At 70.2% G+C, this 56,013-nt stretch carries 52 protein-coding genes, 1 tRNA gene, 3 pseudogenes and 1 riboswitch (2 of these 57 running past the window's edge); of the genes and pseudogenes, 33 read left to right on the top strand and 23 right to left on the bottom strand.

Annotated features, from left to right (window positions below; genetic code table 11):
* The 5 genes in view from AC1UKG_RS09175 to AC1UKG_RS09155 are tightly spaced (at most 19 nt apart) and all read left to right on the top strand, a layout consistent with a single transcriptional unit that may run on beyond the window.
* On the top strand, positions 1-909 hold the 3' portion of the coding sequence (locus AC1UKG_RS09175; RefSeq protein ID WP_482642313.1) for a hypothetical protein. Its footprint begins 102 nt before the window's first position; the window shows 909 of its 1,011 coding nt (coding positions 103-1,011); its start codon lies beyond the left edge, outside the window; its stop codon occupies positions 907-909.
* A 19-nt stretch (positions 910-928) separates the two neighbouring features.
* Positions 929-1,078, top strand: a complete 150-nt coding sequence (locus tag AC1UKG_RS09170; RefSeq protein WP_482642312.1) for a hypothetical protein — start codon at positions 929-931, stop codon at positions 1,076-1,078.
* A complete protein-coding gene (locus AC1UKG_RS09165) occupies positions 1,047-1,865 on the top strand; it encodes a peptidoglycan-binding domain-containing protein (protein WP_482642311.1) in 819 nt (272 codons plus the stop codon). The genes AC1UKG_RS09170 and AC1UKG_RS09165 overlap by 32 nt, the downstream gene beginning before the upstream one ends.
* 9 nt (positions 1,866-1,874) lie before the next feature.
* The gene (locus AC1UKG_RS09160; RefSeq protein ID WP_482642310.1) at positions 1,875-2,186 is read left to right on the top strand and encodes a hypothetical protein; all 312 of its coding nucleotides are present in this window, start codon (positions 1,875-1,877) and stop codon (positions 2,184-2,186) included.
* Positions 2,183-2,440 (top strand): hypothetical protein, encoded by a 258-nt coding sequence (locus AC1UKG_RS09155; protein WP_482642309.1) that lies wholly within the window; start codon positions 2,183-2,185, stop codon positions 2,438-2,440. The genes AC1UKG_RS09160 and AC1UKG_RS09155 overlap by 4 nt, the downstream gene beginning before the upstream one ends.
* Positions 2,441-2,601: 161 nt before the next feature.
* Here AC1UKG_RS09155 and AC1UKG_RS09150 read toward each other — a convergent pair whose 3' ends face one another.
* From AC1UKG_RS09150 to AC1UKG_RS09120, 7 genes are all read right to left on the bottom strand, one after another.
* Entirely contained in the window at positions 2,602-2,820 is a 219-nt protein-coding gene (locus AC1UKG_RS09150; protein ID WP_482642308.1) for a hypothetical protein, read from the bottom strand.
* Between the two features lie 256 nt (positions 2,821-3,076).
* Positions 3,077-4,186 carry a methyltransferase domain-containing protein gene (locus AC1UKG_RS09145; protein ID WP_482642307.1) on the bottom strand — a complete coding sequence of 370 codons (1,110 nt, stop codon included), beginning with the start codon at positions 4,184-4,186 and terminating at the stop codon, positions 3,077-3,079.
* Positions 4,183-5,127 carry an ATP-grasp ribosomal peptide maturase gene (tgmB, locus tag AC1UKG_RS09140; protein WP_482642306.1) on the bottom strand — a complete coding sequence of 315 codons (945 nt, stop codon included), beginning with the start codon at positions 5,125-5,127 and terminating at the stop codon, positions 4,183-4,185. Before tgmB ends, AC1UKG_RS09145 begins: the two co-directional genes overlap by 4 nt.
* Before the next feature lie 79 nt (positions 5,128-5,206).
* Complete coding sequence (locus AC1UKG_RS09135) at positions 5,207-5,473, bottom strand: hypothetical protein (RefSeq protein ID WP_482642305.1); 267 nt, start codon at positions 5,471-5,473, stop codon at positions 5,207-5,209.
* A 307-nt stretch (positions 5,474-5,780) separates the two neighbouring features.
* A complete protein-coding gene (locus AC1UKG_RS09130; protein WP_482642304.1) occupies positions 5,781-6,005 on the bottom strand; it encodes a hypothetical protein in 225 nt (74 codons plus the stop codon).
* On the bottom strand, positions 6,005-6,187 hold the full coding sequence (locus tag AC1UKG_RS09125) for a hypothetical protein (protein ID WP_482642303.1): 183 nt from the start codon (positions 6,185-6,187) through the stop codon (positions 6,005-6,007). The genes AC1UKG_RS09130 and AC1UKG_RS09125 overlap by 1 nt, the downstream gene beginning before the upstream one ends.
* A gap of 165 nt (positions 6,188-6,352) precedes the next feature.
* Entirely contained in the window at positions 6,353-7,588 is a 1,236-nt protein-coding gene (locus AC1UKG_RS09120) for a helix-turn-helix domain-containing protein (protein WP_482642302.1), read from the bottom strand.
* 591 nt (positions 7,589-8,179) lie between these two features.
* On the opposite strand from AC1UKG_RS09120, the gene AC1UKG_RS09115 reads away from it, so the two are divergent.
* Positions 8,180-8,374, top strand: coding sequence for a hypothetical protein (locus AC1UKG_RS09115; RefSeq protein WP_482642301.1), 195 nt, complete (start codon positions 8,180-8,182; stop codon positions 8,372-8,374).
* 15 nt (positions 8,375-8,389) lie between these two features.
* Here AC1UKG_RS09115 and AC1UKG_RS09110 read toward each other — a convergent pair whose 3' ends face one another.
* The 6 genes and pseudogenes from AC1UKG_RS09110 to AC1UKG_RS09085 all read right to left on the bottom strand — a co-directional run bounded on the left by AC1UKG_RS09110 (position 8,390) and on the right by AC1UKG_RS09085 (position 13,577).
* Positions 8,390-9,220 (bottom strand): tyrosine-type recombinase/integrase, encoded by an 831-nt coding sequence (locus AC1UKG_RS09110; protein ID WP_482642334.1) that lies wholly within the window; start codon positions 9,218-9,220, stop codon positions 8,390-8,392.
* Positions 9,221-9,462: 242 nt separating this feature from the next.
* Positions 9,463-9,534: transfer RNA gene (locus AC1UKG_RS09105), tRNA-Val, on the bottom strand.
* 78 nt (positions 9,535-9,612) lie between these two features.
* Positions 9,613-10,080 carry a peroxiredoxin gene (locus AC1UKG_RS09100; protein ID WP_018744729.1) on the bottom strand — a complete coding sequence of 156 codons (468 nt, stop codon included), beginning with the start codon at positions 10,078-10,080 and terminating at the stop codon, positions 9,613-9,615.
* 73 nt (positions 10,081-10,153) lie between these two features.
* Positions 10,154-10,591, bottom strand: a complete 438-nt coding sequence (locus tag AC1UKG_RS09095) for a DUF3052 domain-containing protein (protein ID WP_018216517.1) — start codon at positions 10,589-10,591, stop codon at positions 10,154-10,156.
* A 108-nt stretch (positions 10,592-10,699) separates the two neighbouring features.
* Positions 10,700-13,092, bottom strand: a pseudogene (locus AC1UKG_RS09090) (transketolase C-terminal domain-containing protein).
* A gap of 80 nt (positions 13,093-13,172) precedes the next feature.
* Positions 13,173-13,577 (bottom strand): YjbQ family protein, encoded by a 405-nt coding sequence (locus tag AC1UKG_RS09085; protein ID WP_482642300.1) that lies wholly within the window; start codon positions 13,575-13,577, stop codon positions 13,173-13,175.
* A gap of 188 nt (positions 13,578-13,765) precedes the next feature.
* On the opposite strand from AC1UKG_RS09085, the gene aceE reads away from it, so the two are divergent.
* Positions 13,766-16,504, top strand: coding sequence for a pyruvate dehydrogenase (acetyl-transferring), homodimeric type (gene aceE, locus AC1UKG_RS09080; RefSeq protein WP_482642299.1), 2,739 nt, complete (start codon positions 13,766-13,768; stop codon positions 16,502-16,504).
* Positions 16,505-16,704: 200 nt separating this feature from the next.
* On the opposite strand, the gene AC1UKG_RS09075 is transcribed toward aceE, so the two are convergent.
* Entirely contained in the window at positions 16,705-17,151 is a 447-nt protein-coding gene (locus AC1UKG_RS09075) for an SRPBCC family protein (RefSeq protein ID WP_012014582.1), read from the bottom strand.
* Positions 17,152-17,340: 189 nt separating this feature from the next.
* Here AC1UKG_RS09075 and gltX point away from each other — a divergent pair, with 189 nt between their 5' ends.
* Together gltX and AC1UKG_RS09065 are read left to right on the top strand one after the other, a co-directional pair.
* Positions 17,341-18,750 carry a glutamate--tRNA ligase gene (gltX, locus tag AC1UKG_RS09070; protein WP_026271616.1) on the top strand — a complete coding sequence of 470 codons (1,410 nt, stop codon included), beginning with the start codon at positions 17,341-17,343 and terminating at the stop codon, positions 18,748-18,750.
* A gap of 255 nt (positions 18,751-19,005) precedes the next feature.
* Positions 19,006-19,659, top strand: a complete 654-nt coding sequence (locus AC1UKG_RS09065) for a hypothetical protein (protein WP_018744734.1) — start codon at positions 19,006-19,008, stop codon at positions 19,657-19,659.
* 75 nt (positions 19,660-19,734) lie between these two features.
* Here AC1UKG_RS09065 and AC1UKG_RS09060 read toward each other — a convergent pair whose 3' ends face one another.
* Entirely contained in the window at positions 19,735-20,058 is a 324-nt protein-coding gene (locus AC1UKG_RS09060; RefSeq protein ID WP_026271615.1) for a hypothetical protein, read from the bottom strand.
* A 220-nt stretch (positions 20,059-20,278) separates the two neighbouring features.
* Between AC1UKG_RS09060 and AC1UKG_RS09055 the strand changes: the two are divergent.
* The 7 genes and pseudogenes from AC1UKG_RS09055 to AC1UKG_RS09025 all read left to right on the top strand — a co-directional run.
* Positions 20,279-21,550: pseudogene (locus tag AC1UKG_RS09055) on the top strand (PucR family transcriptional regulator); the annotation flags it as partial.
* Between the two features lie 105 nt (positions 21,551-21,655).
* Positions 21,656-22,825, top strand: coding sequence for an acyltransferase domain-containing protein (locus AC1UKG_RS09050; RefSeq protein WP_018744737.1), 1,170 nt, complete (start codon positions 21,656-21,658; stop codon positions 22,823-22,825).
* Positions 22,826-22,865: 40 nt separating this feature from the next.
* Entirely contained in the window at positions 22,866-23,810 is a 945-nt protein-coding gene (locus AC1UKG_RS09045; RefSeq protein WP_482642298.1) for a beta-ketoacyl-ACP synthase III, read from the top strand.
* 72 nt (positions 23,811-23,882) lie between these two features.
* On the top strand, positions 23,883-24,122 hold the full coding sequence (locus AC1UKG_RS09040; protein WP_012183711.1) for an acyl carrier protein: 240 nt from the start codon (positions 23,883-23,885) through the stop codon (positions 24,120-24,122).
* Between the two features lie 2 nt (positions 24,123-24,124).
* A complete protein-coding gene (fabF, locus tag AC1UKG_RS09035; RefSeq protein WP_482642297.1) occupies positions 24,125-25,351 on the top strand; it encodes a beta-ketoacyl-ACP synthase II in 1,227 nt (408 codons plus the stop codon).
* A gap of 22 nt (positions 25,352-25,373) precedes the next feature.
* Complete coding sequence (locus AC1UKG_RS09030) at positions 25,374-26,798, top strand: carboxyl transferase domain-containing protein (RefSeq protein ID WP_026271614.1); 1,425 nt, start codon at positions 25,374-25,376, stop codon at positions 26,796-26,798.
* A gap of 115 nt (positions 26,799-26,913) precedes the next feature.
* Positions 26,914-27,600: a lipoprotein gene (locus tag AC1UKG_RS09025; RefSeq protein WP_196230534.1), complete on the top strand. Its 687-nt coding sequence runs from the start codon at positions 26,914-26,916 to the stop codon at positions 27,598-27,600.
* A gap of 31 nt (positions 27,601-27,631) precedes the next feature.
* On the opposite strand, the gene AC1UKG_RS09020 is transcribed toward AC1UKG_RS09025, so the two are convergent.
* Together AC1UKG_RS09020 and AC1UKG_RS09015 are read right to left on the bottom strand one after the other, a co-directional pair.
* Positions 27,632-29,368 carry a glycoside hydrolase family 3 protein gene (locus AC1UKG_RS09020; RefSeq protein WP_018744742.1) on the bottom strand — a complete coding sequence of 579 codons (1,737 nt, stop codon included), beginning with the start codon at positions 29,366-29,368 and terminating at the stop codon, positions 27,632-27,634.
* Positions 29,369-29,465: 97 nt separating this feature from the next.
* Positions 29,466-29,957 (bottom strand): DUF3145 domain-containing protein, encoded by a 492-nt coding sequence (locus AC1UKG_RS09015; protein ID WP_018732856.1) that lies wholly within the window; start codon positions 29,955-29,957, stop codon positions 29,466-29,468.
* 311 nt (positions 29,958-30,268) lie between these two features.
* Here AC1UKG_RS09015 and AC1UKG_RS09010 point away from each other — a divergent pair, with 311 nt between their 5' ends.
* From AC1UKG_RS09010 to AC1UKG_RS08985, 6 genes are all read left to right on the top strand, one after another.
* The gene (locus AC1UKG_RS09010; protein WP_018744744.1) at positions 30,269-30,598 is read left to right on the top strand and encodes a hypothetical protein; all 330 of its coding nucleotides are present in this window, start codon (positions 30,269-30,271) and stop codon (positions 30,596-30,598) included.
* A 251-nt stretch (positions 30,599-30,849) separates the two neighbouring features.
* Entirely contained in the window at positions 30,850-31,767 is a 918-nt protein-coding gene (locus tag AC1UKG_RS09005) for an alpha/beta fold hydrolase (protein ID WP_018744745.1), read from the top strand.
* A gap of 96 nt (positions 31,768-31,863) precedes the next feature.
* Entirely contained in the window at positions 31,864-33,981 is a 2,118-nt protein-coding gene (locus AC1UKG_RS09000; protein ID WP_026271613.1) for a UvrD-helicase domain-containing protein, read from the top strand.
* A 135-nt stretch (positions 33,982-34,116) separates the two neighbouring features.
* Positions 34,117-35,031 carry a cation diffusion facilitator family transporter gene (locus AC1UKG_RS08995; RefSeq protein WP_018744747.1) on the top strand — a complete coding sequence of 305 codons (915 nt, stop codon included), beginning with the start codon at positions 34,117-34,119 and terminating at the stop codon, positions 35,029-35,031.
* A 275-nt stretch (positions 35,032-35,306) separates the two neighbouring features.
* Entirely contained in the window at positions 35,307-36,548 is a 1,242-nt protein-coding gene (locus AC1UKG_RS08990; RefSeq protein ID WP_482642271.1) for an IS701 family transposase, read from the top strand.
* Positions 36,549-36,564: 16 nt separating this feature from the next.
* Positions 36,565-36,689, top strand: a riboswitch (cyclic di-AMP (ydaO/yuaA leader).
* A gap of 15 nt (positions 36,690-36,704) precedes the next feature.
* The gene (locus AC1UKG_RS08985; protein ID WP_482642333.1) at positions 36,705-37,778 is read left to right on the top strand and encodes a coiled-coil domain-containing protein; all 1,074 of its coding nucleotides are present in this window, start codon (positions 36,705-36,707) and stop codon (positions 37,776-37,778) included.
* A gap of 73 nt (positions 37,779-37,851) precedes the next feature.
* On the opposite strand, the gene AC1UKG_RS08980 is transcribed toward AC1UKG_RS08985, so the two are convergent.
* The gene (locus tag AC1UKG_RS08980) at positions 37,852-38,214 is read right to left on the bottom strand and encodes an STAS domain-containing protein (RefSeq protein WP_018732862.1); all 363 of its coding nucleotides are present in this window, start codon (positions 38,212-38,214) and stop codon (positions 37,852-37,854) included.
* 551 nt (positions 38,215-38,765) lie between these two features.
* Here AC1UKG_RS08980 and AC1UKG_RS08975 point away from each other — a divergent pair.
* The gene (locus tag AC1UKG_RS08975) at positions 38,766-39,314 is read left to right on the top strand and encodes a thioredoxin domain-containing protein (RefSeq protein WP_026271612.1); all 549 of its coding nucleotides are present in this window, start codon (positions 38,766-38,768) and stop codon (positions 39,312-39,314) included.
* 104 nt (positions 39,315-39,418) lie between these two features.
* Here the strand turns inward: AC1UKG_RS08975 and AC1UKG_RS08970 are convergent, their stop codons facing one another.
* A complete protein-coding gene (locus AC1UKG_RS08970; protein ID WP_482642296.1) occupies positions 39,419-42,286 on the bottom strand; it encodes a winged helix-turn-helix domain-containing protein in 2,868 nt (955 codons plus the stop codon).
* Between the two features lie 203 nt (positions 42,287-42,489).
* Here AC1UKG_RS08970 and AC1UKG_RS08965 point away from each other — a divergent pair, with 203 nt between their 5' ends.
* The 5 genes and pseudogenes from AC1UKG_RS08965 to AC1UKG_RS08945 all read left to right on the top strand — a co-directional run.
* On the top strand, positions 42,490-42,873 hold the full coding sequence (locus AC1UKG_RS08965; protein WP_080641959.1) for a hypothetical protein: 384 nt from the start codon (positions 42,490-42,492) through the stop codon (positions 42,871-42,873).
* Complete coding sequence (locus AC1UKG_RS08960) at positions 42,870-44,042, top strand: alcohol dehydrogenase catalytic domain-containing protein (protein WP_018744752.1); 1,173 nt, start codon at positions 42,870-42,872, stop codon at positions 44,040-44,042. The genes AC1UKG_RS08965 and AC1UKG_RS08960 overlap by 4 nt, the downstream gene beginning before the upstream one ends.
* A gap of 25 nt (positions 44,043-44,067) precedes the next feature.
* The gene (locus AC1UKG_RS08955) at positions 44,068-45,237 is read left to right on the top strand and encodes a saccharopine dehydrogenase NADP-binding domain-containing protein (RefSeq protein WP_018814944.1); all 1,170 of its coding nucleotides are present in this window, start codon (positions 44,068-44,070) and stop codon (positions 45,235-45,237) included.
* Positions 45,238-45,333: 96 nt separating this feature from the next.
* Positions 45,334-46,617, top strand: coding sequence for a serine--tRNA ligase (serS, locus tag AC1UKG_RS08950; protein WP_018744754.1), 1,284 nt, complete (start codon positions 45,334-45,336; stop codon positions 46,615-46,617).
* Between the two features lie 19 nt (positions 46,618-46,636).
* Positions 46,637-46,789 (top strand): annotated as a pseudogene (locus tag AC1UKG_RS08945) (zinc-binding dehydrogenase); the annotation flags it as partial.
* Between the two features lie 62 nt (positions 46,790-46,851).
* Here the strand turns inward: AC1UKG_RS08945 and AC1UKG_RS08940 are convergent.
* Positions 46,852-48,243 carry a right-handed parallel beta-helix repeat-containing protein gene (locus tag AC1UKG_RS08940; protein WP_018814943.1) on the bottom strand — a complete coding sequence of 464 codons (1,392 nt, stop codon included), beginning with the start codon at positions 48,241-48,243 and terminating at the stop codon, positions 46,852-46,854.
* 407 nt (positions 48,244-48,650) lie between these two features.
* Here AC1UKG_RS08940 and AC1UKG_RS08935 point away from each other — a divergent pair, with 407 nt between their 5' ends.
* Positions 48,651-48,785 (top strand): hypothetical protein, encoded by a 135-nt coding sequence (locus AC1UKG_RS08935; RefSeq protein WP_018814942.1) that lies wholly within the window; start codon positions 48,651-48,653, stop codon positions 48,783-48,785.
* A 71-nt stretch (positions 48,786-48,856) separates the two neighbouring features.
* Positions 48,857-50,002, top strand: a complete 1,146-nt coding sequence (locus tag AC1UKG_RS08930) for a site-2 protease family protein (RefSeq protein WP_026271611.1) — start codon at positions 48,857-48,859, stop codon at positions 50,000-50,002.
* Positions 50,003-50,228: 226 nt separating this feature from the next.
* Here the strand turns inward: AC1UKG_RS08930 and AC1UKG_RS08925 are convergent, their stop codons facing one another.
* The 3 genes from AC1UKG_RS08925 to AC1UKG_RS08915 form a co-directional block, all read right to left on the bottom strand.
* Positions 50,229-51,266, bottom strand: a complete 1,038-nt coding sequence (locus AC1UKG_RS08925; protein WP_018744758.1) for a hypothetical protein — start codon at positions 51,264-51,266, stop codon at positions 50,229-50,231.
* Complete coding sequence (locus tag AC1UKG_RS08920; RefSeq protein ID WP_018814940.1) at positions 51,266-51,535, bottom strand: hypothetical protein; 270 nt, start codon at positions 51,533-51,535, stop codon at positions 51,266-51,268. The genes AC1UKG_RS08925 and AC1UKG_RS08920 overlap by 1 nt, the downstream gene beginning before the upstream one ends.
* Before the next feature lie 273 nt (positions 51,536-51,808).
* Positions 51,809-52,828, bottom strand: coding sequence for an NAD(P)/FAD-dependent oxidoreductase (locus AC1UKG_RS08915; protein WP_482642295.1), 1,020 nt, complete (start codon positions 52,826-52,828; stop codon positions 51,809-51,811).
* Between the two features lie 80 nt (positions 52,829-52,908).
* Between AC1UKG_RS08915 and AC1UKG_RS08910 the strand changes: the two genes are divergently transcribed.
* The 3 genes from AC1UKG_RS08910 to AC1UKG_RS08900 form a co-directional block, all read left to right on the top strand.
* Positions 52,909-53,499: a helix-turn-helix domain-containing protein gene (locus AC1UKG_RS08910; RefSeq protein WP_018744762.1), complete on the top strand. Its 591-nt coding sequence runs from the start codon at positions 52,909-52,911 to the stop codon at positions 53,497-53,499.
* A gap of 172 nt (positions 53,500-53,671) precedes the next feature.
* On the top strand, positions 53,672-54,544 hold the full coding sequence (locus AC1UKG_RS08905) for an aldo/keto reductase (protein ID WP_018744763.1): 873 nt from the start codon (positions 53,672-53,674) through the stop codon (positions 54,542-54,544).
* Positions 54,545-54,748: 204 nt separating this feature from the next.
* A protein-coding gene (locus AC1UKG_RS08900) for a right-handed parallel beta-helix repeat-containing protein (protein WP_482642294.1) crosses the window boundary here: on the top strand, positions 54,749-56,013 show its 5' portion. 115 nt of this gene lie beyond the right edge of the window; 1,265 of the gene's 1,380 nt are visible here — the first part of the coding sequence; its start codon is at positions 54,749-54,751; its stop codon lies beyond the right edge, outside the window.

Raw genomic sequence — 56,013 nt, 5'->3', positions numbered from 1 at the left:
CCTCTGGTGTATGCGCCTGGCTCCGGCACCCGCGAGATCCGCATCCGCGCCGACCGGCGGGCGAGTGTGCTGGGCTACGGATGGGAAAACGACAACGACGAAATCGTGTTCTCCCTGGCTGATAACGCCGCCGGCTCGACACGGGTGGACCTGGTCGTGCTGCGCTTCGACCGCGCCGACTACTCCGTGCGTAACGCCGTCGTGCCGGGCACCCCCGGCGCCGGAGCACCCGCGCCCACCATGAACACCGGCGCATCCGGTGTTTGGGAGCTACCCCTGGCGGAGGTAGATGTCGGGCCTGGCGCGACCACCATCGCCGACACTCAGGTGCGTAGCCGTGCCTGGTCCATCGGCCCCGGCGGCTACCTGTGCACGTCGTCGACCCGACCGCCCCACACCCCCGGACAGCGACTTTGGGAGACCGACACAGACAGGCTCATGGTGTCAACCGGCTCGCAATGGCTACCCGTGAGCCGGCTCCACGAGCCGGTGCCGCTGTGTGTAATGACCTCTCTTGCCGCGCTCATTCATACCGGCGGTTATACCGAGGTCCGGCTCACAACCATTATGGAGGATACCGACGGTATGGGCGACGAGGTCAATTGGCGGTTTGTTTGCCGGACGGCCGGGCTGTATCGCGTCACCTGCTCAGCCGTGTTCAAAGAGCGTTCCTCTGGGTCGCGGGGAGTGTTCATCCGTGACTACAACAATGCAATCACTACACCCATTGGGATTCTGGTGCCGGCAGCAGATGGCTACTTCACCGCGTTGTCCGCATCTGGGCTGCTCCGGCTGGAGGTCGGGGACGAACTGAGGCTTTGGGCCTATCAGGACAGCGGCAGCAGCCTCGGACTGGATGATCGCTTCGGGTGGCCGGCGCACCTAGAGGCCGAATGGGTGTCGCGCTGAAAACAGGAGGGGTATCTAGATGTTAGATCCACATCTAATCCCGGATGAGAACCCGGAGCAGCAGATCGGGGAGCAGATCCCCGATCCGTGGATCGATTCCGAGCAGACCGACTGGCCAATTGTGGAGGTGAACACCGATGGCGTGGACCGTGGTACCGAACCTGGATGAGGCACGAGACCAGCTAACCGAGCGGTTTCCCAAACGGGACACCAGATCGGACGGTGCGATCGGCGACACCGCCCACCAGAGCTCCCCGTCAAGCCACAACCCGGACCGGACCGGCCGGCCGGAGCATCGCGACGGCGACAGCCTCGACGAGGTACGGGCCCGAGACTTCGACGCCGACCTGCACGACCCGCACGGGGTCACGATGGAGCAGGTCGTGCAGCTGTGGGTGACCCTCGCCCGCTCCGGCGCCCTGTGGTGGGTGCGGTACATCATCTACCAGGGCCGGATCTGGCACCGCCGGCATGGCTTCGCCACCCACACCTACACCGGCTCGAACCGGCACACGACCCACTGCCACGTGAACTCTGACTTCACCCAGGCCGCCGACACGGTGCGGGGCACGGACTGGCAGCTGGACCAGCTCAGCGCGCCGGCACCGGCGCCGGTGCGGCCGGCACCCGGCCCGGCAGTGGCGTTCCCTCTGCCGGGCGGCTACTACTTCGGCCCCCGCAACGGGGGGAGCCGGTCGGTTTCCGGCTACTACCGTCGCCGGTTTGGGGCCCGCGCCGACCGGCAATGGCTGACCGTGTGGACAACCCAGCTGGTCCGCCGGGGCTGGCCCGCCGGCAAGGGAAAGCGGTACCTACGCACCGCCGGTAACGACGGGCTCTACGGGCCGGAGTACCGGGAACTGATCGAGGCGTTTCAGGCCGACCAGGGCCTCACCCGCGATGGGCTGCTGGGCCGCAAAACCTGGGACGCCGCCTACCGAAACCCGATCCGGTAGGGCCGAAACGTGGAGGCGCTGCTGTATGTGGCGGCGGCGATCGTCGCCATCGGCGCCGCCGCCCAAGTACTACACAAGGTCGGCCTAGGTGCGCGCCGGCTCGGTCGTCTCGTCGACGACCTACTCGGCGAGCCGCCCCGCGCCGGCCTCCCTGAAGGGCGGCCCGGACTCATGGCTCGGGTCGGCCGGATCGAATGCCGGCTCACCGCCCTTGAGGAGCTGCGCCCCAACGGCGGCCAATCGATCAAGGACCAGGTCGACCGGATCGCCCAGGCCACCGGCGCCGACGCCCCCATCCCCGAAACTCAGGAGGACCGATGACTCACGACTACCTGATCAGCCTGATCCGTACCGCTGTCCCCGCCGCCGTCGGCGCCCTGCTCGCCTGGATGGCCTCGACGGCGGGCATCGTCCTCGACGCCGACTCGTCCACCACCCTCACGGCCGGCGTGGTCGCGCTGGCGATGGCCGGCTACTACGCCCTCGTCCGGGTGGCCGAGGCACGGTGGCCACGGCTGGGCGTCCTGCTGGGTACGCCGGCCGCGCCCCGGTATGAGGCGCCCTCGATGCGGTGACCTCCCGGCCGGCGCCGACCAAGCCGCGCGACCCCGTCTGACGAAAGAGCCCCCGGGCTCTGGCCATGCATGGCCTAGTTGGGCGGGGGTTCGTGCTGTAGACAGCGCCCCGCCTAGCCTCAGGGCCAGGCGGGGCGTTTCGTCGTGTCCGGGTGCGCACGTCACTGCCACCCGCTGTCGGAAATGACGACGGTGCGGGACACCAGCCGCCCCTGGATGCCACGCCCCGACAGCAGTTCCGCGAGGTAGCGCTCGGCGCGCTCGCGGTCCGGGGCGGGTGTCAGGTGGGTGCCGTAGATCCCCTCAAATTCGATGCCCCAGGCCGTGTACGTCCCCGCGGGTATCCGCCGGGTAGAGGGCCGTGCCGGTGATGCCGGCACCCAGTGCAGCTACTGCCACAGCAGTGATCACGATTGGTGTGCGGGTCACTACCGGACCCTACGGGCTGTCAAACCAGGCCGCCGTGACACGCCCTGACCTGGGAGCGCACCAGTCGGGACTACGACACGACGCGGGCCCCGCCCTCCCGAGCTGGGAGAGCGGGGCCGCCTTTGTCACATGGTGGGCTGTCCGGAGCCCGGGGGTCGCAACCCGGCTCACGGCAGCCGTCGTATCCGCCGGAGGGGTCAAAGCTGGTCATGGGGTGAGGCTCCATCGCTGTGTGCTGGATGGGCTATCCACCCACAGCGTGTGATGACCCTCGTCGTTTACGGTGAGTCCGAGTTGCTCGACCTCGGGACGGCCGGCTCGGACCCAACGGCGGTACGCGTTGTGCACATCTCCCCAAACGGGCCCTACCTCGGTTAACCGGCCGCGCCCGACTCGTGCCCAGGAACCTGCGCGGTTGGCGTAGATGTGCTCGGCCTGGTCCCCGATGCCGTCCGGTCCGGGGATGGTGATCTGCACGATGTCGGGACAGTGCAGGTGCAGCCAGGCCACGCAGCTGTCGGCTCTCAGGTCGGATGGGGCGTCTGCTGGGCTCCCGTCGCGCAGGGCCGCAGGGTCGAACGCTGCGTCGGGGATCATCGCCGCCGCGGGGTCGGCCCGGGAGTTCATGAAGGCCGCCCGGGATAGGAACCGGCCTGAAGCTGTCGCGCCGTGCTGGTCGCGGTGGAGCGCGACGAGTCCGAGGCCGAGGTTGGCAACGATGACACCACCGGGCGTGCACTGGCGCAGCCATGTCGGCGGGATCCGCTCGGTGCCGTAGGTGGCGATGATCCGGTCGTATGGCCTCTGCTCGGGCCAGCCTGCTGCGCCATCGCCGACCCGTATCGTGGGGCGGTAGCCGGCCTGTGCAAGGGCGGCGGCAGCGGTGGCGGACAGGGCCTGGTCGTACTCGACCGTATACACCCGGTCGTCACCGAGTCGATGGCACAGCAGGGCCGCGTTGTAGCCGGTGCCGGTGCCGACCTCCAGCACGGTGTGACCCGGGCTGACGTCAAGCGCCTCGAGCATCACGGCCATAACAGACGGCTGACTGGATGCGCTGGTGGCGGTCCCGGCGGAGTCGACCTGGGTCACCAGTGATGTGTCGGAGTAGCAGATAGCTAGCCAGTGGTCGCGCTTCCCGGGATCCGTGCTGTCGAGCCGTTCTAGGCCGGCGTTGGTGCGGTGCCAACAGGTGGGGACGAACAGGTGCCGCGGCACCTGCTCGAACGCCGAGATCCATGCCGGCGACCGGAGGGCACCGGCGGTGGTGAGTTTGGCAGCTAGCTCGTGTCGTGGCCCTGTCGTCGGGTCGATCATGTACGCTCCCTACTCAGTTCGGCGGCTATCGCTGCGGCGATCGGTAGGCCGGTTTCCTGTTCGATCCATCCCCACTGCCCGTTCGGGTTGATCTCCAGGAACACCCACTCCCCATCAGGTGTAACGATGAAGTCGAGCGCCCCGAAACGCAGGTCGAGCGCGGCCATGAACCGGCGGACCGCCGCATCCACCCGTGGTGGGACGGTGATGGGCTGGTAGGTCAGGGCGTCGTAGTCCGAACGCCAGTCCAAAGCGGCGGCGTCTGAGTGCGTGTCGATCCGCGCGGCGAACAGGGCCTCGCCGGCAACGGTTAGACGCACCTCGTACGCCTTGGCCACCTGCTCTTGGAGTAGATGCGCGGTGTGGGCTATCCCCGGGTTGCCCGCCTGCTCGACCGTCACCGTGCTGGTGGTGTGCAGCAGGCCAGCATCTTTCGGGCTGCCAGTGAGCGTCTTGTAGATCAGCCCACCGGGGCAGGACTCAGCGAATGCCCGAGCAGCGGAGGGAACGTTGGTGATGATCGTGCGGGGAGTCGTCAGACCCGCGCCGTGGGCTACGGCCAGTTGTCGTGGCTTGAAATCAGCGGCGGCGACCCGATCGGGACGGTTCACCCACACCGCCGGCAGAGAGGTGAGGACGCCCCCGAACCCGTGGAGCGCTTCGTCGGATGCCCACGCCCGCTCCTCATCGGACATGCCATCAGGCAGCGCAAATTGGGTGGGTCGCCGGTAGTAGACGGCGGTGATGTCAGACAGCCGCACCGTCCGGTGCTTGCCGCACAAGGCCCCGATCCAGGCGCCATCCCATGTCGCGGACAGGTGCAGACGCTGCGGGAAGTCGGCGGTGTCGAAGCGGACCACCTCTGCGCCCGTGTCGTGGAGATGTTTGATCACCGGGTCCACGGTGATGTCGAGAGGGTGGGTGAGAATGAGGACTGCCATGTCCGTCCTTCCGAGAGTACGGCGGGGTGGCGGGCGGCGGCCCGCCACGTGATGACCGTGGCGGGCCGCCCACTGCTGGTCAGTCCTTGTCGTCCCAGAGCTGGCCATCCTCGCGGGTCTGCCGCACGGTCGCCGCGAGTGGGCCGCCAAGCTCGGCGTACGGGAGGCCGTTGACGGTCGCGACCTGGAGCTCGTCGTCGTAGGCGACGCCGGTCAGGTCCAGGACGTTGCCGGCCGGCATCGGCCGAGCCTGACCGAAACCGAACGACACCGGTGCTGCCGGGGCGACGGTCGGAGACTCAGTACGCGGACCTCGGTGCAGCCGCAGCGGGGTGGAACTCAACATGATGATTCCTTTCGTTCACCGGCCGCCGTGTGCGGTCGGTCGTCTACTGGTTGTGCGGCACGATCCCGTCGCATCTGACGTACAACTGGCGACGGCGCACCGCAGTGCCCGCGTCGTTCAGCTCGTAGCCCTCCAGCCACACCCACCCGGGGTAGGTCGGCCGATCAAGGACCCGGATCACCCGAACCGTGATCGGGCGAACGAACTGCGGAGAGGCATGCCGGTCGAGACGGATTGCGTCCCCCGCCCGCAACCTGTAGCCGGGCGCCGCCGGCCTAGCTGCGGCCTGAGCCATAGCCGTCAACGCCTACTCCCGGCGCGTTGCGGGAGGCGCCCAGTTGTCCTGCCCGACCGTGGCGAGGTAGTCGTAGGCGGTGTCGGTGGGCCGGCACGGCCATCCACATCCGCACACAGGGCACCGGTCCACCCGCGGCCAGTGCTCGACGATGATCCGCCGGGCGGACAGGATCATCCGGTTGCGCAGCTGGACCGCCGACAGGCCGATCGGGGTAGGCCGGGCGTGGGTGGCCATCACCGCTGGTTGGCCCGCTGCCGGGCCAACCGGGTCATCAACGGCCGGGTATCCAGGATGACCGTCGGCTGGTCGCATAGTGGCCGGTAGGCGCCTGCCCGCGCCGCGTACACGGTGGCGGGACCGGTGGCGTCCAACCGCCCGGAACGGCGGCGTCGGCGTTGGCGGAACAGCCGGAACATGCGCGGACTCCCTCACCCTCGATGGTCCCAGTCACCCGACGCAACGGGGGTAGCGCCGGGTGACTGGGACGTCACTTCGAGGATGCGGAGTGAACTAGTGATGCTCCAGGTACGTTCCGTGGCACACGCAGGAATCGATGGAGTAGCTAGTACACGGTGTACGACTCAGGTCGTACACCCGACCAGCGAGGCGAGATCGGCCAACTCAGCGGACATAGCCCGCCGCTTCCGCTCCGTGATCGAGTGGACGATGTCCCGCGCGTACTGCTGCTGCCTCAGCCAGGCTGGCGCCGCAGTGCGCAGGTCGACGAGGACGTCGGTGGCGTCCGCGTACCGGCCAGTTTGCACATGAGACCAGGCCACATCCAGCCGGTGACGCTGCCGCGATGACGGTGTCACCTGCGGCGAGCGGGTCACACCCTCCGACAGGTCAAGTGCCCTATCGGGTTGGCCGGCGATCACCGCGCACTCGACCTGCATCAGCCGTACCGCTTCGGTGGAGAAGTCGTTCCCCGCGACGTCGGCATGCGGATTCGGCCGTTCACCGAGCCGTTGCGCGCCGGCGGCCGCCAACTCCAGCAACTCAGCGGCATCATCGTCCCGGGCATCCCGAACCGCCGCGCCCGCGCCCTTGATCAGCAGGAACCCCCACGCGGTCAACTCGGCCGCAGACGCTGTACTCATGCGCGGCTCGACCCGGTCAGCGGTAGTAACCGCCAAACGCTCAGCCTCAGCGAAGCGCCCCTGCCTGATCAGTAGCCAACACATCGGCGCCGCCGCTGAAGCGCCAACCACCTGGTCACCCGAGAGCCGAGCATGATCCAGCGCCCCGGCCAGGGCAACGTGCGCCAGGTCGACCTGGCGTAGCTGGATCAGTAGCCGCCCGGCAAGTTGGTGAGCTTGAGACGCGATGGCGTGTGCGAGGAGTTGGTCGTCGGCAGCCGCGGCATGAACAAGGGCCCGGGACTCGCCCAGCATGGCGGGCAGCGTCGCCAGGGTTACTGCGTAGTCGTTGGCGTGATAGCTCGCGTTCGCGTTAGCGACAGTGCACCGCGCGCTGGCAAGCGTCGGCGGCTGGTCGCCGAGATCGATGTCGAGCGGCATGCCATCCAGCCCGACGACTGGGGTGAGCGCCCGGCGGACACCAACGAGACTCAGCGGCCGAGCGTCCGGCTCCCGGTCGGTAGCAGCGCGGGCCGCGTTTCCGAATAGCGCGCTGGTAGACACTCCAAGGGCACGCGCAAGCTTGTTCAGGGTGGCAGTACGGGCACCCTGCCGCTCACCCTGCTCCAACTTCCGAATCGTCTCGACGCTGACGCCGGCACGCTCCGCCAGTTGCTCCTGCGTCAGCGTCGATCGCCGCCGTATATGAGCAAGGTGCTCGCCAATTGTCGGTTCCATGCTCGTCTCCCAGGTAGAGGCTGGAAGGCGGCACCGCCGACCTCTACCCGGCGGGCCGCCACAGTCGACGGTACTCCCCGCCCACCACGTCACGCCGTCAGCAACAGACCGTGTTGTATTGTGGATGCCTCGCGCGGAATAACACGGACCCGCAATTCTGGCTAGTCTCCAAATCGGTCATGCCGTCGGCCGGAGATAGGTGTCGGACATTTCTCAAGCCACGAAAGGCGCGAATCTCGTTCGCGGATATTGCTTGTCGTTTGTGGAACTGGTATTACAATTGATCCCGCTGATCAACGATCATTGAGCATCGGTGACGAGGAGCCTCCACGTGGGGGTCGTGTGGCCCTCGATCGCGCACCATCACCGTCTGTCCTTCGACACGCCGCGAGAAGTCTTCCCATCTGTTAGCACATGTGTTCGACTAGCGCGTTCCTTGTCCAGTACTCAGCGGAGGTCATCAACCACGCCATGCGCCAGCCTCAACCACCCCGCCACCGCCCGCCTCTGACGCTCGCTGGCAGTCTCGCCGGACTCCTTACGATCGCGCTTCTCGCGGTACTGGCCACCGCGTACAGCCACGATGCCGCCATGACTGCCGAGATGGGGACTCTCATGCTTGCTGACGCACTTCTTGGCGTCGCTAGCTGTGCCCTGCTCGTGGCCGGACACATCCGTCGGTGGATTGATGAGGCGGGCGACATCCGCTGGTGGTGTGGCTACAGCGCCGCGGTCAAGGACCTCACCGACCGCGGCGCGCTTCCCATGTCAGCCGATCGCGGTTGAGGTGGGTAGCACGCGCTACGTGCCGCCCATCACGTCGACACGGTCGTACGCCCGTCGGGCCCGGGCCGCCCTAGCGGACGCTCCGTAGTGCCGCAGCATCTGCGGCGAGTCCCACCCGGTCAGCTCCATCAGGTCGCCTTCCGCGCCGCCAGCGTCCAGCCAGCGGTGCGCGAAGGTGTGTCGGAACATGTGCGGGTGCAGCTTGATGCCGAGTCGTTCGCCACGGCGGGCGATGACCTGGTAGATGCCAGACGGCGTCATTCCCTGCTCAAGACGACGTACCCCCAGCCATAGTCCAGACAGATTGGCTGCCTTGTGACTGGCTCGAATTCGCTTGTACCGGTCAACCGCCTGGGCGCATTTGTAATCAAACTTGACTGTTCTCTGCCGGTTACCCTTACCAGTGACGATTGCGGTCCGGTCCGCTACCGATACGTCGTCAACCTCCAGGCCAGCGAGTTCGGTGAGGCGAACCCCGGTGCAGGCGAACATGCGCAACATGGCAGCATCCCGACGAGACTCGAAGTCACGCCCATCCTCGGCGTCCTTGACCAGGCGCTGCATGTCGGCCAGCTCCAAGACCGGGACCAGCTTCTCCCCCAGCTTCGGGGCGGCTGGCGGCACGAACCGCTCAAACGGGTTCGGTAGATCTTCTTCCTCCGCGTACCACTTGAAGAACTGCTGGAGGCAACGAGCGATGTTGTTGCGGTAGGACGCGGCGTACTCCTGGTCGGCGAGCCATAGGAAGAACGCGCGAAGGTGATCACGAGTGACGTCCGCCCAGGACTGCACGGGCTTGTGCTGGATCAGCCAGCCACCGAACCAGGAAACAGCGTCGGCGTACATCTCGCGGGTTCGGGCGCTCCTGCCGCGTATCCGTAGGTCCAAGACGAACGAGTCGATGAAGGGGCGAAGGTGGCCCGGGTCGGGCCGGGAATGTCTCACCATCGACACATGATACGCCCATGAATTCTTCTAAGCGAGCGCTGTATCAGCGGCTAAGCAAGATCGAGACAGCGTTCAAGAAGAAAAGAGAGGCCCGATGACCTTGCGTTTCCGCAGGTCATCGGGCCTTCTGTGATTCAGGGTGGGCGCGGCAGGTTTCGAACCTGCGACCCCTCGCTTGTAAGGCGAGTGCTCTCCCACTGAGCTACGCGCCCCGGGCGCCGGTGAGACGGGCCGGAGGGTGGCAAGCTTACCCTGCCGCCACCGGCCCGCCTCCAACGGTCGACCAGGTGTCAGACGGCCGCAACCTCAGCCAGCGCCTTGCGCCAGCCCTGCTGGTCACGGGCCTCGCCCGGCGATTTCATCTCGGCGAAGCGGACCACGCCCGCCTTGTCGATGATGAAGGTGCCCCGGTTGGCGACGCCCCCAATGTCGTTGAAGACCCCGTAGGCCTGGGCGACCGCGCCGTGCGGCCAGAAGTCGGAGAGCAGCGGGAACTGGTAGCCCTCCCGATCGGCCCAGATCTTGTGGGCGTACACCGAGTCAACGCTGACGGTGAGCACCTGAACGTCGTCATTGACGTACTGGTTCAGGTTGTCCCGGACCTCACACAGTTCACCCTGGCAGATACCGGTGAAGGCGAGTGGGTAGAAGACCAGGAGCACCGCCCGCTTGTCACGGAAGTCGGCGAGCCGAACCTCCTGGTTGTTCTGGTCCTTGAGCACGAAGTCCGGCGCCTGCGCGCCAACCTCGATGGGCATGCGGAACTCCTTGCGGTCGGGTCAACGTCAGGAAAGCCTGCCACACGGCAGGAGCTGAGCGTTACGGAGTCAGTTACTTCTTGCTCTTCGAACCGCGACGCAGCACCAGCCGGGCGCCACTCCAGTCCCGGCCAGCGTTGATCGTGGAGGTCTGCTGCAGACCCGCGGTGGGTGCGGACTCGGCGATCTCGCTGGGCTCCACGTGCCCCTCGCGTCCGGCCTTCGGCGTCAGTAGCCACACGATTCCGCTGTCCGCCAGCGGGCCGAGGGCATCAACGAGCAGCTCGAAAAGGTCACCGTCGCCGTCTCGGTACCACACCAGTACCGCGTCGACCACCTCGTCGGTGTCTTCGTCAACCAGTTCCCCACAGCGGTCGGTCAGTGCGTCTCGGAGATCTTGGTCGACGTCGTCGTCGTACCCCATCTCCATGACGACCATCCCCGGCTCGATTCCGAACCGGTCCGCCAGGCTGCGTACCCCGTCGGCGGCCTGACCAGCGGTCGCGCTCACTGTCGCGTGCCTCCTCTTTCATCCAGCTCACGGCGTCGGTCAACGCCGTGAGCCAAGTCCACACAGTTGCGGCTCGGCGCGCAAGTGGCACACCGGGTGGAACGGAATTTACCCTGCCAGAAGCGTGCGGGCACCCTGGGTGATGGCATCCTCGGTGACCAGTACCTGACGGGCCGCCGGGCCTAATGGTACGAACGAGTCAACTGCCGCAACACGCCGCACTGCTCCGACGTAGCCCGCATCGACCAAGCTCGCGATGACCCCCTCCCCCACGCCGCCGGACCGCCGGGTCTCGTCCACGACCAGAACCCGGCCGGTGGCGGTAGCCTCCCGGATCAGGTCGGCGACCGGCAGCGGCGCCAGCCAGCGCAGGTCAACCACGCGGCTGCCGACCCCCTCCTCGGCGAGCACCGCGGCGGCCCGCAGCGACAACCGCACCCCGTTGCCGAAGGTGATGATCGTAATGTCTCCGGCCGAGCCAACACCGTAACCGCGGGCTCGGCCGATCGGCACCTGCGCGCTCGCCCAGGAGCCCGGCCCCGCGTACTCGGCGAGCCACTCCCCGTCGCCCTCCGCGCGCAGGTCGCGCGTGTGGTAGAGGGCGATGGGCTCCAGGAAGACACAGACGCTGCCATCCACCGCCGCACTCGCCAGGCAGGTGCGCAGCATGGCCGCGGCGTCGTCCGGCCGCGCCGGCACCGCGACCACCAGGCCGGGGACATCCCGGAGTACGGAGACCGAGTTGTCGTTGTGGAAATGACCACCGAGCCCCTGCTGGTACGCCAGCCCGCCGATCCGGACCACCATCGGATTGCGGTAGGCGCCCTGTGCGAAGAACTGCATGGTGGCGGCCTCGCCGCGCAGCTGGTCCTCGCCACTGTGCAGATACCCGAGGTACCGAATCTCCGGGACCGGCAGCATCCCGGCAAGCCCGGCGCCCAGTCCGAGCCCGAGCAGCGAGGTCTCGTCGAGCAGGGTGTCGAAGACCCGGGCTGCTCCGAAGCGCTCCCGTAGCCCCTTCGTCACCCCGTACAGCCCGCCCTCGCCCCGACGTCCTCGCCGAACACGGCCATTCGTGGGTGGTCGAGCAGACCGTCGGCCAGGGCGGCGTTGATGCTCTGCGCGAGAGTCAGCGGGCCGGCCAGTTCGGGCACCTCTCCGCCGAAGGCCGCGGCGCGGGCCGCGGCGCCGGTGCCTTCGGCGCGGGCCGCGGCCGCGGCGACGGCCCGGGCGACCCGGCCCGGCCGCCGTGGTGCCAGCGGGGCGAGGACCTCCGCGGGGTCGGCCAGCTTCGGCTCCGCCAGCACCTCCTCGGCGATCCGGCGAACCTGCCAGCCGATCTCGTCGTACCGGGTCAGCAGGGCCGCGCCGGTGGCGACGCCCGCCCCGGTGAGCAGTCGCGCGGTAACCAGCAGCGGATCCCGCTTGAGGTCCTCGGTGATCTCGTCGCCGGTGCGGTACGCGCTCTGCGCGTCCGCACCGGCGTACCCCATCAGTCGGACGGTCGACAGGTGCAGCACGGCCGGCCGACGGTGTCGACGGACCCACCGCACCGCCTCGGCCGCCACCGCGTACGTCTCGACCAGGTCGGTGCCGTCGGCGGTGAAGTAGCGGACTCCCGGCTTCGCACGCAGGACCGCCCCGACCCAGCCCTGCGGCGACCGCACGCCGGCGCCGGGGCCGTTGTCCTCGCAGAGGAACAGGACGGGCAGGCGTAGCCCGGTGTGGTCGTACCAGCCGGCGGTGTTCAGGGCGGCGGTGGCGCTGGCATGGTTCACCGACGCGTCGCCGAAGGAGCAGAGCACGACGGCCGCTGGCGGCCACGGCACGCTGTCGGGGGCGGTGTGCTGGTCCGCCCCGTCGAGCCGGCGCGCCCGCTCCAGCGCCAGCCCCAGGCCGACCGCGCGGGGCAGGTGCGAGGCGATGGTGGAGGTGGTTGGCACGACGGCGAGGTCGGCGCGGCCAAAGACCTTGTCCCGGCCGCCGGCGATCGGCTCCCGAGCCGAGGCGACCATCCCGCGCAGCACGTCGCGGGCCGCCCCCGCATACCCGGGGGCGAGGGAACGTGCGCCGTCTGCCAGCGCGCCGGTGCCCGCGACCGCGCCTGCCGGGGCGGTGGCCGCGGCATGATCGCGCTCCTCCGGGTTGCGCTCATCGTGGACCTGGGCAGCGCGGACACAGTAGAACGCGCCGGAGCGGTAGTGCAGCAGGGCCGGATCGGTCGGCGCCAGCGCGGCGGCGACGGCGGCGTTGCCCTCGTGGCCGGCCGAGCCGACGGTGTAGAAGCCCTCGCCGAAGCTGCGGAGCCAGCGGCCGGCCAGATCAAGCTGGCGGCTGACGATCTGGGCGTCGAACAGCTCCAAAAGCCGCACGCCGGTCAGCGGCGCTCCCTCGCGGACGGGCCGGGACGGGTCCCGACGATGCCCGGCGGCGACCAGTGCCCCCACAGTCGCGCGGAGCCGCTCGTCAAGGTCGTACTGGGTGTTCACGTCGGACAGCATTGCCGACCGGAGCCCGGCGCGCCCAGTGGGACACGACGGGGGCCGGCCCGGTCTACTCCGCCGCGCCGACTCCGGGCCGGTCAGCCGGGCAGGAACGAGAAGCGGACCTGGCGGGTCGGGTTGTCCCCGTTCGGGTCAACCAGACACAGCGACTGCCAGGTGCCGAGCATGAGCTGCCCGGCACACACCGGCAGCGTCGCGTACGGCGGCAGGAAGGCGGGCAGCAGATGGTCCCGCCCGTGGCCGGGGCTCCCGTGCCGGTGTCGCCACCGGTCGTCGGCGGGCAGTAGGTCGTTGAGCACCTGGCGTAGGTCGTCGTCGGACCCGGAGCCGAGTTCGATGAGCGCGAGCCCGGCGGTGGTGTGGGGTACAAAGACGTGCAGCAGCCCGTCCCCCTGCCCGACCACGAACCGGTCCGCCTCGGTGGTGATGTTCCGGACGGTAAGACGCGACCCGGTCTGCACGGTTATCACTTCGGTACGCATGTCTGAATTCTGCCCGCGGCCGCACCGGCCGACCCGGGACACCGAGACATCGGCGGGCCACCCCGGATGAGGTTACCGACGAGTACCTGTGTCGAGCGTCGCGTCTCCTGCGGGTGAAGTGACGGGGAGTGCCCCGAGAAGGCAGGATGGCGCTATAACCTGACCAAAATCCAACCGAGGGAACGCCTGTGGCCACGGAACGCAAGCGCCCGGTGATCAGTGCCGGTCTGCCGAGCCAGCTTCCGGATATCGACCCGGACGAGACCGGCGAATGGGTCGAGTCGCTCGACGGTGTCATCGACGAGCGCGGGACGAAACGCGCCCGCTACGTCATGCTGCGCCTGCTGGAACGAGCCCGCGAGCGTCAGGTCGGGGTGCCATCCCTGACGACCACGGACTACATCAACACCATCGCCCCGGAGCAGGAGCCCTGGTTCCCCGGCGACGAACACGTCGAGCGGCGCATCCGGGCCTACATCCGGTGGAACGCCGCGATGTTGGTGCACCGGGCCCAGCGGCCGGAGATCGGCGTCGGTGGGCACATCTCGACGTTCGCCAGCTCGGCATCGCTCTACGAGGTCGGCTTCAACCACTTCTTCCGGGGTAAGGACCACCCGGGGGGCGGGGACCACCTCTTCTACCAGGGGCACGCCTCCCCCGGCATGTACGCGCGGGCGTTTCTCGAGGGGCGGCTCAGCGAGCACCAGCTCGACGGGTTCCGCCAGGAGCTGTCGCACCCCGGGGGTGGGCTGCCGTCATACCCGCACCCCCGGCTGATGCCGAACTTCTGGGAGTTCCCCACCGTCTCGATGGGCCTCGGCGGCGTCAACGCCATCTACCAGGCCCGGTTCAACCGCTACCTGCACCACCGCGGCATCAAGGACACCTCCGACCAGAACGTGTGGGCGTTCCTCGGCGACGGCGAGATGGACGAGCCGGAGACGCTGGGCGCGATCGGTACGGCCGCCCGGGAGGAGCTGGACAACCTCACCTTCGTCATCAACTGCAACCTGCAACGCCTGGACGGACCGGTCCGCGGCAACGGCAAGGTCATGCAGGAGCTGGAGGCGTTCTTCCGGGGTGCGGGTTGGAACGTCATCAAGGTTGTCTGGGGTCGCGAGTGGGACCCGCTGCTCGCCCGGGACACCGACGGCGCGCTGGTCAACCTGATGAACACCACGCCCGACGGCGACTACCAGACCTACAAGGCGGAGTCCGGGGCGTACATCCGGGAGCACTTCTTCGGCCGCGACCCGCGGACCCGCAAGATGGTCGATCACCTCAGCGACGACGAGATCTGGAACCTGAAGCGGGGTGGCCACGACTACCGGAAGCTCTACGCGGCGTACAAGGCCGCGGTGGAGCACACCGGGCAGCCGACGGTGATTCTGGCCAAGACCATCAAGGGGTGGACGCTCGGCTCGCACTTCGAGGGGCGCAACGCCACCCACCAGATGAAGAAGCTGACGCTGGATGACCTGAAGACCTTCCGCGACCGGCTCTATCTCGACATCCCGGATAAGGCGCTGGAGGAGAATCCCTACCTGCCGCCGTACTACCGGCCGGAGGCGAAGTCCGACGAGATCGAGTACCTGCACGAGCGGCGCCGGCAGCTCGGCGGCTACCTGCCCTCGCGGCGGTCCGGCACGAAGCGCCTCACCATCCCCGGCCCCGAGAGCTTCGCCGATGTGAAACGTGGTTCCGGCAAGCAGAAGGTGGCCACCACGATGGCCTTCGTCCGGCTGCTCAAGGATCTGATGAAGGACAAGGAGTTCGGCCGACGCTGGGTGCCGATCATCCCGGACGAGGCCCGCACCTTCGGGATGGACTCACTCTTCCCGACGCGGAAGATCTACTCGCCGCACGGCCAGCGCTACACCTCGGTTGACCGGGAGCTGTTCCTGTCGTATAAGGAGGCGACCGGCGGGCAGATCCTGCACGAGGGCATCAACGAGGTCGGCTCGGTCGCCTCCTTCACGGCGGCCGGCTCCGCATACGCCACGCACAACGAGCCGATGATCCCGATGTACATCTTCTACTCGATGTTCGGGTTTCAGCGGACCGCGGACGGGCTCTGGGCGGCGGCCGACCAGATGGCCCGCGGCTTCCTGCTCGGCGCCACCGCCGGCCGGACCACGCTCAACGGCGAGGGCCTCCAGCACGAGGACGGTCACTCGCTGTTGATCGCCGCCACCAACCCGGCGGTGGTCGCCTACGACCCGGCGTTCGCCTTCGAGATCGCGCACATCGTGGAGAACGGCCTGCACCGCATGTACGGCGAGGCGCAGGAGAACGTCTTCTACTACCTGACGATCTACAACGAGCCGATCGTGCAGCCGGCGGAGCCGGCGGAGGTCGACGTCGAGGGCATCCTGAAGGGCATCTACCGGTACGCGCCGGCGCCCCAGGTGGACGGCCCGGCGGCACAGCTGCTCGCCTCCGGCACCGGCGTGCAGTGGGCGCTCAAGGCGCAGGACCTGCTCGCCCGGGACTGGGGGGTGGCCGCCAGCGTCTGGTCCGTGACCTCCTGGACCGAGCTGCGCCGCGACGCCGTCCAGGCGGAGGAGCACAACCTGCTCAACCCGACCGAGGAGCAGCAGGTCCCGTACGTGACGGCCAAGCTGGCCGACGCCGACGGACCGAAGGTCGCGGTCAGCGACTGGATGCGCGCGGTGCCGGATCTGATCGCCCGCTGGGTGCCCGGCGACTACACCTCGCTCGGCACCTGCGGGTTCGGCATGTCGGACACCCGGCACGCGCTGCGCCGGTACTTCCACGTGGACGCGGAGTCGATCGTGGTCGCGACGTTGCGGCAGCTTGCGCTCCGCGGCGCGGTCCCGGCGGAGGTTCCCGCCGAGGCGGCCAAGAAGTACGCGATCAATGACATCGGAGCGGCCCCGGTCGGTGAGACCGGCGGCGACAGCTGACCGACGGTCACGGCCGGCCCGGCGTGGAGTGTTCCGCGCCGGGCCGGCGTCGTCTCTCGGGCGTTCCGTCCGCACCCCCTCGTGCGGATCCGACGACACCGCGCCCCGGGAGTGGAGAGCTGCTACACAGTGGCGGTGGCCCGGATCCCTGGCTAGGACCTCAGGCCACCGCCGGACGGGTTGACGCCAGGACGAGCCGGTCAGCCGACGGCGGCCAGGTCGGTCAGCCGGGCGAGCGAGTCCTCCAGGTCGGCGCCGACCCGACGCAGACCGAGCCGGAGCAGGGCGGCCTTGACCGGACCAGCCGGCCAGCGTACGACGATCAGCCGCACGACCGTCCCGCCCTCCGCCTCGTCAGCGGTGAGCTGGACGTAGATCTCGGTGCGCGCCTCCGCTCGGGCACCGGCGCCCTTGGCCCGTTCCCGCCAGCCGATCAGGGTCGGCTCCTGGTAGGCGATCACCTCGGCCTCATGGGCCGCGCCCCGCCCCGCCTGGACCCGCTGCCGCCGGCCGAAGCCCTCCCCGGAGAGCACTTCCGCCGCCCGGACCCCGGCCAGCCAGGCCGGTAGCTGTTCAGCCCGCTGCACGACACCCCAGACCGCTTCGATCGGCGCGGTTACGTGCGAGCTGCGTTCCACGAGGATCATTTTCCGTCTTCCTCCAGTGCGAACAACCCACGATATCGGCACTCTATGCGTTATTTCGGACTTAAACGGACAGCTGGGTCCAAGACACGCCGAAAACCCTTGCCTCCATCCGTGCGATACGGGTATGGCCACCACTGATGGCGAGGGGCCCTTCCGGACGCCGGTACGGCCGGCCGTAGGCTTGGGGGCGTGACGGTACGTGTACGCTTCGCCCCCTCCCCGACCGGAATGTTCCACGTCGGCGGCGCCCGCTCAGCCCTACAGTGCTGGATCTTCGCCAAGCAGCAGGGCGGGGCGTTCGTACTCCGGGTCGAGGACACGGACGCGGCCCGCAACAAGCCCGAGTGGACCGAGGGCATTCTGGCGGCGCTGGATTGGATCGGCATCGCGCGCGGCAGCTACGAAGGTCCCTACTTCCAGTCCTCGTACGCGACCGAGCATCGCGCCGCCGCCCACCGGCTACACGAGGCCGGACGCGCGTACTACTGCGACTGCACCCGGGAGGCCGTACAGGCCCGCACCGGCTCAGCACACACCGGCTACGACGGCTTCTGCCGGGATCGGAATCTGGAGCCGGGCGCCGGCCGCGCCCTCCGCTTCCGGACGCCGGACGAAGGCACGACCGTGGTGGTTGACCTGATCCGTGGTGAGCCCACCTTCGACAACGGGCTGATCGAGGACTTCGTGATCGCCCGGAGCGACGGTTCGCCGGTCTTCCTGCTCGCCAACGTGGTGGACGACATGACGATGGGGATCACCCACGTTATCCGGGCCGAAGAGCACCTACCCAACACGCCGAAGCAACAACTGCTCTGGGAGGCGCTCGGCGTGAAGCCGCCGGTGTGGGCGCACGTCCCGGTCGTCGTCAACGAGAAGCGGCAGAAGCTGTCCAAGCGCCGCGACAAGGTCGCCCTGGAGGCGTACCGCGACGAGGGCTATCTGGCCGACGCGATGTGCAACTACCTGATGCTGCTCGGCTGGTCGCCGGCCGGCGACCGGGAGATCGTGCCCTGGCCGGTGATTGAGGAGGAGTTCCGGCTGGAGGAGGTGAATCCCTCCTCGGCCTTCTTTGATGAGAAGAAGCTACGCGCGTTCAACGGCGAGTACATCCGAGCGCTGCCGGTCGCCGACTTCGTCGCGGCATGCCAGCCATGGTTGACCGGCACCGCGACCATCGCGCCTCCGCCGTGGCAGCCGGACGAGTTCGACGCCGAGATGTTCGCCGCGGTGGCACCGCTGGCGCAAACCCGGATCGCGGTGCTCAGCGAGATCGTGCCCAACGTGGACTTCCTCTTCCTCGACTCGCCACTGATCGACGAGGGAGCGTGGGCAAAGGCGATGAAGGAGGGCGCGGGCGACCTACTCGACGCGGCGATCGCCGCCTTCACCGCAGTGCCTTCGTGGGACGCGGACTCGACCAAGTCGACACTGGAGGCGGTCGGCGCAGAGCACGGCCTGAAGCTGGGCAAGGCCCAGGCACCCGTCCGGGTCGCGGTGACCGGCCGCCGGGTCGGTCTCCCCCTTTTCGAGTCGCTTGAGGTCCTGGGCCGCGAACGCACCCTGACCCGCCTACGGGCTGCCCGGCTCCGCCTTCCCTGAGGGAAAGGTACCTACCCTGCCGTCCGATTGTCCGGCGCGGTAGGTAAAATGCGCGGGTCGACCGACCGCGATTGGTGACTCCTCGGTGGAAGATCACAGATAGCTGAAATTTCTTCACCAGGAGGTGTGGCCAGCTGTCGCGTGACGGAGTCTATTGAGGTGGGGGCGCCCGGCCCAGCATCCGGGGGTCCACGGCGATTCGCGCGCACGAAGCCGCAGCGATGCCATCCATCGAACGGGGGCGAGGAGGCAGCGATGGTCCGTAGGATACGGCGGTTGGTCGTGATCATGGCCAGTGGTATCACGGCGGGAGTGCTCTCACTCGGCCTGACCACACCCGCATCAGCGACGACGTCGACGCCACCGCCCGCTGGCGTCGATATCACCGGTGCCGGAATCGCCGAGCCACTACACCTACGCGCCGATACCCAGCCGAACAAACTGGCGGCCGTCATCGACCAGGTCAACTTCCTCGGTGGCGCTGGCCAGAGCAGCGAACCCAAGAAGGCCGACCTCGGTCCGAAGTACACCATCGTCGTGCTCTCCGGCGACAAGCCCACGCAGACCTTCGACCTGTACCCGAAGGCCACCGGCGGGCCCCGCATCTACCGACCGGCCAAGCAGCCGGATTCTCAGCAGACCACCGCCGGCTGGTTCTTCGGCCGGCTCACCATGTCGGAGACGCTGCGGACAGCTGGCGTGCCGTTGGAACGGCAGGTGGACACGGTCGGCGGTGGGGCCGGCGGCAGCGAACGGATGATCCCGGAAGATTCGCTTGACCCCGCTGGAAACATCGACGAGGCCTTCAGCGGATTTCCCCGGCTGCTCCTGGTCAACGTAGCCGTCGTGCTGACGATCACCCTCGGGCTGGCCGGGATCGCACTGCTGATCCGGCGTCGGACCCGCTGACGCCTCCGGGGATGACGCCGGTGCCGCGCCCGTGGGCACGGCCATTCCAGTCAACGACCGCTTCCCGCCGCTGGGTCAGCACCAGCGGCTGGGCGGTCGACCCGGTCGCCCAGCTCGCGATCGGGGTCGAACCGGACCGTGCCGGTGCGCCCCCGCCCAGCCCGGCAGGCCACTGAGACAGCCCTGAACCGGGCCCGGCGGCGAGCCGAGCGACTCGGCGGCCCGTTGGCGCGGCACCGCGGAATCGTCGTCAACGCGCTCCGGTAGGGGGCCGCTCGGTGTCTCGCCCGGCGCACCGCCGCCAAGCCACCGGTGGTTCTTGGTTGCCGGCAACTCGTGGTGGCCCGGCCGACAGTGCCCGTCCTGGGCACAGCCGCGCTCGGCCTCCCCGTGCGCCATTCAGGTCTCCTCACCCTCGCCGTCGCCCACCGGCGCTGCCCGGCGTGCCCTGTCACCGTACTGGCCGGGACCGACGGGCGGTGCGACGCACGTACCAGGTCACATTTGGAATCGACGCGAATCACCGAGCTCGGGCGAACCGACCAGGTGGGTCATCGAGGCGGGGCGCGGCCGACACCAGAGCCACGGGGGAAGGCCGACCACGGCCGCCGCAGCCCGCTCACCCGGCACAACACCACAGGTGACGACGTGTCAGGCTAGGGCGGTGAACGAGCCGGGAACCGAGCTGGCGGCCACGCTGCGCCGGATCGAGCGGGCGGCGGGAGCGCTCGCCACCGCCAGCGTGGCGCGGATGGACGAGACCCTGCCCTGGTTCCGCGAGCTCCCGGCCGACCAGCGCTCCTGGGTCATGTTGGTGGCGCAGGCTGGTGCCCGCTCCCTGGTGCAGTGGCTGCGCGCGGGCGGCGGCACCGCGGACAGCAACCAGGAGGTCTCCGACGAGGTCTTCGCGACCGCACCGCAGGCCCTGGCCCGTTCCATCAGCCTCCAGCAGACGGTAGCCCTGATCAAGGTGACCATCGACGTGGTGGAGGAACGGGTCCCGACCCTCGCCGCTCCCGGCGAGGAGCAGCAGTTACGGGATGTGGTGCTGCGCTACTCCCGGGAGATCGCGTTTGCCGCCGCCCGGGTGTACGCGCGGGCCGCCGAGTCGCGGGGTTCCTGGGATGCCCGGCTCCAGGCCCTACTGGTTGATGCGCTGCTACGTGGCGACTCGCCCGACGTGTTGGCCAGCCGGGCGGCGGCGCTGGGCTGGGCGGACGCGCCCCCGGTGGCGGTGGCGGTAGGCCGTTCCCCCGGCGGGGAGGTCTCCGCCGTGTTGCACACCGTCTACCGGTTGGCCCGGCGAATCGGCGCCGAGGTGATCGGCGGCGTGCACGGCGACCGCCTGGTCATCGTGCTCGGCGGGGTGGCCGATCCGGTGGCCGCCACCGGCAAGCTACTCGACGCCTTCGGTACCGGCCCGGTCGTGGTGGGCCCGGCCGTGCCGAGCCTGGACGAGGCCACCGACTCCGCCCGGGCCGCTCTCGCCGGATTCCGGGCCGCCCCTGCCTGGCCGGCCGCGCCCCGACCGGTGCCCGCCGCCGACCTCCTACCGGAGCGGGCGCTGGCCGGAGATGCCGAGGCCCGCCGCCGGCTGCGGCACGACGTCTACGCCCCGCTGGCCCGCGCCGGCGGGGAGCTGCTCGAGACCCTGGATGCCTTCTTCACCGCCAGCGGCACGCTGGAGAGCGCAGCCCGGGCGCTCTTCGTGCACCCGAACACGGTGCGGTACCGGCTGCGCCGGGTGGCGGAGGTGACCGGGCTCTCTCCCCTCGCGGCCCGGGACGCGTACGCGCTCCAGGTGGCGCTCACCGTCGGCCGGCTCGACCCGGTAGCCACCCTGACAGCGAATCGGACAACAAACCTGAATACTCCCAGAACAGGGCAATAACCTGACCGGGCTGATGGACCTTTGTAGGAATCCTCCAAAGGTTCTAGTGCGGTTTGGTGCAAGGCGGCAGAGCGCTACCCGCGCGAATCCGGGAGAGTCGTATCCGTGCTCGCCGTACTCTCCCCCGGCCAGGGTTCACAGAAACCCGGCTTCCTGACCCCCTGGCTCGACCTGCCCGGCACCGAGGCGCGGTTGCGCTGGTGGTCGGCGCTGGCCGGGGTCGACCTGGTGCATCTCGGCACGGCCGCGGACGCTGACGAGATCAAGGACACCGCCCGCACCCAGCCGCTGCTCGTCGCGGCGGCGCTGCTCGCCGCCGAGCACCTGCCGATGCACGATGTCACGCTCACCGCCGGCCACAGCGTCGGCGAGCTGGGCGCGACCTCGCTGGCCGGAGTACTCACGCCGGAGGCCGCCGTCACTCTGGCCGCCGTCCGGGGGCGCGAGATGGCAGCTGCCTGCGCGCTGGAACCGACCGGGATGGCTGCACTGCTCGGCGGCGACCCCGACGAGGTGCTCGCCACCATCGAGAAGCACGGGCTGCACCCGGCCAACCGCAACGGCACCGGCCAGGTCGTTGCCGCCGGCTCCCTTGGCGGGCTGGAGAAGCTCGCCGCTGAGCCCCCCGCCCGCGCCCGCGTCCGCCAGCTACAGGTGGCCGGCGCCTTCCACACGCCGTACATGGCGCCGGCCGAGGCCGCCCTGGCCACCGTGGCTGCCGGCGTCACCCCCACCGATCCGACTCACATCCTGCTGTCAAACCTCGACGGTGCCGCCGTGAACCACGGCCGGGAGATGGTGCAGCGGCTGATCCGCCAGGTCACCGCCCCGGTCCGTTGGGACCTGTGCCTGCGCACCCTCGCCGACCTCGGCGTGACCGGGGTGATTGAGCTGCCCCCGGCCGGGACCCTCGCCGGGCTGGTCAAGCGGGAGCTGAAGGGCGAGGCCGCCCCGGAGATCGTCACCCTCAACACCCCGGACGACCTGCCCGCCGCCCGAGACCTGATCGCCCGGCACAGCGGCCTCGGCGGCCACGAGCCGACCATCCAGTTCCGGGTCGTGGTCTCCCCCGTCGCCGGCACCTTCGTCCCCGCTGATGAGCTGGCCGAGGGCGTTGACCTGCGCGCCGGTCAGGTCATTGGCCACGTCGCCACCCGGCAGGGCTCGGTCGAGGTCACCGCCCACGACAGCGGCCTGCTCACCGAGTGGCTCGCCCACCACGACGACCCGGTAGCCCCGGGCCAGCCGCTGGCCCGGATCGGCGGCCACACATGACATCGCGGTACCCATGGCCGCATAGGGAAGGACAGCCTTGATGACGGGCAGCCGGATCGTCGCGCTCGGCCACTACCAGCCATCCCGGGTGGTGACCAACGACGAGATCGCCCAGCTGGTGGAGACCAGCGACGAGTGGATCCGCGACCGGGTCGGCATCGCCAGCCGCCGGATCGCCGACGGTGAGACGGTCACCGACATGGCCGCCGCCGCCGCTGGCAAGGCGCTGGCCGGCTCCGGCCTGACCGCCGCCGACATCGACCTCGTCGTGGTGGCCACCTGCACCGCGGTCGATCGCAGCCCGAACGTCGCCTCCCGGGTCGCGGCCCGGCTCGGCATCACCGCGCCCGGCGCGTTCGACCTCAACACCGCCTGCTCCGGCTTCGCGTACGCCCTCGGCACGGTCGACCACGCTGTTCGGGCCGGCGCAGCGCGGAACGCCATCGTCATCGGCGCGGAGAAGCTCTCCGACTTCACCGACTGGACGGACCGTTCGACCTGCATCATCTTTGGTGACGGGGCGGGGGCCGCAGTGGTCACCGCCACCGGGGCGGATGAGCCGGCCGGCATCGGTCCGGTGCTGTGGGGCTCGGTGCCAGAGCGCGGCGACGCGGTCCGGATCGAGGGATGGCGCCCGTACGTGCGGCAGGAGGGACAGGCCGTCTTCCGCTGGGCCACCACCGCGCTGGCGCCGCTGGCACTCCAGGCGTGCGAGCGGGCCGGGGTCGCCCCGTCGGAGCTCGCGGCGTTCGTGCCGCACCAGGCCAACACCCGCATCATCGACGGCATCGTCAAGCGACTCGGCATCCCGCAGGCGATCGTCGCCAAGGACCTGGTCGAATCCGGTAACACCTCGGCCGCGAGCATTCCCCTGGCCCTGTCGAAGCTGGTGGAGCGGCGTGAGATCCCCTCTGGCGCGCCAGTGCTGCTGTTCGGCTTCGGCGGTGGCCTGACCTATGCCGGTCAGGTCATCCGCTGCCCCTGAGACCCGGCGTGCCTCGCCACGCCACCCTTCGCCACCGCGGCGAAGTAACCCCGATGAGAGGAACCAACAGCAATGACCCGTGACGAGATCACCACCGGCCTCGCCGAGATCCTCGAAGAGGTTGCCGGGGTGACCCCGGACGACGTGGCCGAGGGAAAGTCCTTCACCGACGACCTGGATGTCGACTCGCTGTCGATGGTGGAGGTCGTGGTGGCCGCCGAGGAGAAGTTCGGCGTGAAGATCCCGGACAACGAGGTGCAGAACCTGAAGACCGTCGGGGACGCCGTCAGCTACATCGAGGCGCAGTCCTGACCATGGCCCACACTGACGTCGTCGTCACCGGTCTCGGCGCGACCACCCCGCTGGGCGGGGACGTCGCGTCGACCTGGGACGCCATGCTCAATGGCCAGTCCGGGGTGAGCGCACTCACCCCGGACTGGGCCGAACAGCTACCGGTCCGGATCGCGGCCCAGCTCGCGGTCGAACCGGCTGAGCTGCTGGACCGGGTCAAGTTGCGCCGGCTGGACCGCTCCGAGGCGATCGCGATCATCGCCGCGAACCAGGCTTGGGCGGATGCCGGTCTCGCCGACTCCGGGCTGGATCCGGAGCGGCTCGGCGTCAGCGTCGGCTCGGGCATCGGCGGCGCACTGACCCTGCTCTCCCAGGACGACATCCTGGAGGCCTCCGGCCCACGGCGGGTCTCCCCGCACACCATTCCGATGCTGATGCCGAATGGCCCCGCCGCCTGGGTCGGCCTGGAGTTGGGCGCCCGCGCGGGCGTGCACAGCGTGGCAAGCGCCTGCGCCACCGGCGCAGAGGCGATCACCCTCGGCATGGACATGATCCGTGCCGGGCGCGCCGATGTGGTGATGGCCGGCGGCACCGAGGCGGTCATCCACCAGCTGCCGATCGCTGGCTTCTCCTCGATGCGGGCGATGTCCACCCGCAACGACGAACCGGAGAAGGCCTCTCGCCCCTGGGACAAGGCCCGCGACGGCTTCGTGCTCGGCGAGGGTGCCGGGACGATCGTGCTGGAACGCGCCGACCACGCCGCGGCCCGCGGTGCCCGGGTGTACGCACGGCTCGCCGGGGCCGGAATAACCTCCGACGGCTACGACATCGTTCAGCCGCACCCGGAGGGTGCCGGCGCGGTCCGGGCCATCGCGAAGGCGATCGCCGACGCGGACATCGACCGGAACGACATCATGCACGTCAATGCCCATGCCACGTCAACCCCGGTCGGCGACCTGGCCGAGATCAAGGCACTGCGCCAGGCGCTGGGCGACCACCCCGTCCTGACGTCGACGAAGTCGATGTCCGGGCACCTGCTCGGCGCGGCCGGCGCCCTAGAGTCGATCGCCACAATCCTGGCGATTCGGGATGGTGTGGTGCCACCCACAATCAACCTGGACGACCCGGATGACGGTCTCGACCTGGATGTGGCCGCTAACAAGGCGCGCCACCTGGAGATCCCCGCTGCGCTGAACAACTCCTTCGGCTTCGGCGGGCACAACGTGGCTCTCGTCTTCACGCGGGCCTGAGACCACAGCCTTGGAGGCTCACGTGACCACCACTGTTGCCGGCCCCGAAACGTCTACCGTGGACTATCGGGATCCGGAGCTGCGGCTCCGGTCCCTGTTCGATGCGGGCACGCTCCGCCTACTCGCCCCACGCGACACCTCCGGTGTGCTCTGTGCCCGTGGCGAGATCGAGGGCACACCGGCCATCGCGTACGCCACCGACGCCACGAAGATGGGCGGCGCGATGGGCATCGACGGCTGCCGACACATCGTGGACGCGATTGACACCGCCGTCCGCGAACGGGTGCCCGTCCTCGGGCTCTGGCACTCCGGCGGAGCCCGACTCGCCGAGGGCGTGGTCGCGCTCGACGCGGTCGGTCAGGTCTTCGCCGCCATGGTCCGCGCCTCCGGCCGGGTACCACAGATCTCCGTCGTGCTCGGTCCCGCCGCGGGGGGTGCCGCCTACGGGCCGGCGCTCACCGACATCGTGGTGATGAGCGGTGCCGGCCGGATCTTCGTGACCGGCCCGGAGGTCGTCCGCAGCGTCACCGGCGAGCAGGTCGACATGGCCCGCCTCGGTGGCCCCGAACCGCACGGCCGACGCTCCGGCGTCGTACACGTGACGTGCCGGGACGACGAGGAGGCGCTGGCCCAGTCGCGCCGGCTCACAGCCCTCCTCGGCCACCAGGGCCGACTCTGCCCAGACGACGTGCCCGCCACCGCCGAGGACGGGCACGACCTGGCCGCGAAGATGCCGGCCGAGACCAACCGGGCGTACGACGTCAAGCCGGTGGTCAAGGCGCTGCTCGACGCGCCCGGTGTCGAACTGCACGCCAAGTGGGCCCCGAACATCGTCACCACCCTGGGGCGCTTCGCCGGTCGGACGGTCGGCGTCATCGCCAACAACCCACTGCGGCTCGGCGGTTGCCTCGACGCCTCCAGCGCCGAGAAGGCGGCCCGCTTCGTGCGGATGTGCGACTCGCTCGGCGTACCGCTGATCGTGCTCGTTGACGTCCCCGGCTACCTGCCCGGGCTGGGCCAGGAGTGGGACGGGGTGGTCCGGCGCGGGGCGAAGCTGCTGCACGCCTTCGCCGAGGCGGTCGTGCCGCGGGTCACGCTGGTGACCCGCAAGGCGTACGGCGGCGCGTACATCGCGATGAACTCCCGTTCCCTCGGCGCGACCGCGGTCTTCGCCTGGCCGAACGCGGAGGTCGCGGTGATGGGTGCCAGCGCGGCGGTGAACATCCTGCACCGCAAGAAGCTGGCGGCAGCGCCATCGGAGGAGCGCGAGGCGCTGCGCGCCGAGCTGATCGAGGAGCAGATCCGGGTCGCGGGTGGAGTGAACCGGGCGTTGGAGATCGGTGTGGTCGACAACGTCATCAAGCCGGCCGAGACCCGCCGACAGATCGCTGAGGCGCTCGCGGCGGCACCGGCCGGCCGTGGCGCGCACGGCAACATCCCGCTCTAGCGGAGATCCGACGGCCCCCGGGCACCGCCGACCGCGGTGTCCGGGGGCTGCCGCATTCTCCATCCCGGTGGGTCGCCGGTACGCTGCGCAGCGTCGGTGTAATTCGATCCTCGGGATGTGTACTGTGCGGCGTCATCGTCTACCGGCCACACTGGCCGTTCTCGCCCTCCTGGTTCCGGCCGGCTGCGGCGCGGAGAAGGAGGAGCCGGCCGACGCCGGCTCGTCGGTCGAGAACACGGCCGTCGGCGAGCCCTGGTACGACGAAACTCCCCCGGCCAGCGCCGACGGTGCCGCCGGTGGCGCGGACGGGCCGTGCCCGCTGCCGGTCACCTTCCCGGTCGCCGCGGGCTGGCAGGCCGAGACCGTCGAGTTGGACCCGGCGACCGCTGCTGATCCGGAGCTGGCCGCCGAGATGGCGGCGATAATGCTGCTCCGCGGTGGCGCCACCGCCCGGTGCGAGGTGGACGGCCGCGATGCAGGCGGCGGCTTCCTCCGGGTCTGGAGCACCGAGCAGGGTGTCCCGCCTCGGGCGGCCCTGGACGCCTACCTCGCCGACACGTCACTCGAGCAGGCCACCGAGGCGCAGTTCCGCGACCTGACCGTCGGTGACCTCACCGGCGTGGAGGCGACCTGGGTCAGCCACAACGACCTGCTCGACGAGGTCAGCCGGAGTTGGGCGGCGGCCATACCGGCGGATGGGCAGTCCCTGCTGTTCACGGTCAACGAGGGTCTCATCACCGAGGCATCCGATGTGCTGCCGGCGTACCGGTTGGCGGTACAAGGGCTACGAACGACGGGCTGACGCGTCGACCGGCTGGCGTCGGCCAGGTAACTCAGCTGCCGCAGGTCGTGGCCGGCAGGCCGGATACCGGCACCGGTGTGCGGCCGGCGGGGGCGGCCTCGCCGGCCAGCACCCGCGCCAGCCCGGTCATCGACGCCGGGCTCGACGAGTAGGTCGCCAGCAACGCCGGGGAGTCCGCCTCGGCCAGCAGGTACGGGGTGTCCATGGCGACGGTCACGGCGGCGTCGGCGCTCAGATCGTCGGCGCTGTCGCCGTAGCCGACCAGATGGACCACGGCACCGCCGGTGTCGGCCACCGGCACCCCGGCCGCGGTCAGCTCCTCGATCAGCGTCGCCCGGGTGTGCTCCCGGCCGGCGGAGGCGGTCACGGTGACCGGCCCGGAGACCGGGCTGCCACACGGGCCGCGCAGCGCGGTCACCGCGGCGGTGGCGAGTTCGGTGGCCGCCGCCTGGTGGGCCGGCGCGCCGACGACATCCAGTTCCGGGGTGGCCGCACCGGCCAGGGTGAACTTCATGGTCAGCACCCGGGTCACCGCCTCCACCAGCCGGGTTCGGGGCAGCGAGCCGTCGCGCAGCGCGGCGAGCAGCCCGTCGTACGCCTGGCCGACGTTCGGCGGCATGAGAATCAGATCGTTGCCGGCGTTCAACGCACGGACCGCGGCCTCGCCGGGCGACCAGCGCCTGGCCGGAGCCATGTTCATCCCGTCGGTGATCACCACACCCTGGAAGCCGAGCTCGCCGCGGAGCACCTCGGTGAGCAGGGTGTGCGAGAACGTCGCCGGGGTGCCCGGGTCGACCGCGCGGACGTCGAGGTGCCCGGACATCACGGCGAGGGCACCGGACCCGATACCGGCCGCGAAGGGACGCCAGGCCTCCATCTCGAGCACGGTGCGGGGCTGCGGCAGCACCGGCAGCTCCTCGTGGGAGTCGGTGGCGCTGTGCCCGTGGCCGGGAAAATGTTTCAGGGTTGCCGCGACGCCGGTCGCCTGCAGACCGCTCACCACCGCACTGACCTGCTCGGCCACCATCGACGGATCGGCGCCGTACGACCGGGACCCGATCACGGTGCTGGGGGTGACCAGCACGTCGGCGACGGGAGCGAAGTCCACGTTGACGCCCATCGCGGCGAGTTCGGTGCCGGCGGCCCGCCAGGCGGCCTCGGTCAGCTCGGGTCTGCCGGCCGCCCCCGCGGCCAACGCGCTGGGCAGCATGGTGACCCCGTCGGTGATCCGGGTGACCACCCCGTACTCCTGATCGGTGCCGATCAGAAACGGCGCCTCGCCGGTGGCCAGGCTGGCGGCGGCGGACCGCAGCCCGGTCGTCAGCTCCCGGACCTGTTCCGGGCTGTCGACGTTGGTGGTCTCCTGGTTGCCGCTGGTCGGGTCGTCCGCGCTGAAGCCGACGAGGATGAGACCGCCGAGGCGGTACTTCGCGATCATCTGGGCGGGGGTGTCGACGCCGGCCAGTTCCTGGTTGCCGGCGGCCGAGCCAGCCGAGACCTGATCAGCGGCGGCACCGTAGGCGTACGGCATCAACACCTGGCCGACGAGGTCCTCATCCGCCAGCGTGTTGGCCAGGGCGGCGGCACTGGCCGCCGGATCCTCGACCGGGCCCGTAGGCGGCGGGCCGGCCGCCGGGTCACTCGTCGCCCGGGTCGGCTGCGCGCGCCCCGGGCCGCCGGTGCAGCCGGCAAGAAGCAGGGCAGTGAGTGCGGCCAGCGCGATGACCGCGACACCGCCCCGTCGTGCAGGTATCGACACGCGAGCCATCCCACTCTCTCGACGCCGGTCGGGGCAAGTCGACCCTACCCGCGCCGAATGACCGCCACCGAAACACGGGACGCCCTCACCTTCGTGGGTGCAGCCCTCAGCCGACGCGGGTGAGCAACGTCACCGGAGCGCCGTCACCGGCGTACCGGTAGGGCTCCAACTCGGCGTCCCAGGCCGCCCCGAGGGCCTTCTCCAAGGCGTGTGCGAGGGCCTCGGGCGCCCGGGCATCGGCCATGATGCTGCGCAGCCGGTCCTCACCCAGCTGAATATCGCCGGCCGCGCCGATGGTTGCCTGGAAGAGCCCACGGCCCGGGACGTACATGAAGCGCTCTCCGTCGGTGCCGGGACTCGGCTCCTCCGTGACCTCGAAACGAATCATGGGCCACTGCCGGAGGGCAGCAGCCAGCTCGGCGCCCGTTCCGGGGCGACCGGTCCACCCGCACTCCGCCCGGCGGGCGCCGGGGTCGACGGGCTGAGCTGTCCACTGCAGGTTGACCGGCGCCGCAAGGACGCGCGCGATCGCCCACTCGACGTGCGAGCACACGGCGAGCGGGGTCGAGTGGACGTATACGACGCCACGCGTTGGCACGGTGACCTCCCGGGGAGCGAGGTACGTCTTCCCCTACGACCTCGTCGCGCCAGGTGGCTACCGGGGCACATCATGACTGGTGTGACGGATGGTGCGCCAGGGATTCGGAAAATTCGGGTCCCGGAATAGCCGGTCGGGTGAGCCCGTTGGACCAGCCCGAGGCGGTGGCCAACCCGGCCCTACGCTCGTGTACAGTTCCATTGGCGGCCTGTGCCGCGAACTTCTCCGCGGGATCACCCATGGGGTGAGGTCCGCACCAGCCCCCGGACGTCTTACCCGCGTCCTCCCGTACGTCTGCAAGGAGTACCTCCGTGGCGAGCAACACCTCAAAGACCGCGCGCGCGTCTGTCCGGGCCGGCCAGGCTGGCCAGGGTGGTGCCCTCAGCGTGCTGGGCGAGTTCAAGTACCTGATCCCACTCAACGGCGGCCGGAACGCATACGTGCGTAACCTGACCAACGGCAAGACCGCGCACCTGCGCACCGACTCCGACGCTTTCGTCGAGGAGATGCGGACGCTGGCCGCCGCGGGTCACTCCGCCAAGATCCGGGCGGAGCTGAACTCCCTCAACACCACCCACCCGGGTGACGGCTGGGACGCCACCGAGAAGCGCCTCGTTGAGGCCGGCGTCTTCGAGGGCTGACCCTCCGCCAGCTGCCCCACTCGGGGAGCAACGAACGATGCGGCCCGTCGGGATCTCCCGGCGGGCCGCATCGTGCTAGCCAAGCGCCGTGCTACCCGGCCGCCGTGCAACCGCGGCCAGCGCAGCGCCCGTGCCACCCGGACCAGCGGCCATCTTCCTCCGGCAGCTGTCCCGTGGTGTCATGACAGGTAGCCGGTGTTGCCACCGGGTACCGCCGGGGTGACGGATCCGCGCGGCCCAGGGAGGCGGCGATGCCGGACGTACGGGAACTCCACCTCGCGGACGCTGTTCGCCTGCACATCGACACCGACGGTCCGGTTGACGCCGAGGTGACCGCCGTGCTGCTACACGGCTGGACGCTGGACGGAAGCATCTGGCACCGGCAGGTCGCCGAATTACGAGACCGTTTCGGCGCTCAGGTACGGGTGGTGACCTACGACGCGCGCGGGCACGGGCGATCCAGCTGTATGACGCTGCCCACCGCCACCCTGGCCCAACTCGGCGACGACCTCGCGGCGGTACTGGATGCGGTCATCCCGACCGGGCGGGTGGTGCTCATCGGCCACTCCATGGGCGGAATGACGATCATGGAGTACGCCCACCGCCACCCCACGCACTTCGCCGCCCGCGTCGCCGCTCTGGTCTTCGTCTCCACCACCGCCGAGGGGGACACGCACACCGTCTATGGCCTGTCGCCCCGGGTCGCCCGGCTGATCCGGCTCGCGGAGAGCACCGGCGCCGGGCTCCTGGCCCGCTGCGGAACCCGGCCGCCACCCCGGCCGTTACTCCGCGCCCTCCGGCCCAGTATCCGCTGGATACTCTTCGGCGACCGGTACCACCCGGCCGACCTTCACCTGGTCACCCACGCCGTTGCCCACGCGTCGCTCCGCTCGATCGGCGGGTTCCGCGCCTCGATCGGGGCCCAACACCGGCTGGCGACCCTGACCGCCCTGGCGCACCTGCCGAGCGCCACGCTGGTCGGCGATCGAGACCGGCTGACCCCGCTGCCGTGTACCGAATCCATCGCGGCCGCACTGCCGAGAACCCGACGGATCGTGTGCCCCGGAGCCGGTCACCTGCTGATGCTGGAACGCCCCGGCGCGGTGAATTCCGCCCTGGCCGGGGTGCTGGGCCAGGTTCTCGACGGCCCCACGCCGGTCGTCCGGTAGGGCCGCACCGCACCGGAAACATCCGGGACACGGCCGGGGCGTACTCTCGTGCGGTTGACCACCGCGCTGGTCGCCGACGCCCAGGAGGAACGAACGTTGACCGACCGGACCGAGCTGGAGCAGGAGATCGCCGTCGAGCAGCGGCACCTGGACCGGGTGTACGCACGCCTCGCCGAGCTGCGCCAAGCGGCGGTCCGCGCCGAGTCCGACGGCTATCGCCTGGCCCGGGTCGGCAACTTCGGCGCGCTGGTCGAGCGGGATGCGATGGTCTTCCACGCGGCGCAGCGCCGGTACCTGCTCGACGCTGAGCACGAGGGGCTCGTCTTCGGCCGACTCGACCTGCACAACCGGCAGGTGTTGCACATCGGCCGCCTCGGCATCCGGGACAAGGATGCCGGGACGCTGGTGGTGGACTGGCGGGCCCCGGCCGCCGCCGCCTTCTACCAGGCGACCCCGGCGCAGCCGCTGGGCGTGATTCGCCGCCGCATGATCTCCTCGAGCGGAGAGCGGGTAACCGGGGTCGAGGACGACCTGCTCGACCCGGCTGCCACTCCACCGGAGATGACGACGGTCGGCGACGGCGCCCTGCTGGCCGCCCTGTCCCAGGCGACCGGACGCGGTATGCGGGACATTGTGGCCACCATCCAGCGGGAGCAGGACGAGGCGATTCGCTCCCCGGGCTCCGGTGTCACCGTGGTCTCCGGCGGCCCGGGGACCGGCAAGACAGCGGTGGCCCTGCACCGCGCGGCGTACCTGCTCTACACCGACCGCAGCCGGTACGCCGGCGGGGGCATTCTGGTGGTCGGGCCGTCGGCCGTGTTCGTCGAGTACATCGGGTCGGTGCTGCCGTCGCTGGGCGAGGAGACCGCCACCCTGGCCGCGCTCGGTGGGCTCTTCCCGGGGCTGCGTGCGACCCGTACCGACCCACCGGAGGTCGCCGCGGTGAAGGGCTCGCTGCGGATGCGGCGGGTCTTGGAGCGGGCCGCCCGGGACGCAGCGCCGGGCACCCCGGACGAGTTGCGGCTGCTCTACCGGGGCGAGCTACTTCGGGTGGACAGTCGCGAGCTGAACGCGATCCGCGATCGGGCGTTACGACGGGGGGCGCGGCGCAACGAGGTACGCCGGGTCGGCTTCGACGGCGTCTTCGCCGCGCTCTGGGCGCAGGCCCGGCAGCTGGGCATTCCCGGTCTGCCGCAGCAGCGGGCGTTCGAGGACGAGCTGGCCGACCGGACGGATTTCCGCGAGTTTCTCAAGGCGTGGTGGCCGCGGCTACACCCGCGGCACGTACTCGGCTGGCTGGCCGCGCCCGAGCGGCTGCGCCGGTACGCCGCGGGCGTGCTCTCCGCCGACGAGGTCCGGCTGCTCGGCGACGCGTACCGGGCCGGGGCCGCCCTGGGGTTGACCGTGGCCGACGTCGCGCTGCTCGATGAGTTGGACGCCCTGTTGGGCAAGCCGATGAAGCCAGCCCGGCCCCGGCGGGACCCGTTCCAGCTAGCGGGCGGGGTACGCGAGCTGAGCACGTTCGCCGATCGGCAGCGCGCCGCCCGAGAGGCAGCCCGGGAACGCCCCGAGGACTATCGCGAGTACACGCACGTGGTGGTGGACGAGTCCCAGGATGTGTCGCCGATGCAGTGGCGCATGATCGGCCGCCGGGGGCGGTTGGCCTCGTGGACCGTCGTCGGCGACCCCGCGCAGACGGCGTGGACCGGCGACCCGGCGGAGTTGACTCAAGCCCGCGACCAGGCGCTCGGCCGGCGCGCCCGGCACCACTTCACCCTGACCACCAACTACCGCAACCCGGCGGAGATCTTCGCGGTGGCGGCGGCCGAGATCCGCCAGGTTGACCCGGACCTCCCGCTGCCGACCGCCGTCCGCTCCACCGGGGTTGCCCCGGTGCGGCTGAGCGTGCCGCCGGCGAAGCTGGAGACCACCGTGCTGGCAGCGGTCAACACCCTGCTCGCCGAGGTCCCCGGCACGGTCGGCGTGATCACGCCGGTGCCGCGCCGGGCCGAGGTCGCCGGTTGGTTGGACGGGCTCGACGCGCCCCGGTTGCAGGTGGTGACGAGCCTGGAGGCCAAGGGCATGGAGTACGACGGCGTCGTCCTGGTCGCCCCGGGCGAGATCCGCGCGGAGCCGGGGTCGGGCGTGCGGACGTTGTACGTCGCGCTGTCCCGCGCCACCCAACGACTCACCACGGTCGACCTGTCCGGCTGAACGGACGCACCACGGTCGACCTGTCCGGTGGCCGGTGCTCGACCGTTTCGCACCGCCCAGGGGAAGGTTGCTCCACACATCGCGATGTGAACATAAGTTGGGCACAGGACCGGACCGCCGGCGGAAGGTGTCCGAGTGGGTGCAGCACACAACCACCACGGGGCGGTAGCCAACGCGGGGCAGCGGCACCGGGGGCGCCTCTGGGCCGCTTTCGCCCTGCTCGCCGCCCTGATGGTGGCGGAGGCGGTGACCGCCGTCCGCACCGGATCTCTGGCCCTGCTCAGCGACGCCGGGCACATGTTCACCGACGTCCTCGGGATCGGCATGGCCCTCGCCGCACTGACCGCTACCCGACGCCGGGGTGGGGATCCGCAGCGCACCTTCGGGCTCTACCGGCTGGAGGTACTGGCCGCCCTCGCCAACGCCCTGCTCCTCTCCGCCGTCTCGGTGTATGTACTGGTGGAGGCCGTCCGCCGCTTCGGCGATCCGCCCGAGGTCAGCACCGGGCCCATGTTGGTGGTGGCCATCCTGGGCCTTCTCGCCAATATCGTCGCCTTCGCGCTGCTGCGTCCGGGCGCAAAGGAGAGCATCAACATCCAGGGCGCCTACCTCGAAGTGTTGGGCGACCTGCTCGGCAGCCTCGGCGTGATCGCGGCGGCACTGGTCATCGCCGGCACCGGCTGGCGATGGGCTGATCCGCTCGTAGCAGTGGCGATCGGCGTGTTCATCCTGCCGCGGACCTGGCGGCTGGGCCGGGCAGCCCTACGCATCCTGGTCCAGGCCGCGCCGGAACACCTCAAGGTCACCGCGGTACATGACCGGCTGGTCGCCGTACCCGGGGTGAACGAGGTGCACGACCTGCACATCTGGACCCTCACCTCCGGCATGGAGGTAACCTCCGCGCACCTCACCGTCGCCCCCGCCGCCGACGTCGGCGCGGTCCTGGGCGCCGCCCGGTCCGCACTGAAGGAGGACTTCCGAATCGAGCACACGACGCTACAGGTCGAATCGGGGCCGGACAGCGGAGACTGCGGGTCCGTCGCGTGGTAGCAATTCGTGCTCAACTGCCGGGTACACCCGCCTCAGGAACACCGGCTAGGCTCTGAGCCGGCCTGCGCCAGGCGGCACCCACCGGTGCCGGCGGGGCCGCTGCCTAATACTCCAGCCGGGGTTGTTGACCTTGACTGAGCTGGGGTTTGATGCGATGCGGGAACGAGGGCAGCCACCGCCGATCATGGACGGTTGTGTGGACTGACCATGATGCAGCGGTGGCTGCCGGATACAGGGTAGACGCCCAGCGGTGGCGGGTGTTGTTCGACGACTTGATGCTGACGGTCGGGCAGCGTTTCCGCAGGCCGGAGCCTCGCCGTCGGGTGCGTGACTTTGTCCGGGGCTTGCTGGCGCCGTTGCCGCGGAAGAACTGCTGGACGATCGCGGAGCATGCCGGTGACACGGGTCCGGACGGGATGCAGGACCTGCTGACCCGGGTGAAGTGGGACGATGCGCAGGTGCGGGCCGATGTCCGCGCCTTCGTCGGCCACCACCTCGGTGATGCCGAGGCTGTGCTGGTCATCGACGAGACGGGCGATCTGAAGAAGGGCCGGCACACCGTCGGCGTCCAGCGGCAATACTCAGGCACCGCCGGGAAGATTGAGAACTGTCAAGTCGCCGTGCACCTCGCCTACGCCACCGACGCTCGTCACGCGATGCTCGACACGGCGCTGTACCTGCCCAAGTCCTGGTGCGACGACGCCGAGCGCCGTACCGAGGCCGGTGTCCCTGAGCAGGTGCGGTTCGCGACCAAGCCGCAGCTGGCGTCTCGGATGATTGCCGCAGCGGTCACCGCCGGGCTGCCATGCCGATGGGTAGCCGGCGACGAGGCCTACGGCAACGATCCGCGCCTGAGCGCACGGCTGCGTCAGTTACGACTGGGCTACGTCCTAGCCGTGGCCTGTTCACATCAGGTGATCACCGGGCTTGGCGTCTCCCGCGTTGACGCCCTCGCCGCCGGTCTTCCTGCCACCGCCTGGCAGCGGGTGTCCGCGGGTCGAGGCGCGAAGGGACACCGCTACTACGACTGGTCCTTCACGGCACTGCCGCACGCCGCCGACACCCACGGCGGGCACCACTGGCTGCTGATCCGCCGCAACCGCCGCACTGGTGAGCTGGCCTTCTACCGCTGCTGGGCACCCGAGGTGGTCCCGCTACGCAGCCTCGTCCTGGTCGCCGGCCGCCGCTGGAAGATCGAAGAGTCGTTCCAAGCCGCAAAGACCGAACTCGGCCTGGACCAGCACCAGAACCGCCGCTGGACGTCCTGGCACCGCTGGACCACCCTGGCGATCCTCGCCCACGCCTTCCTCGCCGCCGCGACCACGCACCGCAGCCGCCCCGACCCGGCCGGGCTGATCGCACTGACCGTCAACGAACTACGCCACCTGTTCAACACCCTGATCATCGAACCCGGCCGCCGCCGCTGCGACCCACTGCTCTGGTCCGTACGCCGACGCCGTCACCAAGCACGAGCCATGACCAGCCACTACACCCGACAAGCCCTCACCGAACCGTGATCACAATCCCCGGCTGGAGTACTAATCACCCGCCAGGGTGAACCGGGGAACCAGGTACCTTGGGGTGCATCCGCGTCAGCGGTAGGGATCTTCCGTCCCGAACCCGTCAGCTAACCCGGTCGGTGGTTGACGGAAGGACATCTGCATATGCCAGCAGTGGCACCCGCACGACACCGCGCCGCCCGAGTGGCGGCCCTGATTATCCTGGCCCTCACCCTCAGTGCCGGCCTCGCCCCGGCCGGCCCCGCGGTAGCCGCCCCCTCCGCCCGCCAGAACGCGGTGACCGACGACCCGGAGGGCGGTACCCCGGCCCTTCGCGCCGAGCTGGAGGCAGCCAGCAAGGGATACCTGGACGCCAAGCGGGCGCTGACCGAGTCGGTGCAGCGGCAGCAGCAACTCGCCGCCCAACTCAAGACCACCAAGGCCGAGCACACCGAGCGCACCAAGCTGGTTGAGCAGATCGCCGACCAGGCCTATCGCACTGGTCCACTGCGCACGGCGTCGGTGCTCCTCGACAACACCTCATCGGCGGACTTCCTGGACCGCGTCGCGGCGCTGGAGGCGGTGGTCGCCAACGAAAACCAGGCCCTCCAGGAGTTGCAGGAGACCCAGGAGCAGATCGCCCAGGACACTCGCGCGGTCGAAGCCGAGATCATCGAACAGCGCAAGCAAGAGGCCCTGATGGCCCAGCGCAAAGAGCAGGCAGAAAAGGCGCTGACGGTCGCCAATGAGCAGGCCCGCGCCGCAGCCGCAGCCGCAGCCGCAGCCGCCAACACCAACACCACCCAGAACTCGGCCCAGGCGGCCCCGGCCCCACGCAACCCGGATGGCTCCTGGCCGGCCGAAACGTGCAGCGTCAATGACCCCACCCCGGCGGACGGTTGCATTACCCCGCGAACGCTGCATGCGCTCAACGAGGCCAAGGCGGCAGGTTTCACCCGCTACGTGTCCTGTTTCCGCTCCGGCAGCTCCGGCGAGCACCCCAAGGGCCGGGCCTGCGACTTCGCCGCTCAGCAGGACGGCTTCGGCAAAGACGCCACCGGCGGCGACCGAACATACGGCAACAACCTGGCGGCGTTCCTGGTGGACAACGCCGACCAGCTCGCGGTGCTCTACGTGATCTGGTATCGACAGATCTGGTTGCCCAGCAGTGGGTGGAAATCGTACAGCGGGGCCGCCGGCGACCCGTCCAGCGACCACACCAACCACGTGCACCTGTCGGTCTACTGACCCGGGTGTTCGGGTCGGGAGCCCTCCGCTGGCGAACAACTCCCGGCCCGAACACCGCCGGGGACAGGCTGGCTCAGGCCCCCGGCAGGACCTCTGGGGCCGCCGCCCCCTCGATGTAGGGCTCGGGGGCGCCGAAAAGGCCGAGTAGACCAGCAACCCAGAGCTGCCGGTGCACAAACCGGCTCGGCTCGGTCATCACCAGCTTCACGCCGCTCACCTCTGCGGTCTGGAAGCCGGCGACCATCGCGCTGATGCCGACAGAGTCGATAAAGGTCACCAGCCGCATGTTCAACTCGATGCGGCGAGGACGGCCTTTCGCCAGGACCTCAGCGACCGCCTCACGTACCTCGTACGCGGTGTCGACATCGATCTCACCACGCGGCGAGATCTCCATGACGCTCCCGGGTAGGACCGCCTTAACGATCGACAGGCTCACGTGAGCACCTCCACTCGCCCACCAACAGGCACCTCATCAGTACGCGGGCCGCGACCGAGAGTATTCCTCCGGCACACTCGGTCGCCACCCCTTGGGATGAGCAATTCTTGGGGTTCGAATGCCAGGCCGCTCTTTTCCGAATATTTCACCCTCCGGTTACGGAGCTGACTTTTAACTGGAACAGCTCCCAACCCGACCATCTCCCATCCGGAACAGCTCACAACCCGAACAGCTCAGAACCCGAACAGTCGTCAACCCGAACAGTTCTCAACCCCCCGAGTCAAGGGCCGGAGTGCCCGAGACCCGAAACAGTCACGGCCCAATGTAGCGGCCCGATGCGACGAAACGCGCAGACCCCGGCCGCCCGGCGTGGTCGCGGGCACGTGGGCCTCGGCCGGCCCACAACCAGCTGGTCGCGCCGGCGCTGCATGCTCGGGAACCATCCGGGCCGGGTGAGCCGCCCTCACCCCGCCACCAGCGACAGTGGGAGGTATGACCGATCCGAACGTGCCGACCTGGTCGGCACGCGGCAACTGTTGGGTGGTGCGGTGATGACGACCCCACACCAGGTCACCCCACTCCTCCGAACCCCGGTGACGGAGGGCGACCACGTCCGGGGAGCGGTGGACGCGCCGGTGACGCTCGTTGAGTACGCGGACTTCCAGTGCCAGTTCTGTGGGGTGGCCTACGCCAATCTCACCGAACTACTCCGCCAGCGGACCGACCTGGTCCGGCTGGTCTACCGACACTTCCCGATCTCCAACCTGCACCCGTACGCGGAGAATGCCGCCCACGCCACCGAGGCGGCCGGCATCCGGGGACGATTCTGGGACATGCACGACTGGTTGTACGAACACCAGGACCAGCTCGACCCGGTGCACCTCTCGCTCGGCGTCGGACAGCTCGGCCTCTCCGCTGCCGAAATCGATGCCGAGACCGAACAGCAGGCCCACGGCGACCGGGTCCGGCGAGACTTCGTCGGCGGCATCCGCAGCGGCGTGGAGGCCACCCCGACCCTGTTCGTCAACGGTGCCCGACACAACGGCGGGTACGAGCTCGCCGACCTGCTGGCCGCGGTTGACGCCGCCTGCCGGGAATGATCGGCGCGCTTCGCCGATGCTGGCCGCCGCCCCGCGGCGGCCAGCAGCAGGTGCAGCTGGGGACCAGGACGGGGACACGATCCGGAAGCGGTCTGGGGCCGTTGTCAGATCAGCCGGAGGTCCCGAGCCCGGCGGACGGCCTCACGGCGGCGGGTAGCGTCGAGTTTGCGGTAGATGTTCCGTACGTGCGTCTTCACGGTATTAATCGACAATGACAGCTCTGCCGCGATTTCCACATTGGAGAGGATGCTCTGGAGATAGCGCAGGATGGTCACCTCCCGCTCGGTCAGCGGCTCGGCCAGCGCAGCCCCGGCAGGCTCGGCCTTTTCGGCCGGCCCCGCCGCCCCGCGCACCAACTCGCTCACCGCCGACCAGTGCGCCGTACCCGTGTCCAGATGGGCTGTTAGCAGGTCCCACACCTCCGAATCGCCGCGCGTGAACGGCCGCCGGACCCCCTCCGCGCCAGCCAGGTCGAGGGCGGCCTCGAGGGTTCGGTGCGCCCGTCGGGTATCCCCCGCCCGCTCGGCCAGCACCGCGTTCAGCACCGCGGCCTCCACCCGTACCAGCAACGGCCAGTCCGCCGCCGCGGCTGCCTGCCAGTCGGGCAGGGCCGCCTCGGCCGTCCGGTCATCTCCGGCCCGCAGCTCCACCCGAGCGAGGCCGACCGCGAGTTCGGGGCCCGCCCCGGCGAGCAGCTCCCGGGCGGTGTCCAGGTCACCCCGCGCCGCGCGCAGGTCGGCCTCGGCAGCCCGCAGCCACCGGTCCAACTCCCCGCGAGGACCCCCCAGCTGCTCCCGGGCAGCGACGAGTAATCGGTACCCGCCCACGAGGTCACCGGCGTCCCGTAACAGGTGGGATCGGCACAGCGCCGCCACCGCCCCGGCGGCGGGCTCCCCGGTCGCCGGCTCCGCCAACGCCAGGTTCGCCGCTGCCTCCTCCCGCTGGTCCCGCAGCAGCGCCACCACGGCCAGCGCCAGGTACGCGAACCCGCAGTCGGTCCGGCAGGACCAGCCCTGGCCGGGCGGGAGGGCCAGCGCGGATTGGGCCCCCGTCTCCGCCTGCCGCAGGTCACCGCGGATCGCGCGCAGCAGCCCCATCCGGCTGGTAGCGGCCAGCTCGGTTCGTACCCATCCGGCGGCCCGGGCGGCCACGGACGCCGCCGCCAGCTGTCGCTCCGCGCGGTCCAGCTCGCCTACGGCGACATCGACCAAGCCGAGCGCGGTGCCCGCCACAGCCCATCCGTCGGCGTCCTCGACGGCGGAGTCCAGTGCCTCGGCGACGGCCGGCGCGGCGGGCCGGCGGTCTTGACCCCCGGATGCCTGCGTTGCCGAGTGGGTGGCGAGCAACCGGGCGGCGGCAGCGCGTACCGCCGGACCGTCGTCGGACCAGCGGACCACCGCGAGCTCCACCGCGGCGACCAACCGGGCGAAGCGCTCCCCGCGGGGCACCGACGCTTCATCGGCCTGGGCACGCTCGCCGCCCCCCACTGTTCCGGCCAGGCGCAGGTACCCCTCGGCGGCCGAGAGGTCCCCCGCGTACGCCCGTTCCGCCGCGCACGCCAGGGCCAGCTCCGGATCCCGCGCCATGGTCTCGGCCGGTGGTGGTGGTGGTGGTGGTGGTGGTGCGACCGCACCCTCCCGGTCGTACGGCGCCAGCTCCGGCCAGGTCGTGCGGAACAGCTCGGTGGCCCCGGCCCAGTCGCCGCCCACGAGCGCGTGCCGCAGGCCGTCGGCGGGCCGCCCGTTGTCGGCGTACCAACCGGCGGCGCGCCGGTGCAGCTCCCGCAGGTCAACGGTGGGCAGCCGGGCCAGCTCGGCACGGAGCAGGTCGGCCAGGAGCGGATGGCAGCGGTACCAGGGGGGACGGCCGTCGTCGTGCCGCAGTACCCCGCCGACGCCGGCCAGCTCGGCCAGCCTCGCCCCGGTGTCCGGGCGGCCGGTCACCGCTTCGGCGAGGCCAGCGCAGACGGCGTCCGCCACCGCCGTGCTCCGCAGCAGCTCCCGGTCGTCCGAATCCAGCCCGCCAAGGACCTCCTCCCGCAGGTAGCCGGCGATGTCCGGCTGGTCGCCGCCGAGCTGCCCCACCCACCGGGCCGGGTCCGGCTGCCCGGGCAGGGCGAGCGCGGCGAACCGAAGCGCCGCCGGCCAACCACCAGTGCGCTCGCGCAGCCGCCGGACCCCCTCCGCCGGAAGGGCCGTGCCGTGTGCGGTCAGCAGGTCGGCGACCTCGTCGCCGGTGAAGGCCAGGTCGTCTGGACCGAGCTCGGTCAGCTCGCCGGCCAGCCGCCACCGGTGCACCGCCAGCGGCACCCCGGCGCGAGCCCCGGCCACCAGACGCAGCCGCTGCTCACAGTGGCGAAGCAGGAACTCCAATCCGGCGATCGCCGCCGGGTCGGTGACCCGGTGCAGGTCGTCCAGGACCAGCAGCACCGGCCGTTCCCGCGCGGCAAGTGCCGCGGCCAGCACCTCCAGCTGGTCGGGACGGGGCGGGCCCTCCCTCGCCGCCGATCGCGGCGGCCCCACCGCGGGTTGCAGCGCCGCCGCCAGGTACGACCAGAGGCGTTCGCCGTCGTCACCAGCCTCCACCGAGACCCAGCCCAGGTCCGGCCGGCCTCGGCCGGCCCCCGACTCGGACAGGTCCGGCTCCCCTGACTCGGACAGGTCCGGCTCCCCCGTCCCAACGCTCGTCGGCGATCCGGCCCGCCCCCCCTCGGCAGCGCGGGTCACCGGCCCGTCCCGGACCGGGTCACCGCTGATGACGGCCTGATACCAGGAGGTGAGCAACGTCGTCTTGCCCCAGCCCGCCGGCGCGGCGACGAGAGTCACCGGTACGGCGGTCCCCTCGTCGAGCCGCCGCAGCAACCGGGGCCGGAGCACCACCGGTCCGGGCAGTGGACCCGGGGCCAGCCGAGACGCCAGTAGTGGCGTGCCCGGTCCCATGGCCGCCGTGGTCTGCCGTCGCTCCTCCGGCATCGGCCCACCCCCATCGGACACGTTCTCCCCAGGCCCTGCGGTTACCCGGCCGGTGGCGGTTCACCCCTTCCGGGGGAACCCGCTTCACCCAGGCTGAGCCGATGCTGGCAGGAGGGCGTCAGACCGGGTGACGAAACTGAGTGACGGACGGACGGGAGGCGCGGGTGAAACACAGCACGAGGCGGGCCGGGACCGCCGCCCAGATGCTGGCGAGACTCGCCGATGCCCGACGGCGGGCCCGCCCGGTTGACCCGCGTCCCGATACCCGGCCGACCGGCGGCTGGGAGGTGGTGACGGTAAACCGGCCAGCCAACGAGGTGCTGCCCGGGGGGCGATGGCCGGAACCGCTTCGCCGACTCGGCCGCGCCGTCGAGGTGGACAGCCGGCCCGCACCTGCGGGCCGGGGTACCGAATTGGCCGCGCGGATCCGTCCTGGTGCGACCCTTCCGGGCCTCGCCGCACACGTGGCCGGCGACCACCCAAACCGGGTGGTACGGGCCGCGTTGCGGCAGGCCAAGCAGCTCACCGAGACCGGCGAGGTGCTCCGCGCCGACCGGTCGCCGACCGACCGGGGGCCGACCGGATGAGGGCGCTGTGCTGGACGGGCACAGACCAGGTCGCGGTCCGGCAGGTGCCTGACCCGGAGCTACGTAACGGCCACGACGCGATCGTGCGAGTACGCCTGAGCGGCACCTGCGGCGGGGACCTGCCGCTCCTGGCCGGTCGGACACCGTACCTGGCCGACGGGGAGGTACTCGGGCACGAGTTCCTGGGCGAGGTCGTCGCGGTGGGGCCGCAGGTACGCCGGCACCGGGTCGGGGACCGGGTGGTGGTCAGCTCCACCGTGGCCTGCGGCTCCTGCTGGCAGTGCCGCTCCGGCGCACCGTGGTGCTGCGACAACGGAAACCCGGCACCGGAGGCGAGCGAGCTGGCATACGGGCAAGCCGTGCCCGGCGCCTTCGGGCGACCCACCGCTGCGGGCGGGTTCGCCGGTGGTCACGCCGAGTACGTCCGCGTCCCGTACGCCGATGTCGGCGCGTACACGATCCCCGACGCGGTCAGCGATGAACGGGCGCTCTTCGCCGCGGACGCCGCCCCCACCGGTTGGCTCGCCGCCGAGTTGGGCGGAGTCCGCCCTGGAGCGGTGGTGGCGGTCTGGGGTGCCGGGGCGGTCGGTCAACTCACCGCCCGTGCGGCCATCCTGCTCGGCGCCGACCGGGTGATAGTCATGGATCCGCAGGAGGACCGGTTGCGGATGGCACGGCGGTACACGGACGCGGAGACGGTCGACCCCGCGCACACGAACGTCCCCGCCGAGCTGCGCGAACGAACCGGCGGGCGGGGGCCGGACATCTGCGTGGAGGCGGTCGGACCGGCCTGGAACGGACGGCCGCGCTCCCTGGCCGAGCGGTTCACCGGCGCGGCGGAGCGCCCCCCGGCGGTCCGCGAGGCGGTGTACGCCTGCCGCAAGGGCGGCACCGTGGTCGTGCTCGGCGAGCTCACCGGGCACGTGGACGCCTTCCCGCTGGAAGCGGTCGGCGCCAAGGGGTTGCGGGTGCGGGGTGTGCGGCAGCACGGGGCCGGGCAGGTACCGACGCTGCTGGAGCGGATGGCGCGCGACGAGTTGCGGACCGAGCACCTGGCCACCCACCGACTGCCGCTGGAGGAGGCGGCACGCGGGTACACGCTGTTCCGGGACCGACGGGACGACTGCGTCCGGGCCGTCTTCAGTCCGGATTTGCCCCCTGCCGGATGAGCACCTCAGGTGGCAGACTCAGCAGATGCCTCCGGAGCGGACGTACGACCTCGTCCTGTTCGGCGCCACCGGCTTCACCGGGAGCCTGACCGCCGAATACCTGGCCCAACACGCGCCACCCGGGCTGCGATGGGCGCTGGCCGGGCGGAACCCGGACAAGCTCGCCGCCGTCCGGAGTCGACTCGCCGCTATCGATTCAACGCTCACCGAGCTACCCTTGCTCACCGCCGATGTCACCGACCCCGCGTCGCTGCGGACGGTGGCCGAGCGCGCCCGGGTGGTCGCCTCCACGGTGGGCCCGTACATCCACCACGGCGAGCCGCTGGTCGCCGCCTGCGCCGCGGCCGGCACTGACTATCTGGACATCACCGGCGAGCCGGAGTTCGTCGACCTGATGTACGCGCGACACCACGAGACGGCGGTACGCACCGGCGCCCGCCTGGTGCACACCTGCGGTTTCGACTCGATCCCGTACGACCTGGGTGTGTGGTTCACGCTCAAGCAGCTCCCGACGGGGGCGCCGATCAGCGTTGACGGCTTCGTCCGGGCTGGAGGGCGCTTCTCCGGCGGCACCTACCACTCGGCCCTGACCGCGTTCTCGCGGACCGGCGAGACGAGCCGGGCCGCCGCGGCCCGGCGGGCGGTCGAGCCGCGGCCGGAGGGCCGGCGGGCCCGGGCGGTGTCCGGGCGGATCGCCCGCTCCCCCGAACTCGGCATGTGGATGGTGCCGCTGCCGACGATCGACCCCCAGGTGGTCCGCCGCTCCGCAGCCGCCCGCCCGGAGTACGGGCCGGATTTCCGCTACCGGCACTTCGCGGCGGTCCGGCGGCTCCCCACCCTGCTCGCCGGGGCCGCCGGGATCGCCGCCGTGACGGTGCTGGTGAAGCTGCCGCCGACCCGGCGCTGGCTGTTCGGTCGGCTCAGCCCCGGGCAGGGCCCGAGCCCCGAACGACGGGCCCGCTCCTGGTTCCAGCTGCAGTTCCTGGCCGCGAGCGGTGGGCAGCAGGTGCGTACCGAGGTGGCGGGCGGTGACCCCGGCTACGACGAGACGGCGAAGATGCTCGCCGAGTCGGCGCTCTGCCTCGCCCTGGACGAGCTGCCAGCGACCACCGGCCAGGTCACCCCGGTCACCGCGATGGGCGATGCCCTGCTCGACCGGCTCCAACGCGCCGGCATCACCTTCCGCGTGCGGTAACCGGAGCCGACGCTGAGGGCAGGCCGGGGGCGGTGGGCCCGCGACGGTAGCATCTGGTGGTCCACCTGATACCCGGACGGAGGCGTACGGAGCAGCATGCTCGACATGGAGTTGATCCGGAAAGATCGCGACGCGGTGGCGTCCGCGCTGGCCAAGCGACTGGACCCGGCGGAGGTGAGCCAGGCGCTGGACGAGCTGTCGCAGCTTGACCAGCAGCGGCGCAGTCTGATCTCCGAGATCGACGGCGAGCGGCAGCGCCGCAAGGCGGAAGCCCGGGCGTACGCGGAGGCCAAGCGGGCCGGCCGCGAGCCGGAGCCGACGGTGGCCGAGGCCGGTCGTCGGCAACTCGCCGAGTTGGAGACCGAACTGGGCGAGGTGCAGGAGCAGCTCCGGGCGCGGATGAGCGAGCTGCCGAACCTGCCCGCTGCAGACGTGGTGCCCGGCGGCAAGGAGGCCAACCGGGTGGTGAAAACCTTCGGCGAGCCACCGGCGATCGAGAAGGTGCGCGACCACGTCGAGCTGAGCCGACTGTTGGGCCTGGTTGACCACGAGCGGGGCGTGAAGCTCGGCGGCTCCGGCTTCTGGATGTATACCGGCCTGGGCGCCCGGCTGGAGTGGGCGCTGGTCAACTGGCTGATCGACCAGAACATCGCGGCCGGCTACGAGTTCCTACTCCCGCCGCACCTGCTGCTGGAGACCGCCGGCTTCGCCGCCGGGCAGTTCCCCAAGTTCTACGACGACGTCTACCACCTGGGCCGGCAGTCCGCCCCCCGCGGTCAGTTCCTGCTGCCGACCGCCGAGACGGCGATCCTCGGGGCGTACCAGAACGAGATCCTGGACACCGCGAAGCTGCCGCTGAAGGTGTTCGCGTACACCCCGTGCTACCGCCGGGAGGCGGCCGGATCGCACTCGGACGAGCGCGGCACCGTGCGCGGTCACCAGTTCAACAAGGTGGAGATCTTCCAATTCGTCCTGCCGGAGCAGGCCGACGCGGCGCTGGAGGCGATGGTCACCCACGCCGAGGGCCTGGTGGAGCGGTTGGGCCTGCACTACCAGCGCAGCCTGCTCGCGGCCGGCGACTCGAGCGCCGCGATGCGCAAGACCCTCGACATCGAGGTCTGGATGCCGAGCACCGGAAAATACAAGGAGGTCTCGTCGGTCTCCTGGGGCGGTGACTACCAGGCCCGGCGGGCGGCGATCCGCTACCGCGAGCCGGGCGGCAAACAGACCCGCTTCGTGCACACGCTGAACGGCTCGGCACTGGCCACCAGCCGCCTCTTCCCGGCGATCCTGGAGCAGTTCCAGCAGCCCGACGGGAGTGTTCTGGTGCCGGAGGTGCTGCGGGACCGCCTCGGCACCGACCGGCTCACCCCGCGCTGAGGCCGCCGGGATCACCGCCGCCGACCACGCCGGGGCGCGGGTGGTAGCCGCCGCTTCCACCGACGCCAAGCTGGCGCTGGCCCGCCAACTGGGCGCGGAGATCGCTGTCGACTACACCCGACCGGACTGGATCGATCAGGTGCGGGAAGCAACAGACGGCGGTGTCGCGCTGGGTGTCATTGCCACGCCTGACGCCCCCGGCGTTTGCCGGGGGCGTCAGCTGTGGTGGATCGGTCAGCCGAAGCAGGTGGGTACGGGGTTGGGGCTGCCGACGCAGTTGGTGGGTCGGTTGTTGATGATGATGACCTTGCCGAAGACGTTGATCACGCCGTTGTTGTAGACGCCGCCGGGTTCGTTCTGGGCGAGGTTGTCGGTGACGCGGACGTCGGTGAGGGTGAGGACGGTGGTCGGGTTGAACGGGTCGAAGAAGATGCCACCCGCGACTTCCCCGGCCTGGTTGCCGGAGACGGTGGTACGGCGCAGGGCCACCACAGGGTCACCGTCTTCTGCGCCAGAGATGTCGATGCCGCCGCCGTTGCCGGTGGTGGCGGTGTTGTAGACGATCTTACTGTCCTCGATGGTGGCGCCGATGTCCTCCACGAGGTAGAGCCCGCCGCCGGAGACGGCGGTGTTGTCGGTGACCTTGACGTGCTGGAGCAGGAGGGATTCGTCGCCGTCGTCGTAGATGCCGCCGCCGAGGCTGCTGGCGGTGTTGCGGGTGATGGTGCTGTGGACGATCTCGGTGAGGTCGCCGTCGCCGTGCACTCCGCCGCCGTTGACCGCGGTGTTGTCGCTGATCACGGCGTGGCTCACGGTCGCGTTTCCGTCGTCGTTGACCAATCCGCCGCCTTCGCCGTCGTCGGCGGTGTTGTGGGTCACTTTCGACTTGCTGATCGAGACAGCGGCGTTGTCGTTGTAGAAGCCGCCGCCGTCGCCGCCGACGGTGTTGCGGGTGATGGTGCTCTTGGTGATCGTGACCTTGCTCCGGTCACTGTAGATTCCGCCACCTTCGCTATTCGCACCGGTGGCGATGTTGTCGCGGACGGTTACCCGTTCGAGGGTCAGGCGGGTGCCTTCGCCGGCCGTGATACCGCCCCCGTTGAGGTCCGTAACCTGTCCGCCGGCGACGGTGAGGTCTTTGAGGGTGAGGTCGCCGCCGGTGACGACCTCGAAGATGCGGAAGTTGTCGGCGGCGGCGGCCCGGATGATGGTGGCGCCCTGGCCGTGGATCGTGATGGGTTGGAAGACCTGCGGCAGTCCGTTGTCGTCCTGGTTGACGGTGAGGGTGTAGGTGCACTTCTCGGCCAGGCGGAGCGTGCCGCCGCCGGCCTGGTTCGCCGCGGTGATCGCGGCGATCAGCGCGTTGGGGTCGCAGGGCACCGGGGTGCCCTTGGCTTTGCCGTCACCGTGTGCATCCCGCTTCCAACCTGGGTTGCCGGCAGCGTTCTTGTCATCTCCCTGGTCACTGTTTGCGGAGCCGCTTCGGTGCTGCTCCGGGCCACCTTTGCCGGGGGCGCTGCTGCCGTCACTCCCGGGGAGGGAGGCTCGGGCAACCGCTCCTGGCGCCTGGGCGAGGCTCATGGATCCGGTGGCGGCCACGGTCGCGAAGCCAGCGAGAGTCGCCACCCCCAGCGTCGTCGCGGTCCGGGTGAGGCGCCGCCGACGGGGCCTTCCCGCTGGGCGTGCTTGGTCCAGCATGTGATCTACCTTCGTGTCGGTCGGTCCGCGCTCCTGGTGAAGCGGTGGGGCGGCCGTCCAGCCGCACAAACAGTTAAAGCCGACGAAACCGAATAATGAGGCTATTTCACCGCAAAATTCCTCATATCGGTACAAGAGTCCGTGGCGCCAACCCCGAGGCCGACCGTCGTCGAGTCGACGACCTATGTCCACTTCGAGCAAGTTTCCAGATTCATATCTCTTTCCGGCGATCGTGCAGCTAGCGTGCGGGTGGCTGCCACCAACACACGTCGATCGCCGAGGAGGCCACCCGGTCCGTCGGCTCTCGTCGCTGACGGGAAGGACACGACACCGCGATGCACCATCAGGACGACGGCGGGGGCATCTTCACCATTGCGGGCGGCACCGTGAATCTGAATACCGCCACCGGCACCGTTGTGGTCAAGAACCGGCCCAACAACTGCGTCAACGTCCCGGGCTGCTCGGGCTGACCTCCCACCGGCCCGCGCCAGCAGCCTTTCGCCTCTGGCATGGGGACAGGGTCCAGGGGTATGACCGGAAGATGAGGGCAAGCTTCCGGCTCGGCCGGGTCGTGGGCGTACCAGTCGGGGTCAACTGGAGTGTCCTGGTCATCTTCCTGGTGATTGCCTGGGCGCTCTCCGCCAACCAGTTCCCCCGCACCTACCCGGATCAGCCGGGGATCGCGTACCTACTCGCCGGCCTCGCCGCCGCCGTGGTCTTCTTCCTTGGCCTGCTCGCCCACGAGGTCTCCCACGCGGTCGTCGCCAAGCGCAACGGGCTCGAGGTCGGCGGCATCACGCTGTGGCTCTTCGGCGGTGTCGCCGAGCTGAAGGGCGAGGCGCCGAACCCGGGCGCAGAGCTGCGTATCGCCGGGGTCGGGCCGCTGGTGAGCCTACTGATCGGCGTCTTCTTCGGCGCCATCGCGGCGGGAGTGGCGATGACCGGGTACGACGGGCTGTGGCTCGGCGCGTTGGCCTGGCTCGCCGGCATCAACGTCCTGCTGGCCGTCTTCAACGTGCTGCCCGCCGCCCCGCTGGACGGCGGACGACTGCTGCGGGCGGCGATCTGGAAGGCCACCGGGGACCGGACCAAGGCCTCGGTGGTGGCCGCCCGGGCCGGCTGGGTCCTCGGGGCGCTCCTGATCGGCCTGGGGTTCTGGCAGTTCTTCGCCGGCGGCGGGTTTGGCGGCCTGTGGCTGATCCTGATCGGTTGGTTCCTGATCGGCGCCGCGACGATGGAGGAGCGACAGGCCCGGATGGGCAGCGCCCTGAGCGGCATCCGGATCGCCGACGTGATGACACCAGAGCCACAGACCGCCGCCGGCGACATGACCGTGGCCGACTTCATCGAACACTACCTCTTCGCCTACCGGTACTCGACGCTGCCGCTGGTCGCCGACGACCGGCCGGTCGGGCTGATCACCCTCGACCGGGTCCGCCGGGTACCCGCCGATCGCCGCTCCACCACCACCCTCGCCGAGGTCGCCTGCCGCACCGACGAGTTGGTGCTCGCCGCTCCGGATGAGTCACTCAACGACCTCCTTCCCCGACTCACCGACTGCGCCGACGGACGGGCGCTCGTGGTGAAGGACGGGCGGCTGGTCGGGATCGTGTCGCCCAGTGACATCAGCCGGGCGGCGCAGCGTGGCAGCATGCGGGAGCAGTTGGCCGGACGGCCGGGTTCCTGACGGATACGGTTACCGCCGACCGGGCGGGGAACTCCCGGTTGATGAGCAGCCACCGTGTTCCGGCGCCACCGACCACGCCGGGCCCCCAGCCCACCCCGACACCGCCGCCAGCGCCGACTCCGGTGCCGCACCCCGGGCCGCCACCGCGCACCAGGCCTACCGGCGCTGATCGGGCCACCGCGCACCGGGCCGGCTCACCCCGAGTCGGCGGCGCGCACCGCGCCCCTCAGACGTACGGTCGGGTGGTGTAGGCCGCCTTGAGTGCGGCCAGGCCGACGTCCTTCGGCACCAGCCAACCCCAGCCGGAGTTGAAGTAGTTCGTCCGCACGATCCGTGGCCCCCGCTCCGCGTTGAGCGCGGCGACGGCGGCCGGCACAGTCCCGATCCACGCCGCCTGATCGGGAAGCTCCGCCGACCGGACCCCCCACTCCGCGATCAGGACCGGGCGGGAGAGGGCGATCGGGCCGAGGTCGTCGACCGCCCAGTCCTTGGTACGGCGAAACCGGGCCAGCGCGGTGTGCGTGGCGCTGGTGGCGTAGACATTCCACTGCAGGAAGTCGAGCTTCGCCATCAACGCCTCCGGGTGGGTGCGCTGATAGCAGGCCCGGTCGAAGCCGCCGGCCCCCACCGAGAAGGTGGTGTCGGTGGGCAGGCCCCGGGCCCTGAACCAGGTAACGATGTATGTCAACGCCGCCACCGCCCGGGCGTCGGACTCCACCCAGGTGTACGCGCTACCCGCCTCAGTGGTACCAAACTCGTGGTCGGTGTCCAGCTCCGCGGCGAGTTGGAGGTTCATCCCAACACCCATCTCCTGATACTGCGCCAGCGCTCGCGCGAACAGCCCGTCGCACTGCCCGGAGAGCACCTGGTCGTACCCGTATGCCCGGGGCCAGGTCGTACCCGGCCGCTGTTGGATGGTCATCGCCGGAGCCGGAACCGTGTACGTCCGGCCGTTGACCCGGAACGTCTGCTCCCGCTCGTGCGGAGCGCCGTAGTGCTTCAGCTCCAACACCATATTGATCTTCATCCCGGCCCTGCCGAGCTCCGTCAACCAGGGCTTGTTCCACCCCGGGAAGAGGTAGCCGTCGGCGAAGCTGCGGTACTGGGTCAGCGATCGAATGTTTCCGCCTGCCAGGTCGGCCATCGGATTTCCGTTGCCGGAGAGGTAGTAGCCCCCCAGGACGGGTGAGCTGACCTGGTAGTCGGCGGTCGTGGTGGCGGTGCGCCCGCCGGAGTCGCGCACCGTGACGGTGACCCGGGGCATCACGCCACCGCCCGGTAGTCGGCCACCGCGCCGTTGTCCGACAGCATCGTCCAGGCGCGACCGGAGTCATCGGTGACGGTGCGGGTGAGCGGGTCGATAACCGCGGTGACCTGCGCGGGGGCGCTGCTGTGGCCGCGCTCGTCGGCGACCACCACGGTGACGGTCACCGGCCGGGTATCGGCGTCGCTGTAGGTGACGGTCATTCTCATGTCATCACCGGGAGCGTAGACCGCCGCGTTCAGGGCGACGGTCACGGTGGGAGCAGCCATCGGTCGGCTCCTTCCAAGCGTGGGTGGGGCGGGCCGACGGCGCAGGTCACGTCAGCGACGACGCTCGCGCCGGGCTCGATGGCGGCGGTGCCGACCGATACGCTGCTGGCACCGCCAGGCCCGAGGATCGGGATGTGGCCCGCCATCCACGCCTCTCACCTGCTATAACAGTGCGTCGACGGGGTGCTCGGCGTCCTGTCCGTTAGCCGATCAGCCGACTGTCGCGCACCTGCTTGACCCCTCCCCCGACCGCCCGTGACACCCCGTTGCCGTTCACAGTCCGTGTCGACGCTCACCCGCCACCAACTCGGCAACCCGCGCCTCGGACCTGCTCGAGAACGGATGCCGCAGGGCGGCGACCGCCCGGCGGGTCTCCGCAGCGATCAGGTCAGCGTTGATCGCGGCTCCGGCGACAGCGCCGCCAGCTGCGGCGGCCCCCACCTGGGCCGCCAGGTCGGTGACGTTGCCCGCCGCCCAGACCCCCTCCACCTCGGTCCGCCCGGCCGGATCGGCCGGGATGTGCTCGCCGAGCCCGCTCGGGTGCTCGACCGCCCGTAGCCCGAGCCCGGCCAGGAACCCGGCCCGCGCCACCATCCGCGGCCCGACCGCCAGTGCGGTCCGAGGTATGACCGTGCCGTCAACCAGCCGCACCCCGACGAGTCGGTCGTCGGCGGTCTCCAGGGCCTCCACCGTGCCGGTGACCACCCGTACGCCCCGGGCCCCAAGCTGCTCCGCCTGCTCCTCGTCGGGTCCGGCGGACATGTGGGTGAAGTAGCTGATGTCGGCGCTGAGCTGGCGGAAGAGCAAAGCCTGGTGCACCGAGCGCGGACCGGTGGCGAGCACACCGATGGCCTGGTCCCGCACCTCCCAGCCGTGGCAGTACGGGCAGTGGAGGACGTCTCGGCCCCAGCGTTCGCGTAGCCCGGGAATGCTCGGTAGCAGGTCAATCAGTCCCGTGGTGACCAGCAGGCGGCGGGCCCGCACCGAGCGGCCGTCGGCCACGGTCACGACGAAGCCGGCACCGTCCCGAGCCGCGGTCGCGATCTCAGCGGTCACGACGTGGCCACCGTAGCCGCGCACCTCGGCCCGGCCGCGCCGGAGGAGCGCGGCCGGTGGCATGTCCTCGCGACCCAACAGCCCGTGCACGCCCCCGGCCGGGGCGTTGCGTGGGGTACCCGAGTCGAGAACCACCACCGATCGACGCGACCGGGCGAGCATCACCGCCCCGTTCAGGCCAGCAGCACCGCCACCGGCCACCACCACGTCGTAGCTCTCCTTCAGCTGATCGGTCATTTGACCACCTCCCGCGGCCACGATGCCCCCAGCCTGCCCACACCAGCAAACCCTGTTGCCGATGTGGCAAACTACTGGGCATGGACGGTGACCTGAACCAGGCTCTCGACGCGGTCGGCCCCCGGCTGCGTGCCCTGCGCCGCCAGCGCGGAACCACCCTGACCGACCTCTCGGCGGAGACCGGTGTTTCGGTTAGCACCCTCTCCCGGCTCGAATCGGGCGCCCGCCGACCAACCCTCGAGCTGCTCCTCCCCCTCGCCCGCGCCCACGGCGTCACCCTCGACGAACTCGTCGGGGCACCGCCCACCGGCGACCCCCGCATCCACCTGCGCCCGGTCACCCGCCACGGCATGACCGTGCTGCCGCTGACCCGACGAGTCGGCGGCATCCAGGCCTTCAAGCTGGTCATCCCGATCGGCAGGCGGGAGCCAGACCCCAAAACCCACGACGGGTACGAGTGGCTCTATGTCCTCAACGGGCGACTACGACTCCTGCTCGGCGAGCATGATCTCGTGCTGACACCCGGCGAGGCGGCCGAGTTCGACACCCGGGTCCCGCACTGGTTCGGCGTCACCGAGGATCAGCCGGTCGAAATCCTCAGCCTCTTCGGCCAGCAGGGAGAGCGTGCCCACCTCCGTGCCCGGCCCAAGACCCCACCAGCTTCGGAATGAGGCGACCGGCCCACTCACACCGATCGGACCCTCGCGCCGGCCTGGCCGCCGCGCCCGACCACACCCGCCAATGATCGACGGCGATGGGCGCTGTGCGATTGACCCCCGCCAGTAGGGGTATAGCGGACAGGTAGGTCTGCTGCCACCACCGACGAGACGAGGGGACACCCGCATGTCACCGCACGCCAGCAACCAGCCGGTCAAGGCCTCCGGTACCTACCGCATCGGTGGCGACCTCCCGGTCGACCGACTCGGGTACGGATCCATGCAGCTCGCCGGCCCGGGAGTCTGGGATATGCCGGACGATCCGGCGAAGGCGGTCCGGGTACTCCGACGCGCCGTCGAGCTCGGGGTGACGTTCATCGACACCGCCGACTCGTACGGGCCATTCGTCTGCGAGATGCTGATCAAAGAGGCGCTACACCCGTACGCCGATGATGTGGTCATTGCGAGCAAGGCGGGGCTGGTCCGGGGCGGGCCGAACGACTGGAAGTCGCTCGGGCTCCCGAGGTACCTGCGGCAACAGTGCGAGATGAGCCTTCGCTACCTCAACCTGGACTGCATCCCGCTGTACCAGCTGCACCGCATCGACCCGGAGGTGCCCCTCGAGGACCAGCTCGGCGAGTTGGTCCGGCTTCAGCAGGAGGGCAAGATCCGGCACATCGGCCTCTCCGAGGTGACCGTCGAGCAGATCGAGGCAGCCCGGCAGATCACCCCGATCGCCACCGTGCAAAACCTCTACAACGTGAGCAAGCGGGATGCTGAGCCGGTGCTGGAGTACTGCGAGCGCAACGACCTTGGGTTTATCCCCTGGTACCCGATCGCCACCGGTGACCTCGCCCGCCCCGGCGGGCCGCTGGCAGCGATGAGCGCCGAGTACGGCGCAACGCCCGCGCAGCTCGCCCTGGCGTGGTTGCTGCGCCGCTCGCCGGTCATGCTGCCGATTCCGGGCACCTCTTCGATAGCACATCTGGAGGAGAACCTCGCCAGCGCCGAGGTGGAGCTCACTGACGACCGGTTCGAGGCCCTAACCCAGGCCGCCTAACCCCAATCTCGCGATAACTGAACATCTATGCTGGTTTACCCGATTTGGGCAAGCTCTTTAGGTTCACATTCGGATGGGGTTTTTGTCGGTTTAGCGTGCGGGTGGCTGCTACCGCCCGCTCGGTAGCCGAGGACGACACCGACCCGGTCCGCCCCGGGGCTGGCGCCTCCTCGCCACGCACGGGGGAAGGACGCCGGCACCGCGATGAACCAGCAGGACCACACCCACGAACCCGAACCGGGCCGCCCCGGCAGACACGAGACGAGGTCACCGCGGCGCTGGTGGGCCGTCGGCCTCGCCGGCGTTACCGGACTCGCCCTCACCACCGTCGGCATCGCCACCACCCCGGCCGCCGACGCCAGTGGAGGCGCCCTCACCACCGACAACCGCACTGGCAAACCCCACCCGCCCAACAGCGACAACCGCGGCAGGGAACAGGGCCAACAGGACGACAGGAACAAGGGCAAGAAGGAGAAGAAGCCGCCGGGCACCCCCGTGCCCTGCGACGCCGACGCCCTGATCGCCGCGATCACCCTCGCCAACGCCCGCGGCGGCGCCACCCTCGACCTCGCCAACACGTGCACCTACCTACTCACCGCCCTCATCGACGACGCCGGCCTCCCCGCCATCACCACCCCCATCACCCTCAACGGCGGCACACACACCACCATCGAACGCGCCGCCGCCGCCGAACAATTCAGAATCCTCACCGTCGACACCGGCGGCGACCTCACCCTCAACCACCTCACCATCACCGGCGGACACACCGACAGCAACGGCGGCGCAATCCTCGTCAACACCGGCGGCGCACTCACCACCAACCACAGCACCATCACCCGCAACATCGCCGCCACCGCAGGAGGCGGCATCGGCAACAACGGCACCACGACCGCCAACCACTCCACCGTCAGCCGAAACACCGCCAGCGACAGCGGCGGCGGAATCCACAGTCTCGGCCACCTGAAAGTCAGGGAGTCTCACGTCGATGCAAACATCGCCAACGCTGGCGGCGGCATCTTTGCGTCCGGCAACACCGTCACCGTCAAGGGCGGCAGCATCTCCGGCAACCAAGCAGGCACCACTGGAGGGTTGTTCGCGTTCGGTGCCAACGGTGTGGTGACCGGCACCAGAATCACCGGAAACACCAGCTCCGGCAGTGGTGCCGGCGTCCGGGTTGACAACACCGCACAGCTGACGATGCGGCACGTCAACCTGTCGGACAACACATCGGACATCTCAGGAGGCGGGTTGTTGGTCGCAGAGGGGGACAACTTCGCCGTGGTCGAGGACAGTCTCCTCGAGAACAACACCACCACGTTCACTGGCGGAGGAGTCTTCAACAGTGGAGAAACGGTGTTGCGCCGGACAAAGGTCATCGGCAACCAGGCCGATGTGGGCGGCGGTATCCAAAACTTCGGGACAGTCAACCTGTTCACGACGAAGGTAACCAAGAACATCGCCATCACCAT

The sequence above is a fragment of the Salinispora sp. CH2A1_6 genome (genome assembly GCF_056820975.1).
Note: the sequence above shows the minus strand (reverse complement) of the source record. Positions and strands in the feature narration are given on the sequence as shown.

Bases quoted from the DNA above. Each gene is read 5' to 3' on its own strand.
- AC1UKG_RS09170 (WP_482642312.1), top strand. From the start codon at position 929: ATGTTAGATCCACATCTAATCCCGGATGAGAACCCGGAGCAGCAGATC.
- AC1UKG_RS09165 (WP_482642311.1), top strand. From the start codon at position 1,047: ATGGCGTGGACCGTGGTACCGAACCTGGATGAGGCACGAGACCAGCTA.
- AC1UKG_RS09155 (WP_482642309.1), top strand. From the start codon at position 2,183: ATGACTCACGACTACCTGATCAGCCTGATCCGTACCGCTGTCCCCGCC.
- AC1UKG_RS09145 (WP_482642307.1), bottom strand. From the start codon at position 4,186: ATGATCGACCCGACGACAGGGCCACGACACGAGCTAGCTGCCAAACTC.
- tgmB (WP_482642306.1), bottom strand. From the start codon at position 5,127: ATGGCAGTCCTCATTCTCACCCACCCTCTCGACATCACCGTGGACCCG.
- AC1UKG_RS09135 (WP_482642305.1), bottom strand. From the start codon at position 5,473: ATGTTGAGTTCCACCCCGCTGCGGCTGCACCGAGGTCCGCGTACTGAG.
- AC1UKG_RS09130 (WP_482642304.1), bottom strand. From the start codon at position 6,005: ATGGCCACCCACGCCCGGCCTACCCCGATCGGCCTGTCGGCGGTCCAG.
- AC1UKG_RS09125 (WP_482642303.1), bottom strand. From the start codon at position 6,187: ATGTTCCGGCTGTTCCGCCAACGCCGACGCCGCCGTTCCGGGCGGTTG.
- AC1UKG_RS09120 (WP_482642302.1), bottom strand. From the start codon at position 7,588: ATGGAACCGACAATTGGCGAGCACCTTGCTCATATACGGCGGCGATCG.
- AC1UKG_RS09115 (WP_482642301.1), top strand. From the start codon at position 8,180: ATGACTGCCGAGATGGGGACTCTCATGCTTGCTGACGCACTTCTTGGC.
- AC1UKG_RS09110 (WP_482642334.1), bottom strand. From the start codon at position 9,220: ATGTACGCCGACGCTGTTTCCTGGTTCGGTGGCTGGCTGATCCAGCAC.
- AC1UKG_RS09100 (WP_018744729.1), bottom strand. From the start codon at position 10,080: ATGCCCATCGAGGTTGGCGCGCAGGCGCCGGACTTCGTGCTCAAGGAC.
- AC1UKG_RS09085 (WP_482642300.1), bottom strand. From the start codon at position 13,577: ATGCGTACCGAAGTGATAACCGTGCAGACCGGGTCGCGTCTTACCGTC.
- AC1UKG_RS09075 (WP_012014582.1), bottom strand. From the start codon at position 17,151: ATGATCCTCGTGGAACGCAGCTCGCACGTAACCGCGCCGATCGAAGCG.
- AC1UKG_RS09065 (WP_018744734.1), top strand. From the start codon at position 19,006: ATGGTCCGTAGGATACGGCGGTTGGTCGTGATCATGGCCAGTGGTATC.
- AC1UKG_RS09060 (WP_026271615.1), bottom strand. From the start codon at position 20,058: ATGGCGCACGGGGAGGCCGAGCGCGGCTGTGCCCAGGACGGGCACTGT.
- AC1UKG_RS09045 (WP_482642298.1), top strand. From the start codon at position 22,866: ATGACGGGCAGCCGGATCGTCGCGCTCGGCCACTACCAGCCATCCCGG.
- AC1UKG_RS09040 (WP_012183711.1), top strand. From the start codon at position 23,883: ATGACCCGTGACGAGATCACCACCGGCCTCGCCGAGATCCTCGAAGAG.
- fabF (WP_482642297.1), top strand. From the start codon at position 24,125: ATGGCCCACACTGACGTCGTCGTCACCGGTCTCGGCGCGACCACCCCG.
- AC1UKG_RS09025 (WP_196230534.1), top strand. From the start codon at position 26,914: ATGTGTACTGTGCGGCGTCATCGTCTACCGGCCACACTGGCCGTTCTC.
- AC1UKG_RS09020 (WP_018744742.1), bottom strand. From the start codon at position 29,368: ATGGCTCGCGTGTCGATACCTGCACGACGGGGCGGTGTCGCGGTCATC.
- AC1UKG_RS09005 (WP_018744745.1), top strand. From the start codon at position 30,850: ATGCCGGACGTACGGGAACTCCACCTCGCGGACGCTGTTCGCCTGCAC.
- AC1UKG_RS08990 (WP_482642271.1), top strand. From the start codon at position 35,307: ATGCTGACGGTCGGGCAGCGTTTCCGCAGGCCGGAGCCTCGCCGTCGG.
- AC1UKG_RS08975 (WP_026271612.1), top strand. From the start codon at position 38,766: ATGACGACCCCACACCAGGTCACCCCACTCCTCCGAACCCCGGTGACG.
- AC1UKG_RS08970 (WP_482642296.1), bottom strand. From the start codon at position 42,286: ATGCCGGAGGAGCGACGGCAGACCACGGCGGCCATGGGACCGGGCACG.
- AC1UKG_RS08965 (WP_080641959.1), top strand. From the start codon at position 42,490: ATGCTGGCGAGACTCGCCGATGCCCGACGGCGGGCCCGCCCGGTTGAC.
- AC1UKG_RS08960 (WP_018744752.1), top strand. From the start codon at position 42,870: ATGAGGGCGCTGTGCTGGACGGGCACAGACCAGGTCGCGGTCCGGCAG.
- AC1UKG_RS08955 (WP_018814944.1), top strand. From the start codon at position 44,068: ATGCCTCCGGAGCGGACGTACGACCTCGTCCTGTTCGGCGCCACCGGC.
- serS (WP_018744754.1), top strand. From the start codon at position 45,334: ATGCTCGACATGGAGTTGATCCGGAAAGATCGCGACGCGGTGGCGTCC.
- AC1UKG_RS08935 (WP_018814942.1), top strand. From the start codon at position 48,651: ATGCACCATCAGGACGACGGCGGGGGCATCTTCACCATTGCGGGCGGC.
- AC1UKG_RS08930 (WP_026271611.1), top strand. From the start codon at position 48,857: ATGAGGGCAAGCTTCCGGCTCGGCCGGGTCGTGGGCGTACCAGTCGGG.
- AC1UKG_RS08925 (WP_018744758.1), bottom strand. From the start codon at position 51,266: ATGCCCCGGGTCACCGTCACGGTGCGCGACTCCGGCGGGCGCACCGCC.
- AC1UKG_RS08920 (WP_018814940.1), bottom strand. From the start codon at position 51,535: ATGGCTGCTCCCACCGTGACCGTCGCCCTGAACGCGGCGGTCTACGCT.
- AC1UKG_RS08915 (WP_482642295.1), bottom strand. From the start codon at position 52,828: ATGACCGATCAGCTGAAGGAGAGCTACGACGTGGTGGTGGCCGGTGGC.
- AC1UKG_RS08910 (WP_018744762.1), top strand. From the start codon at position 52,909: ATGGACGGTGACCTGAACCAGGCTCTCGACGCGGTCGGCCCCCGGCTG.
- AC1UKG_RS08905 (WP_018744763.1), top strand. From the start codon at position 53,672: ATGTCACCGCACGCCAGCAACCAGCCGGTCAAGGCCTCCGGTACCTAC.